This is a genomic window from Nitrosomonas sp. Nm34 (assembly GCF_900113925.1).
In the GTDB taxonomy this organism is placed as follows: Bacteria; Pseudomonadota; Gammaproteobacteria; order Burkholderiales; family Nitrosomonadaceae; genus Nitrosomonas.
Genome location: NZ_FORD01000027.1, coordinates 1 through 40,468, shown reverse-complemented (window position 1 = coordinate 40,468; position 40,468 = coordinate 1). Strand labels below are relative to the sequence as shown.

Sequence of the window (40,468 nt, the reverse complement as noted above, 5' to 3'; positions counted from 1 at the left end):
TGATGGCTTGTCAGGCATCAAGCACCAGCTTGGCTGTCGCGTTGAACAAATCATGGAAGTAATTGAAGCGCACATAAATCAATTCTTTGTGCAAGCTCTGCAATTAGATTACCTTACCTTGCAGCGAGAAGCCTTGGATAGGAGTGATCAGTGAAATTTTATTTGATTTTAAACCCCGAAACTTGAGACGTAAATATTCGAACATTGAGATCGTCAATGATCAATTCAATTTACTGTCGCACCTTAAGGTAAATGATATTGGCAGATCGGACAGAAATACTGGTCAATGAGATTGTATTGGTCGCGGTAAAATTCGGCGAAAAACTACCCAAATTTTGTTTCTCTGATTCTAGGTCTGTTGACATTTCACATAGGTAGCCACAGATATCCACACGCTATGGCTACCATACTCTCGTAATTTCGCTTCAGTTTGTCGTATTGCGTTGCTATTGCCCGGTACTGTTTTAGCCGGGCAATAGCATTCTCCACCCAATGCCGGTATTGATATAAACCCCAATCCATATCTGCATTACCCTTCAACGAGTTGCGCTTTCCCGGTATCACAGCCCGAGCTCCCTTCTTCGTTATCTGTTCCCGTAACTATTCGCCGTCATAGCCCTTGTCTGCAACTATTGCTTTTGCGTCAGGCAACCTGGCAATCAAATCGGGTGCGGCAGAACAGTCATTGACTTCTCCACCGGTGATTTCAAACTCAACTGGCAAGCCATAACCATCGACTGCTAAATGGATCTTGGTGGTATTGCCCGCGCGGCTTTTCCGATAGCCTGCGATGCTTGACTCGCTGCTCCCGCACTATGTTGATGCGCTTTAACATAACTGCCATCCATAAATCTCCATTCCCAATCCGGATCAACAGCCAATACTTTGAAAACATTGAGCCATTTCCTGCTCAATGACCATGCATTGAATCTTTTATAGATAGAATTCCAGCAGCCGAACACCCGGGGCAGATCGCGCCATGGACAGCCCGATACAGTATGCCTTCTACCGTCATGCGCAGATTGCGCTTGTTATCAATCGATTCTTGAAGCAGAATCTTCTCCAGCTTCGACCCGTACTCATCATTGAGCATCATTCGGGCATCGCAAACTCGTTTTGTTGGTGGTGTAGGAACCTCAATATTACGAGTTTGTTTTTATCTATGAAATACTTATCTTAAAACGTCAACAGACCCTAGAATTAACACTTATTTTTAAACTTCATCTCAGCAAGTTGACACTTCACTTTTGTAACTGCTTAATTTCCTAAGACCCTACCATAAATATTTACGCAAGCTGACATCCTAATGGGTTTACAATAAAATGCCAGAAATAAGTTTATAAGTTACCTAGTTTAATAATGTCCAGTCCTTCCGCAGAGCAAATTCTTAGTGAAGTATTCGGCTACTCGGATTTTCGGGGCGAGCAGCAAGAGATTGTCGAGCATGTTTCTTCAGGAGGAGATGCGCTAGTATTGATGCCAACCGGCGGAGGTAAATCTCTGTGCTATCAGATTCCCGCCTTACTTCGGCAAGGGGTAACTATTGTCATTTCACCACTAATCGCATTGATGCAGGATCAGGTTGAGACCCTTAAACAACTTGATGTACAAGCCGAGTTTTTAAATTCCAGTCTGGATGCTAGAGCAGCAAGGGAAGTGTCCAGCCGCTTGATGAATGGCGAACTCAAGTTGCTATATGTCGCACCTGAGCGCCTGTTAACAGAGGGTTTCCTGAATCTGTTAGAGCGCTTACAGGCGCGTGAGAGCTTGGCATTATTTGCTATTGATGAGGCCCATTGCGTCTCGCAATGGGGTCATGATTTCCGTCCGGAGTATCGTGAGTTGATAGTCTTACATCAGCGTTTTCCAAGCGTGCCGCGCATCGCATTGACAGCTACTGCTGATGCCCCAACACGTGCAGAGATTATTGATCGCTTGGCATTAGAAAATGCCCGACAGTTTATTGCTAGTTTTGACCGGCCAAATATTTGTTATCGGGTTGCCATCAAGAGCAATTCACGTCAGCAATTGCAAGCCTTTTTAGAAGCTGAACACGCCAACGATGCGGGTATTGTGTATTGCTTGTCGCGTAAAAAGGTAGAGGAAACAGCAATATGGCTGCAAGCGCGCGGCTGGAAAGCATTGCCTTATCATGCAGGTCTTGATAATGCAACGCGTAACCAATATCAACGGAGATTTCTACGTGAAGAAGGGATGATCATAGTGGCAACCGTAGCTTTTGGCATGGGGATAGATAAGCCTAACGTGCGCTTTGTGGTTCACCTGGATTTGCCTAAAAGCATGGAGAGCTATTATCAGGAAACTGGCCGTGCCGGTCGGGATGGTTTGCCCGCAACTGCATGGATGATTTATAGTTTAGGTGATGTCGTCGCTATGCGGCAGATGCTCAATTCTGGAGATGCCTCCGAAGACCGCAAGCGTATTGAGCGGCAAAAGCTGGATGCACTCCTGGGTTTTTGTGAATCCACTGCTTGCCGCCATCAGACTGTTCTGCGTTATTTTGGTGAAGTGCATCCCGGCAATTGTGGACAGTGTGATAACTGCCTCCGCCCGGCAGATACTTGGGATGCAACCGAGGCGGTGCGCATGGCTCTTTCCTGCGTCTATCGCACTGGGCAACGCTTTGGTGCTGGCCATCTGATTGATGTACTGCGCGGTAAGATGACGCCTCAAGTAGAAAGGTTCAGCCACCAGCAACTTAGTACTTTTGGTATTGGCAAAGCATTAACACAGCAACAATGGAGTAGTGTTTTCCGGCAAATCGTGGCAGGTGGCTTGCTACAGGTGGAGATGGAAGCTTATGGTGGGCTTAATTTAACGGAAGAAGCGCGCCCGATACTACGGGGTGAGAGGAAAGTATGGTTGCGCCAAGACCGGGAGATTATCAAACATACTACGAGCCATGCTGAACGTGCATCACGCACACGTGAAGCTTTTGCCGCTGCTAATGAAGATCCGCTTTGGCAAGCACTCAAAGCCATGCGCATGCAGCTTGCTCGCGAGCAAGGGGTACCGCCTTATGTTATCTTTCATGATAGTACCTTGCTTGAAATTTTCCATCAACGCCCGGGTAATCTTACTGAATTGGGGTGTATCAGTGGAGTAGGTCAAGCCAAGTTGGCGCGCTATGGTAATCAATTCCTGAAGGTAGTGGAAGAAGCGATGTGTGATGGGATTCGCTGATTTCATGGAATGGTGAATTACAGCGAGCTCTAACTTTTGTTTAGACGGAGGAATCAGTCTTAATTCCATTTTTAAATCAAAATTGACGCGGAGGCGAGCTGCAGACAATATCAATCATACGACAAGGTGAAGCCGACAAAGTCACCCATTAGCCGACCTCTGTCAATAGCCTAAATAACACCCTGCCATTAAAAATAGCATAAAAATTAACTTTCCCATTGTTGTTATGAATACCGCGCCCGTTATGTCGTTGTCTTTGGCGTCGAAGTCATACGCTCCGCACCAGTCATCCATCTGGATTAAGGTAGGAAATCTTACTCATTATCCAAGCTCTTGGTAGTTTCACTACCCCACACAATCTTCGGTCCCAAACCGTATCCAAAATATTTTCACAGAATTTATGGCTCAGCTTTGGCTGTCCAGACTTAAGATAGCTCACGGTTTAGGCGGAACCTGAACAACAATGGTCAACCGGGATATCCAATCAGTTTTGTGTGTAGACCAGACTCAGTCCTGGCTCATCCCGGTTGCCCAAACTTAACCTGGAAACATCAGTCTGGCCTCATAAGGTTATTGATGCTTAAGCATCATCCAGCTGGCTCTTGCCAGCTTGCGCGCAATCGCCCGAATAGCAATGATGCCATTCGTTCTCGCTTTCTTTCGTTCATAAAACCGTTGCGCCAGCGCTTCATAGCGCACAGCAAAATGCGATGCTTCAGAAAAGGCCCAGGAAAGATAGGAGTTGCCTGCTTTAACATTGCCTGATCCTTTCTTTTTTCCGTTGCTGGTGCGTAGGCTATCAACACAGCGACAATAGGAGGCAAACTTACCCGCACTGGCAAAACGATGGATGTCTCCTGTTTCCAGCATGATGGTCAATCCCAGTATTTTTTCGATGCCTCTGATCGTTTGCAGTATCTCAAACTCCTTGCTTAGTTTTACTGCGTGATGAGCAGATTGTTCCAACACATCGATTTCTGCTTGCATCGCATGATAGACGGCCAAACCTGACTGAACTGCCTGCAGCGTGTAGCTATCCATTTGAGGTGGCTCAAAGTCAGCTCAGCGTAACCGTTCTGACTTTACCCCAATCCCCGTGCAACGTCATATTTGACTTTTCACACTAATCAGTTGTGTACTGGCTGCTCTCACCAGTGAAAGTCGCCGCCGCAACAGGTCTCTGATCGCTCGTTGCTCTTTCGGATAGATATGCCCCGTAGGCAAAATCCCCAGTCGCAGCAAATGCGCCAGATGAAAGGCATCATGATGGTCACCGCTATATTTCAATCCATCATATTGCGTCACCGCAGCTGTATTCACTAGCTGCAGACAATAGCCATGGGCTTGCAGGCCATCGACTAACCAGTACCAGTTGAAGGTTGATTCCACCGCTATCCCTTGTAAGCTCTCCTGGTAAGACGGGAGTGCTGAAGTGTGAGCGATAAATCATTACTTAACCGCTTCTCAAACATGCCCTTGTCTTCTTCGTCAATGACTATCATTACATGATTATTTGAATGTAAATCAATTCCGCAGTAATGTTGCATCTCAGTCTCCTCATCGTTTTTGCAGCGGCTAGTTTAACAACTGGCTGCGAGGAGGCTGGCTAGAGGATTATCAGTTTTAATGTAGAAATGGAATAAAGTGTAGACAAGGCACAAGGTATAAGATCGTGCGTTATTTAGCATTTACCTTTTCGGATTTTTTGGCTTGTTTTAGCTCTGATTTCTTAACTCCTCTGATATTCATTCCTGCTAAAATTACTTGCATTGTAGCTAATGCCCAGGCTCTATTGGGAATAGCCCAGATAAACCATAGCAAGTTGCTTAGTAGAAAGAGCCAAAATCCCCAATTACGATTATCTTTCCTTTCTGCAGCTACATACCATGTTGCCGTGATTGTAATAACCATGGCGAGCCATTGAACAATATTCAGTAAATCTTCTAACGAATACATAAAATGTTTAGATATAATTTTCAGTGTGAATAAATTGCATACTATTCAAACACTTCATCGGTGGGCACACATTACCATTACCCATGGTGGTCTACGGTTTGGTGCAGCTAGGGGTCGTTTGAATAGCCAGGCAGTAGCGGGTACCATATTATTCCATTTCTACATCAAATGTGACTTTGTCGGCTTCACCTTGCCGTATTATTGATATTGTCTGCAGCTCGCCTTCGCGTCATTTTTGATTTGGAAAGGGTATTAATATTCGATGGCGCAAGCATCACCCTCAAACTAACGGGCAAATTCATAAAGGGCTAGTCAATATTTTAAGGCATGTCCTTATCCAGTTCGTGGTGGAATGTAAAATGTGAAAAATTCATCCGGCTAAATTGGGATAAAAACCGAATTTCCGGATGTAAGCAAGGCAGCAACATAAAATTCAGCAAAAAGCTCAAGTACATGACCTCTTTCCAGTTGGAAACAATTCCAACTGTGGCGAGTGATTAACCCTCAACTCAAATGCTATAAATAACTACAATGTTCGCTATCGCACCGACTTATTTGTAAATTTAAAGGAACATAACGATAAAACTTCGATTGATAAATTCTAAATCGATTTTTGAGGGAAGAAACTTATAGACATTAAATTCTTTAAGTTTCACTTTGATTGAAATAATGTTCCTTTAAGTTTTGTTCATTCTTTTAATTCTTCTGCAACCAAATTATTCATTTTATATTGCAGATGTCACTGAATAAGGAGGAATAAATCATGTTTAATTGGGCGGTTATATTTCTAATTATCGCTATTATTGCTGGCGTACTAGGTTTGACCGGAGTTGCTGGGACGTCTGCGCATATAGCATGGATTTTATTTGTAGTTGGTATTATTATCGCAATAGTTTTCTATGTAATGGGCAGACGTCCGCCCCCCGTCTAATAGCCAATATTCTTGGCTACAAAAGATAGCTAAGTTTTATTGAACCTTATGAAACTTAGCTATCAATAATTAATTAAACTTATAAGAGAAAGTTAGTGAAATATTTGCTGGGCTTCAGTTCTTCTTCCAACACTCAATTAGTGTAGTGGTGCAGAGATGTGGGCTATGTGCTCTGCCGCAGAATTGTTTCTTCTACATAGGTTTACTGGTTAGAAATAGCTCGGTTTATGATGGAGCATAGCTTATTCATTGTACGTTAATTACCCATATGGAATTAACTTAATTTCCTTGTACCGAATACCACAGCCAGCGCATCAACAGAAACCCAAATGCTCCAATCAAAACTACTACCCCAATCACTAATAAACCTATTATTCCAACAAAAAATCGGCTGTAAGTTTTAGTTTTTTGAGGTTCTTCTACATAATCATTCAGCAATTTAACGTTTCTATAATTAGCTTTCCAAATAAAGTCTGACATATCTCCTATCACAGGAAATATGCCCAAAAGAGCATCTATTGCGACATTGAACGCCATTTTCAGAAGAACAGATTTTGGGACTCCCATTTGAGCTGCCTGGGATATAATATGGCTTGAAATCAATGCGCCAAGCGCATCACCAAGTCCCGGAAATAATCCTATCAATCCATCAATGCCAAAACGTAGCTGCGTTCCTGGAATACGAAAAGAGTTATCCATCAGCCAGGCTAGTCTATTTAATTTATTTTTTAATTGTTCTCTCTGTCTTGAAACATGCTTTTGAGAAGGTGAAGTATTTTGCTGATGGGAAAAAGTGGGTTCTGCATAAGGTTCATGATCGCCCGGTCCAATATCGATATTTTTAGGCATGATTACTCCTTTATAATTTAATTTCTACCACTGTGTCGTGCAAATTACTATTTGATGGATGGGTAGTGCGGCTGGCTAATCATTAAAATGCCGGAGAAGAGTTTGTGGCAAATGGTTTTTGCAAGTTAAGTGATATTCTCTTTCCAGTAAAAGCCAATGCACGTAATGTGCGAAGCTATACATTCGATAAGCTTCTTGTTTAGTATGATTTTTCTGGTACAACCTTGATTTCTTTGTCGGTCGTGTCAGGTACGACAATGACCTTTTCCTTTTCACTTGGCGTTTGTGGTTTGCGAGTCTCGGAATGAATAGATAAGCATCCACTCAACCCTATACCCAATATGACTAGCAAAAATAAATTTAAGCTTTTCATTGAATACTCCTTCTTTTGATATGGAGCGAAACCAATAGAAAAGATAATTTATCGTTGAAAATATGTCTGTTCGTTACCGAACATAAGTTATGATTGTATGTTTTTAGATACTTATGCTTACTTAATTGCGCTTTTTGTAAGCCATTATTAGCATAGCTTAATTGACCTGGTTAATATCAACCTTAAAAAATACAGCTCTTCTGAAGATTGCCGTATTCTTTGTTTTAATGAAAAAATTCAACAGATGCTTTGTGTCTAATCCTTGTTTTATATGTGTTACTTGTTCTTGTTTTTCTTCTGTAGCTACTTTCTTGATAGATAATTGATGTAGACAGGTCAGTAATAAAATTGGATCAGTTTGCAGTCCAGAGGTTTGTTTTATTTTTGGGAGCATATTTTCTTGGCTGGTTTGATTCTTTTTTTCATAATCTTTATTGGAATATCATTTCATTTGGGTTTCTGCCGGCTATGAGTGGAAGGAAGCGCCACCATTGTGCTTGATCGACTGTTTGCTGGAGTTGCTGCAGAATAACTTCAGGTATGTTACTTCATCAGCGTAATTACCGCCAAATGGTGATGAGAGCAGCACCAATTTTATGAAACTGGCGATTCTCTAAATAAATGCCCAAGCTCCCACTCGTCTTGCTATTGATTATGAACAGGAGTCATCAATACCTTGATCAATCGCGCCCTTGGATGAGCGTCTTGCTTAATTGTGAGCGTCTATTGATTCAATCGGTTTGGTTATGCCTTTTTGGAAATCTCAAATTCCTCTACGCTGACCACCAAGGCCAAGATGAGAGCTATCAGTGGATCGATGATATGCTCCCAACCTGCTGCCAATTCCTGGCTGAACAGATCGAATTCACTCAGATTATTCTGTGCTGAAACGGCAGCAATGTTTTGCGCTGGCTCGCTTCTGTGGTAGCGTATTTTTCTTGGTGAGTGCTATAAAATTTGATATTTTCTTGTAGTTCAGTACCAATATAAATCCGATCAATTCTTTTCGACTGTGATCTCAACGCGCCTATTCTGCTGTCGACCCTGTGAATTGTCACTGCCGTCGGGATTGGTGTTCATCGCAATGGGCTTGGTTTCACCGTAGCCGTGGGTTGTAATGCTTGATTCGTCAATACCTTTATTTCTAACGAGCCAGTCTTTCACTGCCTGGGCGCGCCGGTTTGAAAGATCAAGGTTTGCTTTTTGAGAGCCTCTGGAATCGGTGTGTCCTTCAATGAGTATCTTGCCCCCGGGGAACTGCGAGATCACTGTTCCCACTTTGTCGAGAATCTGCTCCGCCTTGGAATTAATCTCGGCTTTACCGAAATCAAAAACTACGTCGCCTTCAAGTTTCATGTTGACGGTTTTTTCGGTTTCCTTTAGTTGAAGTTCCTTGCGGTCGGTTTCTTCGATTTGCAGTTGTTTGCGTTGCAGCTCGAGCTGTTTCTTCTCCAGCTCGAGCTGCTGTTTATCGAGTTGTTTCTTATCCAACTCGAGCTGCTGCCTATCAAGCTCTAGCTGCCTCTTTTGGATCTCGAGCGGGGCTTGAGTTTCTTGCGCAAGCGCTGTAGTTAAGCATGCCCACGACAGCAGAGACGTGCAGATGAATAATTCGGTAAACGGACGAAATTGTGATAGATTCATAGTTTCTAATACCCTGAATGTTATAGAATGTACAAGTTCTGGTAACCCAGAACGGCAATGTTATTCAGAACAATTTAATGCATCTTGCAGCTTATTGAAATCAAAATAAATAATTGTTCGTTATTCCCAACTCGGCTTCTAAGCAGTCATCCATTCCATGTCCGAGTTCAAAACCTTTCATTCGCTTCTCTATAATAAGTATTTACTAAAATACCATCTCTTGAAATATCTTTTTCAAGTTAATGTCATCGTTATACTCCAGTAATAATTCATGTTTCATATCTTCTTATTTAAAGAAAGCTTTAAAGCTTCATTTATGCTTATTTAGATGGAGATTGAGGCATTTGGTTTGAATTGAACAAAAATTTAGCTTTAACAGACCTCGACATAACTATCTTTTGGGTAATTATGTTATTTTAAATAGTTGATTATTTACATAAATCATTGTGCTGTGATTATTAGGTGTACTATTAACTATGATAGTTTTTTGGTTAAAGTAGGATACTCTAATCAAGGGACAAGTTGCTATAAGAATGTATCCTATAAAGAACGTATTAATAGTATGGTTGTTATAATTGAGATGCTTACGGAATGTTTTGTAGAAGTCTATTAAAAGGTAAAGAAGTGAAGCTAAAGTTGGTTAATGGAGGGGTGCTATGATGAAAATGATTATTCTGTTGGTATGTGGATTGGCGCTTATTCTCTTGTCTGGATGCGCACAAATGCGCCCGATAGCGAACACTCGGAATAATGAAGATAGCGCTGAATTACATTCCACAGACCCTAATAATCATAATACTGTAGCTAAACATTATGAAGATATGGCTAATGAGATGAAATTGAAACTGCGGGCTAAGAAGAAACCGCTCGCAGAATATGAAGAACATAGTTACTATTATAAACGAAAAGAATAAAACCTTCAGTCTCATACCACAGCTAATATCAGATATTTTGAAATTCTATCAAAGAAAATATGAAACAAGCAGCCATTCATAGAAAAATGGCACTATATGAACAAAAAGGATCTCTCAGCTTATTAATGAATGAGCAGAATAAATTCTCATAAATTTTCGATAAGGTAAATACTCATTTGGAAGAAAGCATTCATGTTCTAGCTGTTCGAGATGCTAAAAAATAGGCCGCATATCAATTACCGATACGCGGCCTTTTTAGTATTTGTTTGCAGTTTCAGTTAAGTTATTCCATTTTTTAAATCAAAAGTGACTTTGTCAGCTTCACCTTGACGTATTAATCATACTGTTTGCCGCTCGCCTTCTCGTCAATTTTGATTGGAATATGGAATTGGCCAGTACACTTTTAATTGCCGTTATCTTATTTTGTCTATTTGACGGCACACTTCAACTCATCCTGCCAATGAAGCGTTCTGCTTGCTCAAAATTCAGTGTTGGAAAAACATTCAAAAGAATTCTAAGCATGAAAATCGATTCCGATGATAGTTTGCCAATCTTTGCAGTAGACTTGTAGCGCTTGGCGCAAGTGGAAAAAATTGATGAAAGTGGTGAGCGCGGTTAGGGTGTACCCAATCGCGAGCACGTACTAAGCCACTACTGATTGATAAAGATATGCTTAAATAAAAAGAAGTTGATATAAAAAGAGAGGCACACATGCACTATATACTGGCGATGGATCAGGGCACTACGAGTTCGCGTGCGATCGTGTTCGATGGTGACGTGCGCATTCACGCTATTGCGCAGCAGGAATATCGGCAGCTGTATCCGCAGCCGGGCTGGGTCGAGCACGATCCGCAGAATATATGGCAGAGCCAGCTAGCGGTGGCGCAGCAGGCACTTGTCAAAGCAGGTATCACTGCGCGCGATGTCACGGCAATTGGCATTACGAATCAGCGCGAGACGACATTATTGTGGGATCGGCATACTGGTGAGCCAATCGGCAATGCTATTGTCTGGCAGGATCGCCGCACGGCGGATTTCTGTGCGCAATTAAAATCACAGCATGGGCAATTATTTCGCGAGCGCACGGGGTTGCTGCTTGATCCGTACTTTTCTGCAACTAAGCTCGCATGGTTGCTTAATCATTATGAGGGTGCACGCAAGCGCGCGGAAAATGGTGAGCTTGCTTTCGGCACAGTCGATACGTGGCTATTGTGGAATTTGACGCGCGGTAAAATGCACGCCACTGATGTCACGAATGCATCGCGCACACTGCTGTTCGATATTCATCGCAATCGCTGGGACGATGAATTGCTCGATGTGTTTAATATTCCTGCACAAGTATTGCCACAGGTTTATGCTTCGAGCGCTGATTATGGTTACACCGCACCCGATTTATTCGGTGCATCAATTTTGATTGGCAGCGTCGCGGGCGATCAGCAGGCCGCATTGTTTGGGCAGGCATGTCATGCGCCTGGCATGGTGAAAAATACTTACGGCACAGGCTGCTTCATGCTTATGCAAACAGGTGAACATGCCTGCGAATCGCAGCATGGTTTGCTCACAACAAGTGCGGCGCAACTTGATAAGCAACCGGTGTTTGCACTTGAAGGCAGTGTGTTTATCTGCGGTGCTGTCATTCAATGGTTGCGCGATAGTCTCAGTATTATCAAAAGTTCGGCAGAAATCGAAACGCTCGCAACATCGGTACCTGATAGCGGTGGTGTGTATTTTGTGCCCGCATTCACGGGCCTTGGTTCGCCACATTGGGACCCGCACGCACGTGGCGCGATTTTTGGTTTAACGCGTGGTACTACCCACGCACATATCGCACGCGCTGCACTCGAGGCCATCGGCTATCAATCCGCTGAGTTATTACTCGCAATGCAAAAGGACGCTGCACTTCCGATCAAAGAATTGCGCGTTGATGGCGGGGCAGCAGTGAATAATTTACTTATGCAGCATCAAGCCGATTTACTTGGCGTACCCGTCGTACGCCCACGCATTATCGAAACCACTGCGCTTGGTACTGCATATCTTGCGGGATTGACTGCAGGTATATGGAATAGCATCAAAGAAATCGCCGAGCATTGGCAGACCGATCGCATCTTCGAGCCGATGATTTCGCGTGATGAAGCAGCGCAGAGGATGTTCAATTGGAGTAGGGTAGTAAGGGCGTGTAATCCGTGGGGAAGGGATTAATATGGTGGTGCAATCGATCGCTTCACAAAACGCGGGGCCCATATACGTCTGTCTATTTCTCACCACAGAATTTAGCATACTTCAATATGAAGCGCTATTTTTCGATTAACAGACTTAAACAATAAAAAGAAAATAAATGGAATTAGAGACAATTACAACGAAAAATCGCAATAGATTCCCTACTTGATAGGACTAACTCTAATTTTTATTCCACGATTACTGCGAAAATATGTACGCTTCGGTGATATATTTTCTGTTATTTGCAATTTTTCCTCTTCGAGATATACCATGAGCAAACGATTCATTATAGCTATCCTACTCAGCGCCTCTGCAACCAGAATCCGAGGCAATAATACGGACAAAGCTCGCAGCTAGCCGGACTGTGCCCATAAAGTCGGGAAATTAAAGCGAAGAATCAGCACTGACACATATTGAATCAATCTTTTTAGTGTGAATGGTATCTCTACCTAAAATAGGAAATACCTCAAGGTCAAAGTTATTCTGGCTAACAAATAAAGGTTAACATTTCCAACTATGCCAAAATTAATAAAGGAAAAGATAAAATTTTTAAAAGGAAAAGCAGTAATAACTTGTTTATACACACGGCAGACTGGCAGCTAGGTAAACCTTTTGCCAATATTAGTGATCAGCATAAACGATCTTTAGCCCAACGGGCCCGCTTAGATGTCCTCAAACGCATTAACGATCTTGTGAAAGAATATCAAGCTAGTTTTGTTTTGGTGGCGGGGGATCTCTTTGATTCTAATACACCTGATAAGCCCACGGTGGCTGCCGCTTGTAGCGCTATTGGCCAGATGGAAGTGCCCGTGATCGTGATTCCGGGCAATCATGACCATGCAGGTGCGGGTAGTATTTGGGAGCAGGCATTTTTTTTAAGAGAACAATCAGCACTGGCTCCCAATTTACACATTCTCTTGGAGAATAAAGCGCTGGAACTGGATTATGCCGTAATTTATCCATGTCCATTAAAAAATCGATCACATGCAGATGATCCATCGGCATGGTTGCGTGACTTAGAAGTATTCCGAGCAGCTCTATCAAATAAAGCCCGTATCGTCATGGCACATGGCAGTACTCAGGTATTTCAAAGTGAAGGCGATGATGATGAAACCACTATTTTATCCTCAAATCGTATCGATATTGATCGCTTACCTATGGATGAAATTGATTATATTGCCCTTGGCGACTGGCACGGGACCAAGCAGGTTGGATTGAAAGCCTGGTACTCCGGTACACCGGAAGTTGATCGTTTTCCTAAAAGTGAAGAAAATCAACCGGGTAAAACGCTTATCGTTGAAAGCAAACGAGGAGAAAACCCGATTGTAAAAGTTGTTGCTACTGGCCACTTAAACTGGCAGGAAGCCACTTTTGAATTCAGCAACGACGACAGTATCGAGCAATTTGCCAGGCAAATGAACGATCTTCTTAGCCAGCGCGTCAATGAAGATTTATTAAAGCTGACCCTGGCTGGTTCTCTAGGAATTGCCGCAACCTCCCGGCTTGATGCATTAATCGAATCCCTTGAGGCTCGGCTTTTGCGGCTGAAACTAAAGAACCATGTAACTATTGCTCCATCAGAGGATGAACTCGACCAGCTAATGCACAGCATTTCAGATCCATTAATCTCAAGCGTTGCACAGCAACTACTCGCTCAAAATAATCAGGCGGATAGTGAGACAGCCATCATCGCGTCCTTGGCACTGAGAATGCTGCACTCGGCAGCTCCATGAGCTCTGTTCATGAAATTGATTTCGGCAACTGTTCGTAATTATCGAATACATCGTGAGACCACAATCCGGTTTGATGAACAGCGCTCATTGATTGGTGGTGTTAATGAATCTGGCAAAAGCACTTTGATTGAGGCCATACACCGCGGATTGTTCCTTAAAGCCCGTGTAACTGGCGATACGCAAAAAAGCATGATGTCGCTTCATCATGCGGGTCATCCAGAAGTGGATATTGAATTCTCAGTCGCCGGAAAAACCTTCAGAGTCAACAAACGATTCAGCGGACAAAGTGGAATTACCCAGCTTGTCGAGGTTGGCGGAAATGTCTGGCATGGTGAAGAGGCAGAATCCCAACTGAACAGCCTTCTCAAAGTGGATGATAAGGGCAGTGGGCGTGGATTAACCGAACGTATCATGCAGCAATGGGCTCATTTGTGGGTCTGGCAAGGGAGGAGCGGCAATGATCCCACCCGGGATGCAGCTTCAGAACACCATGCTATCTTGCAACGCCTGCAGCATGGAAGTAGCGCAGCCATCATGCAGTCTGATCGAGATTCCCGTATAGCTGCCTATTTTGCACGCCAATACGAGCAAATTTTTACGCAAAATGGCAAGTTCAGAGCGGGCTCGGAGGCAAATGAAGCCGAAAAAGCATGTATCGAAGCAGAAGAAAAAGAACGCATGTGTAAAGAGCGTATGCAACGGCTTGAGCAAGCAACCTTGGATTTTGAAAGTTCGGAACAAACCATTGCTGAAGCTGATGCTGAATTAAGTCAATTAGGACAGCAGAAAAAAAAGATTGAAGGTAACATCGACCAAGTCAAGCAATTACAAAGTCTAAAAAATCAGCAAATTGATACTTATACTCGTGAGGAGCAGCAGGAGAAGGAATTGCAGCAAGCTAACCAGACAATTCTGAACTTAAGAGGTGAGATCAATCAACGTACTGCCGAATTAGCGCCCAAGCGTGATAAATCAAACCGATTGCAACTAGAGCTTGCCGAACTTAAGCAGCAAGTTACCCAAGCATCCAAGAAATATCAATTGATTATCCAGAAAGCTCGCGCTATACGACAACAGCATGACTTGGCTCAGCTTTGGGTGGCTCGATTCGAATTCCAAGATCATTTCGATACACTATCTACAAAACGCCAGAAAGTAAAACAGCAACAAAATGAAATCGAGCAATATAAAGAAGCATTGAACAAATTATCCCCAATCGATGAAAACGCTTTGCAGTCCTTGCGTAAAATTCAAGAGCAATTAAGTGAAGCACAGGGGGCGTTAAAAGCAATGGCAGTCGGTATCGAAGTGATTGCGGCTGAGCATGTGATCCGCGTGGGCGAAGAAGAGGCAAAAGCTGGCAACAGCTTCCATCTCAGTGCCCCCACTGACATCTGGCTTGATAATTTAACTCATCTACGCATACAACCAGGGGGTGGGGGAAGTCTGGAAAGGACACGGCAGCAAGTACAAACCCTACAGAAACAATTGAACAGCACATTAGATAGCTACGCAATTGAGTCCCTTGAGCAGGCTACGACCATAATAGCTAAACGTAATCAGATCGAGCAAAAAATTTCCACTCTCCAGAGTACCCTGAAAATATTGAATGATGGCAAGCTGAACGAGGACTATCTCCATATTAAAGATAAGCTGAGCAAGGTAACTGCCGAAATAAACCGACGCGCCGAACAACTGCCTGAATATATTGCGCCTGCAACGCGGTCGGAAGCTGCTGATTATTTTGATAACCTGCGGCATAAACTACAACAGGCTGATACGGAAGAATTCGAAATAAAAGCAGAGCATGACATACTGGCAAAACAATTTCACCAAGCTGAGTTGGACTTTCAGGCAGTCATTAGCGATCTTACGACAAATGACCAGCAGATTACCGAGAAACAAGCCAGACTGAATTTAGCGTTGGAAATGTATGGTGATGATGCCCATCGTGCAAAACTGTTGCAACAGATCCAATACGCTAAACAACAAACCAAAGTACGTCTTGAGCAAACCTGCCAAGCTCTGGAAGCTTTGCAACCGGAGCAACTTGAGCGAGACCAAATGCGTATCGAACGCGCATTAGCCATGCAGGAACAAAGCCGGCAAGCAGCTATCGTGCAACGTGCTGTTAGTCAGGCTGCATTACGTTTGGATGGTTCTGAAGATCCCCAGGCAGCCTGGTCTATGGCACATGCACGATTGCAAAATGCGCGCGAGCACTTTACACATGTCAAACGTAAGGCCGAAGCTATCAAACTGCTGCATCAATTGTTTCAGCAACAGCAAAAACAACTTTCTGATCGATTCAGTCAACCCCTTGCAGACAAAATTTCAGCTTATCTACAAGGATTATATGGCGCCGGAACCAAGGTTTCGATCACCATGGATGAGGGTAAATTCCGTGACATTCAGGTTGTTCGACCAAGTGATACTGTTTCTCTATCTTTCGATAGTCTCAGTGGTGGTACCCGAGAACAAGTCGCTGCTGCAATGCGCTTAGCCATGGCCGAACTTTTGGCTGCTGACCACGATGGCAAGTTACCGATTGTGTTTGATGATGCCTTTGCTTATTCTGATCCGGAGCGTGTCAGAAGACTTCAGCGTATGCTGGATTTGGCTGCTGAACGCGGATTGCAAGTCATCATACTGAGCTGCAATCCGGCTGACTATGCCGGTTTGGGTGCTCAATTAACTCGGCTAGATGAATGCTCCTCAACGTAGTTAAATAATTATATTGATTCCATCAAATAGTGATTACTAAATCATACCCACTTTTTGCAAGTAATAATTCAGTCATTGGGTGCATCTACAATAAGGTCGCCTTCCACTGATTTCACGCCGTCCTGACTTTGGGCAACCTCGATAGCTTTGTCAATAATTTGCTGGGAATCCACTGTACCGCTCAGCTGTACTACGCCATCAACCGTAGTCACTTTAATATCAGTTACCTTCAGCAGGGAGTCATTTAAAATGGCTGCCTTAACTTTCACGGTAATAAACGAATCATCGAGGTACTGAGCACCTTTTTCAGTTTTCTCGACTATTGTCTCTTTTACCTCCTCAAGTTTACCGTTTGTTTCTTCTGTTCCTTGCTCAATCTTCTGCTCAGTATTCTCAGGTACATATACAATAAGGGTGCTTTGCACAGATTTCACGCCATCCTGATTTTTAGCTATCTCGATCGCTCTGTCGATGCTTTGCTGGGAATCCACTGTGCCACTCAGCTGTACTATGCCATCAACCGTAGTTACTTTAATATCAGTTACCTTCAGCAGGGAGTCATTTAAAATGGCTGCCTTAACTTTCATGGTAATAAACGAATCATCGAGGTACTGAGCACTTTCTTCAGTTTTCTCAACTATTGTCTCTTTTATCTCCTCAAGTTTACTTTCTGTTTTTTCTGTTCCCTGTTCAACCTTTTGTTCAGTATGCTCAGCTGAACGATCTATCTCTTTTCCAGTTTTTTCTGTTGAGCCTTCTTTTTGACAACTAGCCAATCCTAGGATTGCAAATAAGCTAATGATCATAGAAAGTTTTTTAGTTGAAATAGCTAACCTATACTCATGCGTTAATTTCATAGCTTCTTCCTTAAGTTGATAATTTGTTTCCAAAAAAATATATCGCTCCTGTATAAGCACCCAATACTCAAATGTGTAATAAATAAGATGGTAGAGAAAAGAATCTCGCAAATTAAATTCAGCACATTTAAATTTTGATCAAACTATGACAGGAGTGACAGTGCCAAGCACAGTTTCTCACTATTAACTTAGATAAGACCTTCAAAAAATAAATTGAACTGCATTACATATAGCGAATACAACCTATCTCTAAGTTGATTATGTGAGGAAGTAGATAAGCACTAAATTTCTACATAATAAAATTAGACGGGTGGTGGACGTCTTCCTATTAACCAGAAGATGATGGCAAGAACAATTCCAACTACAAACAAAATCCAGGCCATATCCATCGCCATCCCCATTACCCCGGTCGCCCCTAAAATAGCTGCAATTATTGCGATAACTAAAAAAACAACTGCGAGGTTTAACATGGTAATTCTCCTTACTTTTAGTTCCAAATTAGATGTAGCAACACATAATTAAATATATGATCATATTGGATGATGATTCAAAACGTAGCGGTATAATTCGTTGATAAAGATAGAACTCACCAAATTAATTACCGGATAAGAAAAAAAATCTCATACCTAAGGTAATTTATAGAAAATGAGCATTTATTAAATAATGCTCGTGCTCTTCTTGCTATTCCTCATAGGTAAGCGAGAAATCGAAAATGGGTAATCTATTTTGATTCTGGTGAGTAAGCAGTACACCAGCCTTGAGGACTGATACTGCCTTCTACTACTTTACATTCGCCATCAGCCTCAGGCGTTTTACCAGGAATGAACTGTATGCAATTACTGCATTTCTCATTTCCATTCGGCTTATCTTGATACTTCATTAATTCTTTCGCTGCTTTTGCTGCTTCTGCTTTATCAATTAAGGTGCCCATTAAAGGAAGAGTGGCACCAAACGCTATAATCTTTATTACCTGACGACGGGAGAACTTCTTTTGATCATACTTCATGGTCTCTCCTCAGATTTGTTTTATTTAATTCAATAGCTAATATTGAGAATATCTTACTCTTTGCGATACAACGTTTTCGGATTAAGCGAGGGATTTTAGATAGCTATACTTTTAATCTAAGACGCGTTAGTGCGCATCTTATCTATAAATATAAAAGCAACGATAACACAACACACTGCGTGAACGTAATGCGTGAACGTGATCTATAAAATGGAATCGCCAATATCTGCTCTCCCATTTATGTATATCCATAATTTTCAAAACTGATTCAGCTTTATTTAATAGTGATGTTAAGAGATAACAAATAGAGGAGCAATAATGCATTTGTATACAATTTGTATTCTTCGGGCTAGGAAGATTAAAAGTAGCTGCTTGTCTTCTCAGTTACCAGCCGATCGGGTTAATCGACGGTTTTTTGTATTGCGACTTAACCAGCTATGGATAACAGATGTTAGTGTAACGCTGCAAGTGGCGTGAGAGATGGAGATGTTTAACCTTATAATAGGCTCGCAGATGCAGGTTGCATACCAACATAATTGGCACTGGTGACGCAACACCTGGGTACACGGCGATAGATTCGTACTGTTGAATTGGTTCAGTCACTATTGATTGCTGGAGCCGATTGGTTATATCCCAACGGCAGAGTTGAAAAAACGTATTGCTGCGCAAAAAAAGTATCAGGTATTGTAACTTGGTCCAAGTTATTAAGTTTTTAGAAAAACCTTGGACGGTTTATATTGACTAAAACTTATTATTAGGGAATCTGAGATCAGGCCAGAAGACGAATACGTCTTGTCATGCAATCTTAATTTATTTGAGGAGAAATGTATGCTTGTAACATTTTCAACTGATGCTTATGCCGACATCACTATGTTTGGTGATATTGCCTTTACCATGCTCGAAATGATGGGCCATAGCAAGACTGTTCCCGGCGCTATTTTGGCAGAAGATGTTCCTGAGGCGCTAAATCGATTAAAAGCCGCTATTGACGCAGAAAAAGCTTCGCCACCAGTTGAAGACCAGGATGAAGATGAGCCGGTTGTGAATTTAGCTGATAGAGCATTGCCGTTGATCGATCTACTTACTGCCGCAGCAAAAGCTGAGTCTAACGTAATGTGGAAATAAATGTTTATATCTTCATTATCTGATAGTGATAATGATTTTGTTATAACTAATGAATGACAAGGCTTAGAATCTAGAATTTTTAAGACAAATTGACGGGATAATTTTGGAAGGGGATTTTAAAATCCTTTCTGTAATTTTTGCTGCCAAATTTCCTTAAATAAAAAATTAAATTAATTTGGTTATTTATTAGGCCGCTTGGACGGGTATTTATAGGGCACTCAAAGATAAAAAATCCACAAAAATGCAACAAACAAGAATGGATAGATATTTATTTTTCCTATCTCTTTTCATTTGCCGAAGACCAGTGGATAAACTCGGTCTATTGCTTTTTCCTTACAGGAGATCTTAGGCATGAGCATAAAAGCTTATATTGCTTCGTGTGGCTTATTTGTTAGTGGTAATCATCCTGCTGCCAGTTTCTTTGTTCCAAATATTTCCATTTACTATATAGACATACCCAATTTACTGAAATCACTTGACTGCGGCAGCTCAGACATTACGCATTCACGTCATTGTTAACCCAGATGACGGGATAGGAATACGCGTTGGCTCCAGTTTTGTTAACTCCATACTAGTTAATTGTTCAGTTTGGCATAAGATATGTATTTTTGTACGAGTGCCGTACATGCCAGGGTTAAATCCGCGAGAGAGTCGCATTCTACGATCTGACCAACCGGCCCCAAGAAGCCAACCGTTACCGAGAATAAAAAATATGAAGACATAAAGGCTCAAAAATCGGCACGAAGACCAATAGATGGTCAGATAAATTTGCGGTAACCCTGAACAACTATTTGCAGGCCGTTTATTTACGAGAGCTCTGCGCTCGTGCTGCACCGATGGCGGTATGAACATCCTTTTTCTCTTCAGGTGGAGGCAGGACAGCTTTCATGCCCAGAGAACTGATCCATAGCTCACGACACCAACCCATAGTGTGATAAAGGTGCTCATCTTCTTCATCTTCTACCTGGTCATATGCGTTTTTGAGCACCTTGGCCTCAGTACTTTTTGCTTTTTTTGCAACCTCACCAATGAGCTTCCAATTCTGGTGGTCTTTGGTCTCCGCCATAACTACGCATTCACAGGCAACAAGCTCAGCAGCTTTAGGATCACCTGCTTCAAGAGCCATTTTCATGGCCTTTACCAGCGATTCACCAATATGGCGAACCACTTTTCGTCCCGGTGTTTCCTCATCAGAATCCAGACCCAGCTCCTGGAAAACATCCAGCAGGGTTTGATAGTGTTTTTTTGTTTGTTCCAGGTACTCTTCCCATTCCTCCTTTAGATCTTCTTCTACCGCGCAACGAAGCGCCATTTGATAGACTTCGATACCGCCTTTCTCTGTTTCCAAAGCCTGGTACAAGAGTTCGTTTTTCTGGTCTTCTTTCATTGAAATGCCTCCTTGTAAAGATAGCCCTTCTGTTAACCATAATATCTGTTGCTATACTTAATGGCTGATGAGGTTCTATCCAACTGCCATCGTAAGTACCATAGATCATTTGCTAATGATTATGGTGAGGTTTGGTGGTAGTAGTTGACTACTTATGATTGCTCCTCATAATTCTGCCCATTGCTAACGACTTGATTGGCTAGTGAATTGATCAGTAAGCTGTTTATCTATCGAATATGTTTTACGTGAATAAAATTTAAGATCCTGATCTTGATTACAATTTGTTTCACTATATGAACCAAAGTTCCCTTGAGGATGACAATATGTACAACACTCAAAAGGCCAAATATTTGCCATCCTATTTTCTTTGGGTACTCAATCCACTTTATACAGAATGATGGACTTCTATTTTAGTTAAACTCACTTTTTATTGTTATTTGCAACATGAATATCTACTTCATGCGCCATGGGCGTACTAATTATAATGATCTTGGTTTGTGTAACGATGATCCCAGCCGGGATGTTCATTTAACAGTAACGGGTATGGAACAGGCAGAATCGGCAGCTTTGGCGCTGCGTGATGTAGCATTTGAGCGTATTATTGTTTCGCCCCTGCCACGGACGTACCAAACGGCGGAGATAATAAACTGTTACCACGCAGTACCAATTGAGGTGCATCCGGACCTTGCTGACATTCGTTCAGGATTCGATGGGATGCCAGTATCTGATTATTTCGTGGCGATTAGCCATGATCCGTTACGAATGCGCGTGAATGGTGGCGAGTCATTGCTGGATCATAAGCAACGTGTGTTGCGATTTATTGATTGGTTAAAAGAGCAGAATAATAAAACACTGCTGGTAATTGCTCATGAAGAAACCATGCGGGTATTTGTTGCTTATTTTGAGGGAGGCGTGGAAGATGATCAACTGAGGGATATTCTTGTGGGTAATTGTGAGTATAAGTACTATGCGTTGAATTTTGCTTAGATTTAATCAGAGTTTATATCTAAAATTAACTCATCAAAGTGAGCTTGATAATGATTCCCTCAGATTGAGATATCTTTGCATATTCTCTCATTTGGAGTTAAAGATACTAAGCAAACAGCTCATCCTATTGAAAACCAAATGGTATAGAACGTGGGTATATAGAACATGAAAATTGTGACTTATTAGCAATAGTACTACTAAGATGGAGAATACTATAATTTTATTATCCACAATTTTCGTGAATAAACTTGTGAATAACTGCTTTATGTCGAGCAAGGATAAGGGTTATTTCGCGTGCTTTAAAAAGATGCTAAAGCTTTCTCAATATTATTAGCCGATAATCGGATCGATATATATATATATGTATAAGATACGAAATGACTATTCTCGTATCCCTTCTAACTCGGTGAGTTATATGCATTGCTCCCTGGGTTATTTTTCTAGCTTATCCTTAAAAATAATCATAATCATAATCATAATCATAATCTTATCTGCCTGCTTCATTCGTCTGCTTGGCTCTCAGAATTCTGTGCCTTTGCCTTTCAGTAATATCACCTTCCAATGTAAGTTTCTTACGTAAGACGCTAAGCTGATGCTTAAAGCGCATGAAGGGCGTTGCAAATTGTTGATTTTGCAGTATCAGCGGTAGCGCTAGATTATTTTTTAAATTTATTAAGGTAGGGATCAAAGACGTATCGGGAAACTGGGAAAATAACCTGATTTACCGATGATAAAGTTTATTTTTTTAAATTTAAAAACAACTTGCATTTTGTCTTATAAAGCAGAAGCCTTTGCACTTTACTTTACTGTACGTGATTCTGCTATCTCTAAATATGCTAATTTTCTCATTGCTGCTGTGGTTGCTTATGCGTTCAGCCTAATGGATCTAATTTCAGATTTATTCTGATTTTTGGTATCTGGATGATCATATCTTGATGTGATGCCGTTAGGGATTGCCTCGGTTACTATTCCATTTCTAACGGTCATTGTCAGTTTGCTGCCCACCCCATATAATGAAACTCATTTAGAAATGCTTGCTTGTTATCCAAGACTAGAGGCGCAAGGGGGGGGGCGCTTGGCAGGGATAACTGAATAAATATTTAATTGACCAATATTCCGTATCGCAGGATTCGACCACGATACTTCCTTGCGCCCAAATTTCGTGTTGTTTCACGTTAAATCAAAACTCGCTTTGTCAGCTTTACCTTGCCATATTATCTATATTGCTCCGGCTCGCCCTCGCGTCATTTTTTGATTTGGAAATGGAATTAGGTGGATTCCCTTAGAAATGCTAGCAGCGTGTAAGATACAAGCTCAGGAAATCAGTTATAGTACACGGCTCAGTAGATCGAATGTCGGGGGGGGATTATCTCATTATGATCTGGTCATTAGTAGGGTACTTTGTATCAACCCGGTTAATAAAGATTTAGGAGATTTTTTGTAAATATGGGAAAAGAAAAATTGTTAAGAATATTCTTTTGGAAATGGCAGACAATCGTTGTTGGTCTAACACGGATAGAGAGGTGTGTTTATTAAAGGTGAAATTGACTATAGCTATAGAAAAGTGTTTATAGGTTTTAGTACTATTTTTCAAAATGAACTGGAAATGATGAAACAAAAATGAAGCAAGATAATAAAGTTAAAGTTCTCTTTGTTTGTATGGGTAATATATGCAGATCACCTACTGCGGATGCAGTATTTAAGCATCAAGTGAAAGCTGCGGGCCTGGATAAACACATCTATGTCGATTCAGCCGGCACACACGCCTACCATATCGATGAGTCGCCTGATGAACGTGCACAGAAAGCAGCATTAAAAAGAGGATATAACATGCAGGGGTTACGTGCGCGCGCTGTACAACTAAATGATTTTGAAGAGTTTCACTATATTCTAGCAATGGATAAAAACAATCTTGCAATACTCCAGGATCGTTGTCCACAGCAATATAGTCACAAACTTGGCTTATTGATGAACTATAGCAGTCAATGGGATAGATATCAGGAAGTGGCCGATCCTTACTATGGGGGAAGTCATGGATTCGAGTTGGTGCTTGATTTAGTGGAAGATGCCAATCAAGGATTGCTAAGGCATATTATAGAAGGAGCTACTGAAAAGCGTAATCAGGGAGGCTAATACTATTTCTTTGTGTTGTACTGATCATAATTTGTTAAAAATTGTGGTAAGTAGATCAGCTTCATTAATGCGCCCAGGATCAGTGTGTGCCACCATCGCCGCATTGGGTCGCATAAAGTAATGGCAGAGTTTGCTGCTCGGACTTATCTCTCATAGCCACCCTTTGAGCAACTTTGAGAGCAGGGCATGTAGCTCGTTACCAAGGTACGCGAGAACATAAAAAGCAAGCTGTTGCTGCTGTTTTACAAGTTGCTGTTACGTAAATGCTCGATTATTGATATTGTCAATGACCGATTGAAGAGTATCTCGCAAATCGAGCATCTCCGCTATCGCGGTCTATCTAACTTCTTTGTTTATTTGATAGCTGGACTGGTGGCTTACATGCTCCCAGAAAAGAAACTTTTACTTAATATCAGACTCCCTCAAGCTCTTCCAGCGGTAATGTGATTCTTATGTCGAACTCACATTAGATTAATTTTTTATATATTAATTGTATCTTGATGGGCGCCAATGCGACTCATTTTACTATGCTTATTATTTAAAAATATTATCTGTACTATGCATCTTAAGAGAACCATAAAGTCAATGTGGTTTCTCAAAGTGCAATAGAATTGTAAAGGAGAAAAATTATGAAATTGCCAACAGCATATTATGTTATTTTAACTATTCTTTTATTATTAAATATATTTGAATTGATTGCTTAAGCATACAATCGATAGATTGTTAGTAATAATAGCCGCACATTCTATACCATAAGGGGTGATGTGCGGCATTTTTTATGCTGAATTAAAGAATTCTAATTATTCATTATATAAACTAAAAAATTTATACCATGGTGATAATTTTTTAATAGGAAAAGGAGTACATATTCCATTATTTTCTTAATCATCAGTGGAGGTTTCTCGGATTTAAAATTGCATACTAGAACAACTTCCTTCTCTCTCTCTCTTTCTTGGCGTGTTTTTGCGCTTTTCTTCTCCTTTGCTTGCTAATTTATCCTAAGGCTCTACAGTCTACATAAATATTAAAATTCCAATCTTGCCTTCATTTTTACTGTTGCACTATCTCTTGTGATTAATTTCTAGTGTTGATGGTTTAAATCGCTTTACTTTATGTCGGATAGATTTTACATTGACCCGGCTGTATGTTATGTGTAAAGTCAAATCCTTGTGCAGAATAAGGGTATTAACTTTTCATTTTTATATTTTTAATTTATAAATCCAAGGGAAGAGGGGAAAATGAGAATTAATTCTAAATGCAGAAAGCAGAGAATCTCTGCTACAGTGATGGGATTATTATTATTTGGCATGAATCCGACCGTTGTTGTTGCAAATACTGCCATGAATTTTCTTGATAAATCTGGGATTAATCTTGATCAATATGGGCTTAAAGTTGGCGGATGGATTCATGGGGGTGCAACCTTCAATCCGTATATAACCGATGGATTTAACGGTCCGGTCACCTTCGCAGATCAGGCTAACCGATTTCAGCTCAACCAATTGAACTTGTTTTTTGAACGACCCGTCGTGTCAGAAGGAAATACATGGGATATAGGATTTCGGGCGGATTTTATGTTTGGTACAGATGCCATTTTTACACAAGCCTATGGAAATCCTCCATTTGATGTAAATGATGGAAGGGCTTTAAGTGACCGAGGTAACTGGGATCTGGATGTTTGTTGTAACTCCAGTCGTACCTATGGTATCGCTTTTCCCCAAGCCTTTGCAGAGGTGTATGCGCCCATTACCGACAACAAAGGCGTTAATGTAAAGATTGGACACTTTTACACACCGATTGGTTACGAATCGGTTCCGGCACCAAATAACTTCTTTTACACCCATGCGTATACCATGCAATATGGTGAACCTTTTACTCATACCGGGCTATTGGGTGAGTATGCCATTACCGATAATTGGTCTGTGATTGCTGGGGCACTGACAGGGAGTGGGACAGGCGGCTGGGATGGTAATTTTGATAAACAATTGGCTAATTGGGGTGCGATAGGTGGATTAACTTGGACAAGTGATGATGGTGATACTTCTCTCAATATCAGCGGTACGGGCAGCACAACTTCTACTCGACACAGTGATTTCTGGGGGATGTTCAGTATTGTACTGAAACATATGATTACTTCAAAAACCCATTTTGTTTTGCAACATGATCATGGTTTTGCTGATAATGTGCTGCTCAATAACTTCCATTTTACGAATGTAAACAAGAATGCCGAGTGGTATGGCATCAATATGCATCTTTATTATGATGTGACACCCAACTTATCAATCGGTATGCGCGGAGAGTGGTTTCGTGATAGAGATGGGTTTCGTGTGTTTTCACCAGGCCGGGTTTCACTTGCGACCAATCACTTGGGCCAGAGCTATGCATTGGGTGGCTCAACTCAGCTTGCCACTAGCGCTCCTTCAGACTACTACGCTGTAACACTGGGTTTGAATTGGAAGCCAGGAAAAATGTTTAATTTCACCGAGAGCCTGCGGCAACTGAATATTCGACCAAATTTCCGCTACGATGTGGCAGACCCTCTTCATGGTTCATCTTATAGGCCGTTTGGGGGTAACAATGATCAGGTCCTATTATCACTTGATGCAATATTACCTTTCTAGTTTAAAACTTTTCTAGGAGATAGTCAGTTGTTAAATTATTCAAGAAATGCACCTTGCCGGTGCATTTCTTATATTGGCTCTTAGTTTTTGTATATCCCAGTAAGCTCGTTCTCTTTCAAGAAATTAAAATGATGAGAGGCTTGGCTGCATGCCACATCGTTGTAGCCCCTGCAGCAACATATTCATATCTTCCGGTAGTTCAGAATTCCATATCATTGTTTTGCCATGCAGCGGATGAACCAAGGCTAGCTGTTGTGCATGCAAAGCTTGTCTCGGGAATTGTGTAATCAATCGCGCTATTTCCATAGGTAGTTTCCTGGTTTTGCCAGTGTAGACCGGATCTCCCACGAGCGGATGGCCCATATTGTGCATGTGTACGCGGATCTGATGAGTCCGTCCTGTTTCCAGCCTGCAACGAAGCAGAGTGCAACCGTTGAATGATTCTAATATTTGATAATAAGTACGTGCTGGCTTGCCATGGATGGTTACAGCCATCTTGGTGCGCTGTACGGGATGTCGCCCTATGGGAGCATCGATATGACCGTTCTGTTTGACCTCACCTAATACGATTGCTAAATAATTCCGCTCGACGCTATGCTCTTGCAATTGCCGCACCAGACTGGTTTGGGCCTCTATTGTTTTTGCGACAACGAGTAAACCACTGGTATCTTTGTCTAGCCGATGGACGATACCCGCTCTGGGAATATCATTAAGCTGTTTGGAGTGATGAAGGAGTGCATTTAATAGTGTTCCCTGCCAATTCCCATTGCCAGGATGTACCACCATCCCTGCTGGTTTGTTGATGACAAGTAAGTGATTATCTTCATAAAGGATCTCAAGTGAAATTGCTTCTGCAACATGCGACTCGTTGATTGGTACAATATGAGGTTTAACACTAATTTTTTCATTCCCCCAAATTTTCTGTTTGGGTGTGGCAATCTTGCCATCTATGTTTACACGTTTTTCAAGTATCCATGATTGTAAACGGCTGCGCGACCATTGTGGCAGTAATTGTGCTAATACTAAGTCTAGACGAAGCCCAATACAATTTTGAGGTGCAACTAATTCAATAATCGATTCAGTTTGTTCAGCCAATGCGAATGAAGATGGCTTTACGCTATAATCTTGAGTAGGTTTGTTGGCTTCTATAGGAAATTTCATGTGGCATCGTTTAATTTTAATTTTAATTTTTGGGTTATCAGCATGCGGTTTATTGAAAGAAAAAACAACAGACAATAGCCAATGGTCTCCCAATAAATTTTACTCTGAAGCTAAGAATGAACTAAATAATGGTAATTATGAAGCTGCCGTAAAATTATTCGAAGCACTGGAGGCGCGCTATCCTTATGGGCGGTTTGCGCAACAAGCGCAACTTGAAATTGCATATGCCTATTATAAAGATCAGCAACAGGCTTCGGCGATTGCGGCAGCAGATCGTTTCATTCAGCTTTATCCACACCACCCAAATGTTGACTATGCATATTATATTAAAGGGTTAGCTAATTTTCATGATGACTTGGGTATCCTGGGCTATATCTCATCGAGAATTATTAATCAGGATATGAGTGAGCGCGATTCGAAAGCATCGCGTGAATCATTTGAAAATTTCAAAGAACTGGTTACCCGTTTTCCGAAAAGCAAGTACACCCCTGATGCGCTTAAGCGTATGGCACATTTAGTTAACGTGGTCGCGAAAAGTGAAATATATGTTGCGCGCTATTATATGAAACGTAAAGCATATGTCGCTGCGGTCAGGCGTGCGCAATATGTTCTGGAAGAATATCCGCAAACCCCTGCTACAGAAGAGGCCTTGTACATCATGGCTAGAGCCTATGATAGGATGGGAATGAATGATTTACGAGAAGATGTGGAAAGGGTCATGAGAAAGAATTTTCCTCAAAGTGAATACCTGTCAGGTTCAGATTCGTTAGGGAAAGAATCCTGGTGGAAAATATGGTAATCGCGTGACCTGTTGGAAGGAGCGCGAGTATTTCTAGGAATAAGCGAATATTGTCGACTCAGTCCACTCATCTTGTAAGCGGACTGCCAAAACATCGCACTGGGCATGGTGCAGTACACCACTGGCAGTCGATCCTAGAAGCAATGCAAGGCCGTGTCGTCCATGTGAACCTACTACAATCAAATCAATATCTTCTCTATTAGCAATTCGAATAATTTCTACTTCTGGCTTGCCCCAGATTAACCATAGATTGGTGGGGTCAATCGTTAATTGATTAGCCGTATGGATCAATTTATTTTTTTCTATTTCAAGCCGTTCATAGGGTGAATCCGAATAAAGTGGAATCTCTGTGCCATAGGCGGTATCTGGCATTGGAATATTATCCAGTATGTGGATAACGCTCAGTTTCGCATTGAAGAAGGTCGCCAAACGCTCAGCTTTGCGGGCAACATATGTATCCTCATCTGAGAAATCGACTGCTAACAAAATATGCTGATAATCGGCCATAGTTAGTCTTTTGGTTGAGCAAGATAATGCTGACTGGTAAAAACAATTATCTTATTGCCATAGAAAATTAGACAAGAATAAGGGAATACATTCCTCATCGTATTTACTGTTATAAGCATGGATGCTATATAGGTGAGGCCTATTGCGCTACGCGGAGATGACTAAGATTTTTTGCCGACCAGACTGAATTCAAGAATGACAGCGACAAGCTTTATTATGTAAAAATTATAGATGATAACCTGTTTGCAAAGTGTCAGTGTACCGCTAAAATTCCAATCATTCCATTTCTAAATCAAAAATCACGCGAAGGCGAGCCGTAAACGGTATCAATAATACGGCAAAGTGAAGCTGACAAAGTCAGTTTTGATTTAGAAATGAAATAACAAGTGTCATTATAACTAACTCATAATACCATTCTTATCGTAATGATTTTATTCTATTCTATGGCGTTCTGCCGAATGTTTCTTTTTTATAAAGAGATAAAAGCCTTGTAAAGATTAAATAAGCTAATGATAGTAATCAAAATCCCTACTAGTATGAGTAATGTGCGTGCATGAAATTTCTTGCATAAGATAGCTGCAAAAGGTGCTGCAAATAAACCTCCGAATATTAAGCCGATAATAATTGGCCAAGTATTAGTTTCCATCAGTAATGCGAAAACGGCTGCACTAGTCAGTGTCAAGAAAAATTCCGCAAAATTGACTGAACCAATTGTTGTGCGGGGATCATTACCTGTGCCCACCAAAGTTGTGGTTACAATCGGCCCCCAACCTCCGCCACCAGCAGCATCCATAAAACTACCAAAAAGTGCCAGTTTACCTACATGTTTTGGAGCTTCTTTTCGAATATTTAATTGACGAAAAGCCTTACTCAGGATATAAATTCCTAGCAGAAGCAGATAAGCCGAGATAAAAGGTTTAAATAATGTACCGTCTATATGCGTGACTAATACTGCACCTAATATACCGCCCAGCATGCCTGGTAACAATAAGCGCGTAAAGAGGTGTTTGTTCACATTGCCAAATTTGGCATGAGCAATGCCTGAAACCCCGGTTGTGAAAATCTCAGCAATATGGACACTAGCACTAGCTGCTGCGGGATTTGCACCTGATGCTAATAAAAAAGTGGTTGCTGTAATGCCATAGGCCATGCCTAATGCACCATCGATTACTTGTGCGAGAAAACCAACGGCAACAGCGCTCCAAAAAACTCTGCTATCGAGCGTACCATTAATGATCAACCAACTATCGATCCAATCCTGTGCAAGAAAGAAGCGACCAATCAGAAATAAAATAAGCGAAATTAAAATAATGGCAGCAAACCAGACGGAAGCACGTAAAAAAGGGTGTGCCTCTAAGTGAGATACCGTATCTTCAACAGGTGGTAGCCCAAATTGTTGGTGCTCTTCATTTATCGGATTGAGTGTCAAGTCCAAATTGCGGATTTTCATGAGCTTAACTTAATAGCCTTAAATGCCTGGCACTATAGTCTTGCTCAAGCTAAATGAGAAATAATATTATGTAATAAGCTTATATGAAAAATTTCTAACGCTGATGAGTGTAGTCCGATAAATACGAAGGAACATTGATAAATATACTCAATAATTAGCGCTTATGGGAGCGCCAGGGTAATTTAATAGTTTCATCAAACAGGTCGTTGGAAAGTTACTGATCTGGCTAAATAGAATCGAATCAGTCGACTATACTTTCTTAACTTACTTATGGCTGCTGAGCTTCTTAAGGGTTTGAATAACGCCCCCTATTATGAAATACTCTCAGCTTTTTTCTCCAGCAGAAACTGTCAGCAACCCGTTTAAATTCTATCATTATGGAATTAGCACCGGCACACTGGCAGTTTAAAGTTAAATTTCTCAGATTGTTTCCAGAAGGAAATTAAAAATGGAAGCTTCACACAGTTATACCTATAGAGCCTTTGCCCGATGCGCCCGCTTCTCCTACCACCATGCTCCCTGGATTCTGTTTGCGGCATTCCTGATAGCTATAGCTAGCACTGTATATGTCGTGCGCAACCTCGGTATGAATACGGATACTACAGATATCCTCTCTAAGGATCTGCCATTTCGTGCTAATAGCATACACTATAATAAAACATTTCCTCAGGAGATGGATATTCTGCTGCTCGTGTTGGATGCGCCTACACCGGAGCAGGCTTATTCTGCTGCTGGTCAGCTTGCAGCGCGCTTGAAAAAAGACCCTAAGAATTTTATTGATGTTTATGCTCCCAATGTTGATGTTTTTTTTGAACGCAATGGCTTACTTTACGAGAATATTTCAGAACTCGAACGCATTACTGATCGCCTGGCAGAGGCACAACCATTAATCGCGCGTATTGCTGATAATCCATCACTCCATACTTTTTCCTCAGTGCTTACTGGAGCAATAAAAGAATTAAGTAAAGGGCGTAACTTGGAGCTGGGGCCGGTGTTAAAAAGTATGAGCGATACTCTGGATGCGCGGCTTGCAGGGAAGCCACAGCAGCTATCCTGGCAGACACTTTTTCGCGGTGAACCACAGAAAAATAGTTATCAAGAAATAATTTTGGTAAAACCAAGACCAGATTACTCTCAGCTTTTTGCAAGTGAACAGGCTATATCTGCAGTTCATGCTGCGGCGAGAGAGATTGGTTTAACAGAAGATGGTCCAATTCAGCTTCGTGTTACAGGTGATATGGCATTAGCTAATGATGAGCTCAAGAGCTCACTCAGTGGCATGGAATATGCTGGAATTATCACCTTCGTGCTGGTAGCAATAGTCCTCTATTTTGCAATGCGCTCAATTGGTATGGTGCTTGCCGTATTGCTTTGCTTAACGTTAGGATTGTTGCTTACAGCAGCCTTTGCTACCGCTGCCATTGGTCAACTGAATGTTATCTCTATTGCTTTTGCAGTGCTATACATAGGTCTTGGCGCAGATTTCGCTATTCACTTTTTGTTACGATATCGTGAAGTGTTAGAGAATGGTCAAATTTCAACAGAAGCCATGTATAAGGCGGGTGGCGAAGCCGGGAGTGCATTGGCTGCATGCACAATTGCCAATGCGATTGGTTTCTATGCATTTATACCCACCAGTTACAGTGGAGTAGCGGAATTAGGCATTATTTCCGGCACGGGTATGCTGATCAGTTTGCTGGTTACCTTCATCATAGGTCCTGCTCTGTTACGATATTTGTCGAAACGACCTATTTCTGAAACGAGCAACAGGGGCTCTCTGGGAAAAGTACTTGAGTTTTCTTTAAATTGGCGCAAATTGACGTATGCCGCTATTTTGGTATTGCTACTTATTGCTATCGCTTTATTGCCTCAGATAAGGTTTGACTACAATTTACTTAATATGCAAGACCCGAAAGGAAAAGCGGTACAAACTTTTCGGGAGTTACTAGCGCTCCCTGAACATTCTCCCTGGTATGCAATCGTGTTAACCAAGGATCGTGAAGAAGCGCGACAATTAAAAGATCGCTTGGCTGAGCTTCCTGAGGTAGGCAAAATAATTACATTTCTTGATTTTGTACCAACGGAGCAGGAAGAGAAGCTTTCAGTTATTGAGGAAATGGCACTTATCATCGGTCCGCTCATACTCTCATTATCGGAGCCTTCGACAGATAAGCAAATGGTGATGCAGCAGCTCGAAGAATTAAATGCTTTGAGTACAGCATTAGGTCACTATATTAAGGAACACCCCGAATCCTCCCTATCTGATTCTGCGCGTACACTCAAAACATCTCTTGCAAAACTGTTTAGCCTGTTAGACAGCATGGATCTCAGCGATAAGAAAAAATTACTGCATTCAATAGAAGAGGATTTACTTTATACATTACCCATTGCCATTCAGCGTTTACGCACTTCGGTTGAAGCCACACCCTTTAGCGAACAAGATCTGCCCGAACCACTCAGCAGACGTTGGCTCAGCCATACAGGAGAGTATCGAATTGCGGTATACCCATCAGAAGATATCGGTGACAACAAAGCATTGGCGGGCTTCGTAAGAGCAGTGCAGCAAATAGCGCCGCATGCAACCGGAATGCCGGTGGTAAGTCTTGAGGCAGGTGAGGCAGTAGTAGAAGCATTCATTCAAGCTTTTTCTTTAGCCTTGGTAGGGATCACAGTAGCTCTTCTGATATTATTGCGCAGCATAAAATATACTTTACTTGTACTAATTCCACTTTTGCTGTCTAGTGTATTTACTGGTGTTTTCACTGTCTTGCTGGATATACCGTTTAACTTTGCTAATATTATCGCCTTGCCGTTATTACTTGGCCTGGGTATTGATAGCAGCTTGCATATGGTGCACCGAAGCCTAGATAACCATCAGGAAAGCGAAATCCTGATCCACACAAGTACTGCGCGCGCTATTTTTTATAGCGCTTTAACTGCCTTGGTTGATTTTGCAAGCCTCATGTTCTCACCGCACAAAGGTACCGCCAGCATGGGTGCGTTACTTACTGTTGGATTAGCTTTTACGTTGATTTGTACTCTCATTATCTTACCAGCACTGCTACGGATTCCTGCTCAGTATGCCAAATCATGAATTTTGGTTACGTTAAACTTTTTTACTGAGAAACGCATTGTCAATTATCTGAAATTGTAATTCTATTTCCAGATCAAACATGACGCGGAGGTGAACCTCAGACAGTATCAATAATGTGACAAGGTGAAGCCGACAAAGTCAGGTGTGATTTAGAAATAGAATAATCGGTTTTTGATAATGCAGAAGCCTTGATCTTAATTCATTGCAATCTATTTCATTGTTTTTTATAGCGATGTTTGAGATATTCAATGATGGGCGGCGATATTGACAGAATGATAATTGCAAAAATAACAAATTTGAAGTTTTTCTGAATAAATGCGAGTTGCCCAAAATAATACCCGGCATAAACAAATAACCCTACCCACAGTACAGCACCAATTATGTTATATATAATGAAAGTACGGTAGGGCATGGTCCCAATACCCGCTACAAATGGAGCGAATGTGCGAATAATAGGAATAAAGCGAGCAATGATAATGGTTTTACTTCCGTGTTTGAGGTAAAAGGCGTGGGTCTTGTCTAAATACTCACGTTTAAAGAAGCGAGACTCTGGCGAAATAAAAATTTTTGGTCCAATTTTTTTACCGATCCAGTAATTTACACTGTCCCCTAAAATACCTGCGATGCACAATCCAGTAAGTAAAAAATGCGGATTGAGTTGTGACTCTGGTAACGATGCGAGAGAACCTGCAGCGAATAATAGAGAATCACCGGGCAACAGGGGAAGCACGACAAGCCCCGTCTCACAAAATATAATTAAAAACAGAATGCCATAAAGCCATAGCCCATATTCTGATGCGAGTTCATGAAGATACTTGTCAATATGGAGAATAAAATCAATAAGAAACATAAGCGTAGAATAAAAAAGTAATTTCCATATTAAAAAAAGGATGAGCTAGAGAATCTAGCATGCTATTGAACACATTGAGAAGCAGCCAAAAAGCAATATTTAGCTTGAGCAACGTATTGGCACTAAAAAATTAGATATTCATATTATTTTGAAACCTAATATTAGGTGTTCTTGAATACATCTCTCTATCAATATAAATAGAATTGATCGAAAGTGAGAATTAGCAATCACATAATTTATATTGCCATTTATAAACCAAAAATGACGCGAAGGCGAGCCGTAGGTAGTATTAAGACGGTATTAATAATGCGGCAAGATGAAGCCAACAAAATCAGTGTTGATATAGAAATGAAATTAAGGGCGCCTCTATATGTATGCTGCGAATAGATTTTCAATGCGTTGAGATGAAATACCAGCGGATGCATATTATTCTAATACGTGCTTATCTTATCTGATTAAGAATCAATTATTTTTAATAACTGGCTGACTGGTAATGGACAGCAATGTCGCAAATTTGAATTCTGATGATTGACATGATATTTTCATGCAGATTTCCAGCAATAAAAAGTATCGAACTTTCACAGCTTTAATACTTTTTGTATGTGGTAACATCGAATAAATAGAATTATAAAGCTAATTAATTTTTTCACTTAACATCTACCGTTCTCTACTTGTGATGTCGATTATACTGCCTGTTGATGACTGATCAGTCTGAATAAATCAAGGCTTATATCTTTAGTTACAAAAATTGAGTTAGCGATATTTCTACTAATTAAAATAACCTTACCTCAAGCCTTAATCGATAATGTCTGAATTAATACAAGAACAGATACCACCCCCGGTAAAAATAAAAAAAGAGATTGAGACAGAACCAATCAAGACTTTTGAAGTAGATGGTCATAAAATTACCATCCTCGGTACCGCGCATATTTCCCAAACAAGCGCGGACAAAGTGAAAGAATTGATTGCCACTGGCGAATTTGACGCAGTGGCTGTCGAATTATGCCCAAGCCGTCATAAGGCCATTGTTGATCCAGATCTATTAAGTAAAATGGATCTCTTCCAGGTCATTAAAAAAGGTCAAGCAAGTATGGTTGCTGCCAGTCTGGCGCTAGGAGCTTTTCAGCAGAGAATGGCTGAACGATTAGGTGTCGAACCCGGCGCAGAAATGCGAACAGCTATTAAAGACGCAACAGAAGCTAAATTACCCGTTTTGCTCATTGATAGAGAAATTGGAATTACTCTTAAGCGCATCTATCACAACGTACCGTGGTGGAGACGTATGGAATTATATAGTGGCTTGCTCGCCAGCATTATTACACGGGAAACAGTGAGTGCTGAAGAAATCGAGCGATTAAAAGAAGGTGATGTGCTGGAGAGTGCTTTCTCAGAGTTTGCAGAAAATGAAAAGCATTTATTTAAACCACTCATCAGTGAACGTGATGAATATATGTCGGCACGCCTCTTGAAAGAATGTGTAGAAAACAACTATCAACATACCCTTGCCGTGGTAGGTGCAGGGCACTTGAAAGGGATAGAGCAAATTATGAGGAACGGCAGTGTTAACGATCCGGATATAGCCATTCAGCAGCTTGACACTATTCCAGAATCCACCAATTGGTTTAAATTTCTACCATGGGTGATCGTAACCATGGTGCTGACAGGCTTTACAATAGGGTTTATGCGTAGTCCTGAGGTTGGTATGTCAATGATAATCGATTGGATACTCATTAATGGTGGCCTAGCTGCTGTGGGTGCTACCATTGCACTCGCTCATCCACTCACCATTTTAACTGCTTTTCTAGCTGCTCCAATTACCTCTCTTGATCCTACAACAGGCGTTGGAATGTTTACAGCTTTAGTAGAGGCCTATTTACGCAAACCTACAGTGGGTGATTTTAGTCGCCTTAGAAGTGATACGGCTAGCCTAAAAGGCTGGTGGCATAATCGAGTAACACGTATTTTACTGATATTTCTGCTTTCTTCAGTGGGATCAGCCATTGGCACCTATATAGCAGGTTATAAAATAGTTGAACTAATCATTGGCGGCTGATACCTTTTAAGAAAAAATGGAATAAGCAGCCAAATAGTGGAATAAGAGAGTGAATCTAGCACTGATTTGACCGCTGCTTGATTGGAAATGCAATTAATATCATCTGATGAATAAAAAAACTTGGATTCAAGTAATAAGTGTATAACCCACCAATTTTTCAGCATCTGTGCCTGACAATTTCCGGAACGCCTCGTAAGGCGTCCTGAATCCCAGGCACTTTTTTGGCCTGTTGTTAAGTTTGTGTACAGCATCTAATACCTGCCCGGTGGTCACATCCAGCAGCCCCATCATTTTAGGGAAGTATTGGCGTAACAGTCTATTGACGTTCTCATTCTGGCCACGCTCCCACGCGTGATAGGGTTTAGCAAAATAAGTTTCACATTCAAGAATATTCGCTACTTCTTCATGCTTAGCGAACTCCTTGCCATTGTCAAAGGTGAGCGTCTGTACCCAATCCTTGAATACGCCCAGAAGAGTGTTGATACCGCATACCACCTCCTCTGCAGTTTTGTTTGCCACTAGTAGGGCAAGGCGTAGCTTGGATTTGCGCTCATCCAATGTGACGAACTAACGTACCCTTGTGCCCTGGCCAATCATGGTGTCTGCTTTCCAGTCACCTAACCGCTCTCGTCGGTTTGGTACTTCAGGGAGCTTATCAATGTCTACCCGATTGGGGATGTCCTTGCAGCTGCCTGTGATACTGCCATAGCGTTTACGGTACTTTTTCGCATGGTGGCGTAAGTTCAGGTATAGCTGACCGCCTGCCCGTTGATCCTTCTGGATATGCTGATAGATGGTTTCATGGCAGACACTATTCTTACCTTCCCGTTTCAGCCTGCCGCCGATCTGCTCGGGGCTCCACTGCTGCTGAAGCAGCATGTCGATATGACCCGTCAGCTCACTTGTTATTTGATGGCTTTGGGTTTGACTGCATGGCGTTGTTTGGCTCTCCTGTTCGCCTGCGTATGGCGGTAACCACGCAGTCCCATGTTCTGTGTAAGTTCTCGGCTAATGGTGGATTGAGAACGGTTCATATCCCGTGCTATCGATTCTGCGACTCCCCCTGTTTAAACGCATTTCGATATAATTCCTCTCCGCAAGGGTAGTTGTGCATAAGCCATAAAGTCTCCCGTCAGTGGTATGTCGGAATGCCTTTTACCATGCCTTGCTCTTGGCTGCTTCGGTTGGCATGCATCCCGGCTTGATAAACGGGTTATGCACTTATGATACGAATTCACCTTTTATTAATACTAGACAATCTCTAGATAAAATAATTTTTGGGTCACTACTGTCCGGTTAACCCTAAGCCCTTGAGAGATAAAGCCTGAGTGGGCTTGGGGATGGAGTAAAATTGATGTGTTCGAAACAGCAATTTTCCAATTCAAGGACTTAAGCCTAAAGTATCTTAACACTGTATGACATCAACTGCTCAAGTACATTCCCCGTTATCGTTTTGATCGAGCCGTAGCACGCCATGGAGGGGATCACCGCATACGGACACTTAACTGTTAGACGCAGTTTGTAGCGCTGATTTATGCGCAACTGGCGCAACGCGTTTCACTTCACGATCTGCCAGCAGCTTTCAATAGTCATGCTACTTGCCATTTTCACTTGGGAGCGACACTGATTCGCCGCTCCACACTGGCAGATGCTAACGCGCAGCGTGCGCCTGGCCTCTTTCGCGAAATCATGTTCTGGTTGATCCACAAGCTTCAAGGTAACCTGCCGTCTGCGAACGAGATCGTGCGGTTGACTGATTCCACCACACTGGATTTGAATCTCCACCACTATGCCTGGGCTAAGTTTCGTTCCACTAAGGCAGGTATAAAACTCCATACTGTCTACGACCTGCATGCCTGTATTCCTACTTCTTTGAGATGGGTGAGGCCCGTGCGCATGAAAGCCAATACTGTATTTGAAGTGATCTCCTCGCAGCATGTAGACGGCTAGGGTTGTGGCAATTAAGTACTTTTTTGCTTTCTTGAGAATAGCTCGCCCTGTACTCAAGCTTTAATTTTAATTTCGGCGTATGTACGCTTGCGCACAGAGAAAACCCGCTTCGGAGCGTACGCTAAAGATGGTCCTGGTTTTATCAAAACAGCGATAAAGAGCCGAAACACATCATAGATGTTTTTTGAAATTACCGAATAGGAGAGCAATTATGCCTTCGAATAAAGGAAAGGATGAGGACAACAAGGGCACCAGCCAGCGTGGTTTTGCTTCTATGGACGAAGAAAAACAGCGTGAAATTGCGAGCAAGGGCGGCCGTGCAGCTCACGAGAAGGGCACTGCGCATGAGTTCAATTCAGAAGAAGCTCGCGAGGCGGGCCGTGCAGCTCACGAGAAGGGTACGGCTCATGAGTTTACTTCTGAAGAGGCGCGTGAAGCGGGCAGAAAAGGAGGTTATGCTGCCCATGAAAGAGGTACAGCCCATGAGTTTAGCTCGGAAGAGGCGCGTGAGGCAGGTCGCAAAGGTGGACAGTCAGGTGGCAAAGGCCGCTCTGAGGAAGATGATGAATCATCTTCCTCTACCCGTGGCGGGACATCTGAGCAGCATGCGAAAGCAGGCAGCCAAAGCCATAAAAACCGCTAACCAGTCGTAATAACAACGAGCAGATTCATCTGCTCGTTATCTCTGTGTCAACATAAGTATTGTGTTGGCTATATCTGGAATTACTCTGCATCCATTGCTAAGACTAAGAGGAGTTTACTATGAGTACTCATACACAAGGAAACGTAGTGCTATCTTCACGCACAGATTGGTGGACAATTAATTGGAGCGCTGTTTTTGCGGCCCTGGTTTTTATTTATGCCTTAAGCTGGCTAATATTCACTCTCAGCGCGGCGATTGGCTTCAGTATCGTCGAGGTTCCTGACATCAAAGATATAGATACCAAATCAGAAGGATTAACCGTTAGTTTTGCATTATATGGATGGTATATTGTGACCGCCTTTATTGTGTATTTTCTAGGCGGCATCCTGGCCGGTAAGCTTTCAGGTAATACTGACCACCGTGCAGCGACCTTGCATGGCGTAGTGGTGTGGTCAATTACCATTATTATTGCCGTAATATTGGCCTCTATGGGAGTTAGCAGTTTGTTGAGTTCTGCAGCCGGGGCGATAAAAACCACAGCTACAGCTGGCACGAATATAACGAAAGCAGTTTCATCCGGTAAAGAAGGAGCAATATCACAATTACCTTCTTCGTTACAGCCTTTAATTGGTTCAATAAAGCAGGGTATTAGAAAAGGAACTTCTCAAGATGAGCAAAAATTAGAGAAAGCTTCCGAACAAATTGATCCACAAGCTTTAGGTTTAATCGCGGCTGCATTAATACGCGGTGATGAGAAGGAGGCGAAGGAAATTATTGCCAGTAATACCGATTTAGATGAAAAAGAAATCGATGAACTGGTCAGTTCAGTAAAAACCAAAGCAGATAATGTTGGTAAGGACATTCAGAGGAAAGCTGATCAAGCCAGAGAATATGCAGCTGGAATTCTCTGGTTAATGCTTATAAGTTATATTGTAGCATTAGTTGCAAGCATCATTGGCGCCAGATATGGAGCCAGGAAATTAGCTTCTTCTGTTCAGCATGTTTAATCTATACAAAATAAAAGTAGCAGATCTCTGCAGCGTTTGCTGCGGAGATTTTCATTTTTGGGAATACATCCTCATTTCTCTACACTTAATCAGCACACACAAAACTATACCCATCGCACATGAAATTTCGGCACTCAGGTGCTACCAATGATTTGGAAATTATCAGTTAATAATGTGCGTAATTCTGCTTCGTAATGATCGGTTGCTGTAAAAAAAGCTTGGCAAGCACTTTTGAAAAGTGAAAAAGTTTCATAGTAGCGCCCATACAGGATTTTCTTCTTGAAAAATTTCCAATA

General features: G+C 41.7%; 33 protein-coding genes and 4 pseudogenes. 19 read left to right on the top strand and 18 right to left on the bottom strand.

The window, feature by feature from the left end:
• Window positions 1-366: 366 nt before the first annotated feature.
• Window positions 367-1,093, bottom strand: a pseudogene (locus tag BM283_RS11150) (IS5 family transposase).
• A gap of 266 nt (window positions 1,094-1,359) precedes the next feature.
• Between BM283_RS11150 and recQ the strand changes: the two are divergent.
• Entirely contained in the window at window positions 1,360-3,204 is a 1,845-nt protein-coding gene (recQ, locus tag BM283_RS11145; protein ID WP_090693076.1) for a DNA helicase RecQ, read from the top strand.
• Between the two features lie 570 nt (window positions 3,205-3,774).
• Here recQ and BM283_RS19470 read toward each other — a convergent pair.
• The 4 genes from BM283_RS19470 to BM283_RS11135 form a co-directional block, all read right to left on the bottom strand.
• A complete protein-coding gene (locus BM283_RS19470) occupies window positions 3,775-4,245 on the bottom strand; it encodes a transposase (RefSeq protein WP_217646503.1) in 471 nt (156 codons plus the stop codon).
• Between the two features lie 63 nt (window positions 4,246-4,308).
• Window positions 4,309-4,593 (bottom strand): IS110 family transposase, encoded by a 285-nt coding sequence (locus tag BM283_RS19465; RefSeq protein ID WP_217646502.1) that lies wholly within the window; start codon window positions 4,591-4,593, stop codon window positions 4,309-4,311.
• A 2-nt stretch (window positions 4,594-4,595) separates the two neighbouring features.
• Window positions 4,596-4,751 carry a hypothetical protein gene (locus BM283_RS19460; protein WP_217646501.1) on the bottom strand — a complete coding sequence of 52 codons (156 nt, stop codon included), beginning with the start codon at window positions 4,749-4,751 and terminating at the stop codon, window positions 4,596-4,598.
• A gap of 130 nt (window positions 4,752-4,881) precedes the next feature.
• Window positions 4,882-5,160: a hypothetical protein gene (locus BM283_RS11135; RefSeq protein ID WP_090693075.1), complete on the bottom strand. Its 279-nt coding sequence runs from the start codon at window positions 5,158-5,160 to the stop codon at window positions 4,882-4,884.
• Window positions 5,161-5,923: 763 nt separating this feature from the next.
• Between BM283_RS11135 and BM283_RS11130 the strand changes: the two genes are divergently transcribed.
• The gene (locus tag BM283_RS11130; protein ID WP_090693073.1) at window positions 5,924-6,091 is read left to right on the top strand and encodes a DUF1328 domain-containing protein; all 168 of its coding nucleotides are present in this window, start codon (window positions 5,924-5,926) and stop codon (window positions 6,089-6,091) included.
• Between the two features lie 279 nt (window positions 6,092-6,370).
• On the opposite strand, the gene BM283_RS11125 is transcribed toward BM283_RS11130, so the two are convergent.
• The 3 genes from BM283_RS11125 to BM283_RS11110 all read right to left on the bottom strand — a co-directional run bounded on the left by BM283_RS11125 (window position 6,371) and on the right by BM283_RS11110 (window position 8,957).
• Complete coding sequence (locus BM283_RS11125) at window positions 6,371-6,940, bottom strand: DUF4112 domain-containing protein (RefSeq protein WP_090693070.1); 570 nt, start codon at window positions 6,938-6,940, stop codon at window positions 6,371-6,373.
• 199 nt (window positions 6,941-7,139) lie between these two features.
• Window positions 7,140-7,313: a hypothetical protein gene (locus BM283_RS18870; RefSeq protein WP_175492107.1), complete on the bottom strand. Its 174-nt coding sequence runs from the start codon at window positions 7,311-7,313 to the stop codon at window positions 7,140-7,142.
• A gap of 996 nt (window positions 7,314-8,309) precedes the next feature.
• The gene (locus tag BM283_RS11110; protein ID WP_090693063.1) at window positions 8,310-8,957 is read right to left on the bottom strand and encodes an OmpA family protein; all 648 of its coding nucleotides are present in this window, start codon (window positions 8,955-8,957) and stop codon (window positions 8,310-8,312) included.
• A gap of 656 nt (window positions 8,958-9,613) precedes the next feature.
• On the opposite strand from BM283_RS11110, the gene BM283_RS11105 reads away from it, so the two are divergent.
• The 4 genes from BM283_RS11105 (at window position 9,614) to BM283_RS11090 (ending at window position 16,545) form a co-directional block, all read left to right on the top strand.
• Window positions 9,614-9,871, top strand: coding sequence for a hypothetical protein (locus tag BM283_RS11105; protein WP_090693062.1), 258 nt, complete (start codon window positions 9,614-9,616; stop codon window positions 9,869-9,871).
• A 711-nt stretch (window positions 9,872-10,582) separates the two neighbouring features.
• Window positions 10,583-12,070, top strand: a complete 1,488-nt coding sequence (gene glpK, locus BM283_RS11100) for a glycerol kinase GlpK (protein ID WP_090693061.1) — start codon at window positions 10,583-10,585, stop codon at window positions 12,068-12,070.
• A gap of 590 nt (window positions 12,071-12,660) precedes the next feature.
• The gene (locus BM283_RS11095) at window positions 12,661-13,821 is read left to right on the top strand and encodes a metallophosphoesterase family protein (protein WP_090693058.1); all 1,161 of its coding nucleotides are present in this window, start codon (window positions 12,661-12,663) and stop codon (window positions 13,819-13,821) included.
• A gap of 9 nt (window positions 13,822-13,830) precedes the next feature.
• Window positions 13,831-16,545, top strand: a complete 2,715-nt coding sequence (locus tag BM283_RS11090) for an AAA family ATPase (RefSeq protein WP_090693056.1) — start codon at window positions 13,831-13,833, stop codon at window positions 16,543-16,545.
• 68 nt (window positions 16,546-16,613) lie between these two features.
• Here the strand turns inward: BM283_RS11090 and BM283_RS18865 are convergent, their stop codons facing one another.
• The 3 genes from BM283_RS18865 to BM283_RS11075 form a co-directional block, all read right to left on the bottom strand.
• Window positions 16,614-17,435 carry a BON domain-containing protein gene (locus tag BM283_RS18865; RefSeq protein WP_175492106.1) on the bottom strand — a complete coding sequence of 274 codons (822 nt, stop codon included), beginning with the start codon at window positions 17,433-17,435 and terminating at the stop codon, window positions 16,614-16,616.
• 269 nt (window positions 17,436-17,704) lie between these two features.
• Window positions 17,705-17,872 (bottom strand): DUF1328 domain-containing protein, encoded by a 168-nt coding sequence (locus BM283_RS11080; protein ID WP_046849324.1) that lies wholly within the window; start codon window positions 17,870-17,872, stop codon window positions 17,705-17,707.
• Window positions 17,873-18,123: 251 nt separating this feature from the next.
• Entirely contained in the window at window positions 18,124-18,408 is a 285-nt protein-coding gene (locus tag BM283_RS11075) for a high-potential iron-sulfur protein (RefSeq protein ID WP_046849323.1), read from the bottom strand.
• Between the two features lie 828 nt (window positions 18,409-19,236).
• Between BM283_RS11075 and BM283_RS11070 the strand changes: the two genes are divergently transcribed.
• Window positions 19,237-19,533, top strand: coding sequence for a DUF1840 domain-containing protein (locus tag BM283_RS11070; protein WP_074668067.1), 297 nt, complete (start codon window positions 19,237-19,239; stop codon window positions 19,531-19,533).
• A gap of 802 nt (window positions 19,534-20,335) precedes the next feature.
• Here the strand turns inward: BM283_RS11070 and BM283_RS11065 are convergent.
• Entirely contained in the window at window positions 20,336-20,920 is a 585-nt protein-coding gene (locus BM283_RS11065; protein WP_090693053.1) for a hypothetical protein, read from the bottom strand.
• Window positions 20,921-21,364: 444 nt separating this feature from the next.
• Between BM283_RS11065 and BM283_RS11060 the strand changes: the two genes are divergently transcribed.
• From BM283_RS11060 to BM283_RS11035, 5 genes and pseudogenes are all read left to right on the top strand, one after another.
• Complete coding sequence (locus BM283_RS11060; RefSeq protein ID WP_090693051.1) at window positions 21,365-21,907, top strand: histidine phosphatase family protein; 543 nt, start codon at window positions 21,365-21,367, stop codon at window positions 21,905-21,907.
• 940 nt (window positions 21,908-22,847) lie between these two features.
• Window positions 22,848-23,003: a hypothetical protein gene (locus BM283_RS18860; RefSeq protein WP_175492105.1), complete on the top strand. Its 156-nt coding sequence runs from the start codon at window positions 22,848-22,850 to the stop codon at window positions 23,001-23,003.
• Window positions 23,004-23,527: 524 nt separating this feature from the next.
• Window positions 23,528-24,040 carry a low molecular weight protein-tyrosine-phosphatase gene (locus BM283_RS11045; RefSeq protein WP_090693045.1) on the top strand — a complete coding sequence of 171 codons (513 nt, stop codon included), beginning with the start codon at window positions 23,528-23,530 and terminating at the stop codon, window positions 24,038-24,040.
• Window positions 24,041-24,244: 204 nt separating this feature from the next.
• Window positions 24,245-24,487: pseudogene (locus BM283_RS20580) on the top strand (transposase); the annotation flags it as partial.
• A gap of 791 nt (window positions 24,488-25,278) precedes the next feature.
• Window positions 25,279-26,658, top strand: coding sequence for a porin (locus BM283_RS11035; RefSeq protein ID WP_090693040.1), 1,380 nt, complete (start codon window positions 25,279-25,281; stop codon window positions 26,656-26,658).
• A 123-nt stretch (window positions 26,659-26,781) separates the two neighbouring features.
• Here the strand turns inward: BM283_RS11035 and rluD are convergent, their stop codons facing one another.
• Window positions 26,782-27,819 carry a 23S rRNA pseudouridine(1911/1915/1917) synthase RluD gene (gene rluD, locus BM283_RS11030; protein ID WP_090693036.1) on the bottom strand — a complete coding sequence of 346 codons (1,038 nt, stop codon included), beginning with the start codon at window positions 27,817-27,819 and terminating at the stop codon, window positions 26,782-26,784.
• Between rluD and BM283_RS11025 the strand changes: the two genes are divergently transcribed.
• On the top strand, window positions 27,818-28,618 hold the full coding sequence (locus BM283_RS11025; protein ID WP_090693034.1) for an outer membrane protein assembly factor BamD: 801 nt from the start codon (window positions 27,818-27,820) through the stop codon (window positions 28,616-28,618). The genes rluD and BM283_RS11025 overlap by 2 nt on opposite strands.
• A 33-nt stretch (window positions 28,619-28,651) precedes the next feature.
• Here BM283_RS11025 and BM283_RS11020 read toward each other — a convergent pair whose 3' ends face one another.
• Both BM283_RS11020 and BM283_RS11015 read right to left on the bottom strand, forming a co-directional pair.
• On the bottom strand, window positions 28,652-29,125 hold the full coding sequence (locus tag BM283_RS11020) for a universal stress protein (RefSeq protein ID WP_090693031.1): 474 nt from the start codon (window positions 29,123-29,125) through the stop codon (window positions 28,652-28,654).
• Window positions 29,126-29,594: 469 nt separating this feature from the next.
• Complete coding sequence (locus BM283_RS11015; protein ID WP_090693030.1) at window positions 29,595-30,575, bottom strand: sulfite exporter TauE/SafE family protein; 981 nt, start codon at window positions 30,573-30,575, stop codon at window positions 29,595-29,597.
• Between the two features lie 448 nt (window positions 30,576-31,023).
• Here BM283_RS11015 and BM283_RS11010 point away from each other — a divergent pair, with 448 nt between their 5' ends.
• The gene (locus BM283_RS11010; protein ID WP_090693027.1) at window positions 31,024-33,669 is read left to right on the top strand and encodes an MMPL family transporter; all 2,646 of its coding nucleotides are present in this window, start codon (window positions 31,024-31,026) and stop codon (window positions 33,667-33,669) included.
• 214 nt (window positions 33,670-33,883) lie between these two features.
• Here BM283_RS11010 and BM283_RS11005 read toward each other — a convergent pair whose 3' ends face one another.
• Entirely contained in the window at window positions 33,884-34,519 is a 636-nt protein-coding gene (locus BM283_RS11005; RefSeq protein ID WP_090693024.1) for a DedA family protein, read from the bottom strand.
• A gap of 805 nt (window positions 34,520-35,324) precedes the next feature.
• Here BM283_RS11005 and BM283_RS11000 point away from each other — a divergent pair.
• On the top strand, window positions 35,325-36,572 hold the full coding sequence (locus BM283_RS11000; protein ID WP_090693022.1) for a TraB/GumN family protein: 1,248 nt from the start codon (window positions 35,325-35,327) through the stop codon (window positions 36,570-36,572).
• A gap of 126 nt (window positions 36,573-36,698) precedes the next feature.
• On the opposite strand, the pseudogene BM283_RS20025 reads toward BM283_RS11000, so the two are convergent.
• Both BM283_RS20025 and BM283_RS18105 read right to left on the bottom strand, forming a co-directional pair.
• Window positions 36,699-37,469, bottom strand: a pseudogene (locus BM283_RS20025) (IS30 family transposase).
• A gap of 8 nt (window positions 37,470-37,477) precedes the next feature.
• On the bottom strand, window positions 37,478-37,618 hold the full coding sequence (locus BM283_RS18105; protein WP_302848288.1) for a hypothetical protein: 141 nt from the start codon (window positions 37,616-37,618) through the stop codon (window positions 37,478-37,480).
• 379 nt (window positions 37,619-37,997) lie between these two features.
• Here BM283_RS18105 and BM283_RS20575 point away from each other — a divergent pair.
• From BM283_RS20575 to BM283_RS10970, 4 genes and pseudogenes are all read left to right on the top strand, one after another.
• Window positions 37,998-38,180: pseudogene (locus tag BM283_RS20575) on the top strand (DUF4372 domain-containing protein); the annotation flags it as partial.
• 3 nt (window positions 38,181-38,183) lie between these two features.
• Window positions 38,184-38,522, top strand: coding sequence for a hypothetical protein (locus tag BM283_RS10980; RefSeq protein WP_254776338.1), 339 nt, complete (start codon window positions 38,184-38,186; stop codon window positions 38,520-38,522).
• 211 nt (window positions 38,523-38,733) lie between these two features.
• Window positions 38,734-39,165, top strand: coding sequence for a KGG domain-containing protein (locus tag BM283_RS10975; RefSeq protein ID WP_090693013.1), 432 nt, complete (start codon window positions 38,734-38,736; stop codon window positions 39,163-39,165).
• Window positions 39,166-39,284: 119 nt separating this feature from the next.
• Window positions 39,285-40,172, top strand: coding sequence for a hypothetical protein (locus BM283_RS10970; protein WP_090693011.1), 888 nt, complete (start codon window positions 39,285-39,287; stop codon window positions 40,170-40,172).
• The last annotated feature ends 296 nt before the right edge of the window (window positions 40,173-40,468 follow it).

Bases quoted from the DNA above. Each gene is read 5' to 3' on its own strand.
- recQ (WP_090693076.1), top strand. From the start codon at position 1,360: ATGTCCAGTCCTTCCGCAGAGCAAATTCTTAGTGAAGTATTCGGCTAC.
- BM283_RS19470 (WP_217646503.1), bottom strand. From the start codon at position 4,245: ATGGATAGCTACACGCTGCAGGCAGTTCAGTCAGGTTTGGCCGTCTAT.
- BM283_RS19460 (WP_217646501.1), bottom strand. From the start codon at position 4,751: ATGCAACATTACTGCGGAATTGATTTACATTCAAATAATCATGTAATG.
- BM283_RS11135 (WP_090693075.1), bottom strand. From the start codon at position 5,160: ATGTATTCGTTAGAAGATTTACTGAATATTGTTCAATGGCTCGCCATG.
- BM283_RS11130 (WP_090693073.1), top strand. From the start codon at position 5,924: ATGTTTAATTGGGCGGTTATATTTCTAATTATCGCTATTATTGCTGGC.
- BM283_RS11125 (WP_090693070.1), bottom strand. From the start codon at position 6,940: ATGCCTAAAAATATCGATATTGGACCGGGCGATCATGAACCTTATGCA.
- BM283_RS18870 (WP_175492107.1), bottom strand. From the start codon at position 7,313: ATGAAAAGCTTAAATTTATTTTTGCTAGTCATATTGGGTATAGGGTTG.
- BM283_RS11110 (WP_090693063.1), bottom strand. From the start codon at position 8,957: ATGAATCTATCACAATTTCGTCCGTTTACCGAATTATTCATCTGCACG.
- BM283_RS11105 (WP_090693062.1), top strand. From the start codon at position 9,614: ATGATGAAAATGATTATTCTGTTGGTATGTGGATTGGCGCTTATTCTC.
- glpK (WP_090693061.1), top strand. From the start codon at position 10,583: ATGCACTATATACTGGCGATGGATCAGGGCACTACGAGTTCGCGTGCG.
- BM283_RS11090 (WP_090693056.1), top strand. From the start codon at position 13,831: ATGAAATTGATTTCGGCAACTGTTCGTAATTATCGAATACATCGTGAG.
- BM283_RS11080 (WP_046849324.1), bottom strand. From the start codon at position 17,872: ATGTTAAACCTCGCAGTTGTTTTTTTAGTTATCGCAATAATTGCAGCT.
- BM283_RS11075 (WP_046849323.1), bottom strand. From the start codon at position 18,408: ATGAAGTATGATCAAAAGAAGTTCTCCCGTCGTCAGGTAATAAAGATT.
- BM283_RS11070 (WP_074668067.1), top strand. From the start codon at position 19,237: ATGCTTGTAACATTTTCAACTGATGCTTATGCCGACATCACTATGTTT.
- BM283_RS11065 (WP_090693053.1), bottom strand. From the start codon at position 20,920: ATGAAAGAAGACCAGAAAAACGAACTCTTGTACCAGGCTTTGGAAACA.
- BM283_RS11060 (WP_090693051.1), top strand. From the start codon at position 21,365: ATGAATATCTACTTCATGCGCCATGGGCGTACTAATTATAATGATCTT.
- BM283_RS18860 (WP_175492105.1), top strand. From the start codon at position 22,848: ATGCCGTTAGGGATTGCCTCGGTTACTATTCCATTTCTAACGGTCATT.
- BM283_RS11045 (WP_090693045.1), top strand. From the start codon at position 23,528: ATGAAGCAAGATAATAAAGTTAAAGTTCTCTTTGTTTGTATGGGTAAT.
- BM283_RS11035 (WP_090693040.1), top strand. From the start codon at position 25,279: ATGAGAATTAATTCTAAATGCAGAAAGCAGAGAATCTCTGCTACAGTG.
- BM283_RS11025 (WP_090693034.1), top strand. From the start codon at position 27,818: ATGTGGCATCGTTTAATTTTAATTTTAATTTTTGGGTTATCAGCATGC.
- rluD (WP_090693036.1), bottom strand. From the start codon at position 27,819: ATGAAATTTCCTATAGAAGCCAACAAACCTACTCAAGATTATAGCGTA.
- BM283_RS11020 (WP_090693031.1), bottom strand. From the start codon at position 29,125: ATGGCCGATTATCAGCATATTTTGTTAGCAGTCGATTTCTCAGATGAG.
- BM283_RS11015 (WP_090693030.1), bottom strand. From the start codon at position 30,575: ATGAAAATCCGCAATTTGGACTTGACACTCAATCCGATAAATGAAGAG.
- BM283_RS11010 (WP_090693027.1), top strand. From the start codon at position 31,024: ATGGAAGCTTCACACAGTTATACCTATAGAGCCTTTGCCCGATGCGCC.
- BM283_RS11005 (WP_090693024.1), bottom strand. From the start codon at position 34,519: ATGTTTCTTATTGATTTTATTCTCCATATTGACAAGTATCTTCATGAA.
- BM283_RS11000 (WP_090693022.1), top strand. From the start codon at position 35,325: ATGTCTGAATTAATACAAGAACAGATACCACCCCCGGTAAAAATAAAA.
- BM283_RS10975 (WP_090693013.1), top strand. From the start codon at position 38,734: ATGCCTTCGAATAAAGGAAAGGATGAGGACAACAAGGGCACCAGCCAG.
- BM283_RS10970 (WP_090693011.1), top strand. From the start codon at position 39,285: ATGAGTACTCATACACAAGGAAACGTAGTGCTATCTTCACGCACAGAT.